52 protein-coding genes and 1 pseudogene (2 of these 53 only partly in view) are annotated in these 55,938 nt (G+C 65.4%); 21 read left to right on the top strand and 32 right to left on the bottom strand.

The window, feature by feature from the left end; genetic code table 11:
- A protein-coding gene (locus ACQR03_RS05460) for a M23 family peptidase (protein ID WP_434841032.1) crosses the window boundary here: on the top strand, nucleotides 1–1,345 show its 3' portion. Its footprint begins 272 nt before the window's first position; the window shows 1,345 of its 1,617 coding nt (coding positions 273–1,617); its start codon lies beyond the left edge, outside the window; the stop codon is at nucleotides 1,343–1,345.
- Between the two features lie 61 nt (nucleotides 1,346–1,406).
- Nucleotides 1,407–1,670, top strand: a complete 264-nt coding sequence (locus ACQR03_RS05455; RefSeq protein WP_315712100.1) for a hypothetical protein — start codon at nucleotides 1,407–1,409, stop codon at nucleotides 1,668–1,670.
- Between the two features lie 86 nt (nucleotides 1,671–1,756).
- Here ACQR03_RS05455 and ACQR03_RS05450 read toward each other — a convergent pair whose 3' ends face one another.
- The gene (locus tag ACQR03_RS05450) at nucleotides 1,757–1,939 is read right to left on the bottom strand and encodes a hypothetical protein (RefSeq protein WP_315712101.1); all 183 of its coding nucleotides are present in this window, start codon (nucleotides 1,937–1,939) and stop codon (nucleotides 1,757–1,759) included.
- A 59-nt stretch (nucleotides 1,940–1,998) separates the two neighbouring features.
- Complete coding sequence (locus tag ACQR03_RS05445) at nucleotides 1,999–2,469, bottom strand: carboxymuconolactone decarboxylase family protein (protein WP_315826897.1); 471 nt, start codon at nucleotides 2,467–2,469, stop codon at nucleotides 1,999–2,001.
- 54 nt (nucleotides 2,470–2,523) lie between these two features.
- On the opposite strand from ACQR03_RS05445, the gene ACQR03_RS05440 reads away from it, so the two are divergent.
- The 4 genes from ACQR03_RS05440 (at nucleotide 2,524) to ACQR03_RS05425 (ending at nucleotide 6,117) form a co-directional block, all read left to right on the top strand.
- Nucleotides 2,524–3,078 (top strand): MarR family winged helix-turn-helix transcriptional regulator, encoded by a 555-nt coding sequence (locus tag ACQR03_RS05440; RefSeq protein WP_434841031.1) that lies wholly within the window; start codon nucleotides 2,524–2,526, stop codon nucleotides 3,076–3,078.
- A gap of 60 nt (nucleotides 3,079–3,138) precedes the next feature.
- The gene (locus ACQR03_RS05435) at nucleotides 3,139–4,359 is read left to right on the top strand and encodes a lytic murein transglycosylase (RefSeq protein WP_434841030.1); all 1,221 of its coding nucleotides are present in this window, start codon (nucleotides 3,139–3,141) and stop codon (nucleotides 4,357–4,359) included.
- A 91-nt stretch (nucleotides 4,360–4,450) separates the two neighbouring features.
- Nucleotides 4,451–5,221, top strand: coding sequence for a DUF6968 family protein (locus ACQR03_RS05430; RefSeq protein ID WP_434841029.1), 771 nt, complete (start codon nucleotides 4,451–4,453; stop codon nucleotides 5,219–5,221).
- 317 nt (nucleotides 5,222–5,538) lie between these two features.
- Nucleotides 5,539–6,117: a hypothetical protein gene (locus ACQR03_RS05425; RefSeq protein WP_315751653.1), complete on the top strand. Its 579-nt coding sequence runs from the start codon at nucleotides 5,539–5,541 to the stop codon at nucleotides 6,115–6,117.
- A 54-nt stretch (nucleotides 6,118–6,171) separates the two neighbouring features.
- Here the strand turns inward: ACQR03_RS05425 and ACQR03_RS05420 are convergent, their stop codons facing one another.
- The gene (locus ACQR03_RS05420) at nucleotides 6,172–6,969 is read right to left on the bottom strand and encodes an NYN domain-containing protein (protein WP_315751654.1); all 798 of its coding nucleotides are present in this window, start codon (nucleotides 6,967–6,969) and stop codon (nucleotides 6,172–6,174) included.
- A gap of 280 nt (nucleotides 6,970–7,249) precedes the next feature.
- On the opposite strand from ACQR03_RS05420, the gene ACQR03_RS05415 reads away from it, so the two are divergent.
- Nucleotides 7,250–7,651 carry a hypothetical protein gene (locus tag ACQR03_RS05415; protein WP_315751655.1) on the top strand — a complete coding sequence of 134 codons (402 nt, stop codon included), beginning with the start codon at nucleotides 7,250–7,252 and terminating at the stop codon, nucleotides 7,649–7,651.
- A gap of 153 nt (nucleotides 7,652–7,804) precedes the next feature.
- Here ACQR03_RS05415 and ACQR03_RS05410 read toward each other — a convergent pair whose 3' ends face one another.
- Together ACQR03_RS05410 and recJ are read right to left on the bottom strand one after the other, a co-directional pair.
- Nucleotides 7,805–8,812 (bottom strand): serine hydrolase domain-containing protein, encoded by a 1,008-nt coding sequence (locus tag ACQR03_RS05410; RefSeq protein WP_434841028.1) that lies wholly within the window; start codon nucleotides 8,810–8,812, stop codon nucleotides 7,805–7,807.
- A gap of 883 nt (nucleotides 8,813–9,695) precedes the next feature.
- Nucleotides 9,696–11,537 (bottom strand): single-stranded-DNA-specific exonuclease RecJ, encoded by a 1,842-nt coding sequence (recJ, locus tag ACQR03_RS05405; protein WP_434841027.1) that lies wholly within the window; start codon nucleotides 11,535–11,537, stop codon nucleotides 9,696–9,698.
- Between the two features lie 308 nt (nucleotides 11,538–11,845).
- Here recJ and ACQR03_RS05400 point away from each other — a divergent pair, with 308 nt between their 5' ends.
- On the top strand, nucleotides 11,846–12,934 hold the full coding sequence (locus tag ACQR03_RS05400; protein WP_434841026.1) for a methyl-accepting chemotaxis protein: 1,089 nt from the start codon (nucleotides 11,846–11,848) through the stop codon (nucleotides 12,932–12,934).
- A 10-nt stretch (nucleotides 12,935–12,944) separates the two neighbouring features.
- On the opposite strand, the gene ACQR03_RS05395 is transcribed toward ACQR03_RS05400, so the two are convergent.
- From ACQR03_RS05395 to ACQR03_RS05375, 5 genes are all read right to left on the bottom strand, one after another.
- Nucleotides 12,945–13,664, bottom strand: a complete 720-nt coding sequence (locus ACQR03_RS05395; RefSeq protein WP_434841025.1) for a haloacid dehalogenase type II — start codon at nucleotides 13,662–13,664, stop codon at nucleotides 12,945–12,947.
- A 123-nt stretch (nucleotides 13,665–13,787) separates the two neighbouring features.
- Nucleotides 13,788–14,789, bottom strand: a complete 1,002-nt coding sequence (gene glpX, locus ACQR03_RS05390) for a class II fructose-bisphosphatase (RefSeq protein WP_315712118.1) — start codon at nucleotides 14,787–14,789, stop codon at nucleotides 13,788–13,790.
- A gap of 204 nt (nucleotides 14,790–14,993) precedes the next feature.
- Nucleotides 14,994–16,313 (bottom strand): homoserine dehydrogenase, encoded by a 1,320-nt coding sequence (locus ACQR03_RS05385; RefSeq protein WP_434841024.1) that lies wholly within the window; start codon nucleotides 16,311–16,313, stop codon nucleotides 14,994–14,996.
- Between the two features lie 39 nt (nucleotides 16,314–16,352).
- Nucleotides 16,353–17,573, bottom strand: a complete 1,221-nt coding sequence (locus ACQR03_RS05380) for an LL-diaminopimelate aminotransferase (RefSeq protein WP_315712121.1) — start codon at nucleotides 17,571–17,573, stop codon at nucleotides 16,353–16,355.
- A 233-nt stretch (nucleotides 17,574–17,806) separates the two neighbouring features.
- On the bottom strand, nucleotides 17,807–17,995 hold the full coding sequence (locus ACQR03_RS05375) for a hypothetical protein (protein ID WP_315712122.1): 189 nt from the start codon (nucleotides 17,993–17,995) through the stop codon (nucleotides 17,807–17,809).
- A gap of 369 nt (nucleotides 17,996–18,364) precedes the next feature.
- Here ACQR03_RS05375 and ACQR03_RS05370 point away from each other — a divergent pair, with 369 nt between their 5' ends.
- Complete coding sequence (locus tag ACQR03_RS05370; RefSeq protein WP_434841023.1) at nucleotides 18,365–20,170, top strand: PHA/PHB synthase family protein; 1,806 nt, start codon at nucleotides 18,365–18,367, stop codon at nucleotides 20,168–20,170.
- A gap of 73 nt (nucleotides 20,171–20,243) precedes the next feature.
- Nucleotides 20,244–20,642: an MAPEG family protein gene (locus tag ACQR03_RS05365; RefSeq protein ID WP_315751659.1), complete on the top strand. Its 399-nt coding sequence runs from the start codon at nucleotides 20,244–20,246 to the stop codon at nucleotides 20,640–20,642.
- Nucleotides 20,643–20,651: 9 nt separating this feature from the next.
- Here ACQR03_RS05365 and ACQR03_RS05360 read toward each other — a convergent pair whose 3' ends face one another.
- The 11 genes from ACQR03_RS05360 to ACQR03_RS05310 form a co-directional block, all read right to left on the bottom strand.
- The gene (locus ACQR03_RS05360; RefSeq protein ID WP_315712126.1) at nucleotides 20,652–21,701 is read right to left on the bottom strand and encodes a LacI family DNA-binding transcriptional regulator; all 1,050 of its coding nucleotides are present in this window, start codon (nucleotides 21,699–21,701) and stop codon (nucleotides 20,652–20,654) included.
- Nucleotides 21,698–22,342, bottom strand: coding sequence for a ThuA domain-containing protein (locus ACQR03_RS05355; protein WP_315712128.1), 645 nt, complete (start codon nucleotides 22,340–22,342; stop codon nucleotides 21,698–21,700). Before ACQR03_RS05355 ends, ACQR03_RS05360 begins: the two co-directional genes overlap by 4 nt.
- Nucleotides 22,343–22,352: 10 nt before the next feature.
- Nucleotides 22,353–23,450 carry a Gfo/Idh/MocA family protein gene (locus tag ACQR03_RS05350; protein ID WP_315712130.1) on the bottom strand — a complete coding sequence of 366 codons (1,098 nt, stop codon included), beginning with the start codon at nucleotides 23,448–23,450 and terminating at the stop codon, nucleotides 22,353–22,355.
- A gap of 22 nt (nucleotides 23,451–23,472) precedes the next feature.
- Nucleotides 23,473–24,321, bottom strand: a complete 849-nt coding sequence (locus ACQR03_RS05345; protein WP_434841022.1) for a carbohydrate ABC transporter permease — start codon at nucleotides 24,319–24,321, stop codon at nucleotides 23,473–23,475.
- Nucleotides 24,314–25,255 carry a carbohydrate ABC transporter permease gene (locus ACQR03_RS05340; RefSeq protein WP_434841021.1) on the bottom strand — a complete coding sequence of 314 codons (942 nt, stop codon included), beginning with the start codon at nucleotides 25,253–25,255 and terminating at the stop codon, nucleotides 24,314–24,316. The genes ACQR03_RS05345 and ACQR03_RS05340 overlap by 8 nt, the downstream gene beginning before the upstream one ends.
- A gap of 1 nt (nucleotide 25,256) precedes the next feature.
- Complete coding sequence (locus tag ACQR03_RS05335; protein ID WP_434841020.1) at nucleotides 25,257–26,516, bottom strand: extracellular solute-binding protein; 1,260 nt, start codon at nucleotides 26,514–26,516, stop codon at nucleotides 25,257–25,259.
- 285 nt (nucleotides 26,517–26,801) lie between these two features.
- Nucleotides 26,802–27,929, bottom strand: a complete 1,128-nt coding sequence (locus ACQR03_RS05330) for an RNA ligase (RefSeq protein WP_315751662.1) — start codon at nucleotides 27,927–27,929, stop codon at nucleotides 26,802–26,804.
- A gap of 38 nt (nucleotides 27,930–27,967) precedes the next feature.
- Nucleotides 27,968–29,194 (bottom strand): threonine ammonia-lyase, encoded by a 1,227-nt coding sequence (locus tag ACQR03_RS05325; protein ID WP_315712136.1) that lies wholly within the window; start codon nucleotides 29,192–29,194, stop codon nucleotides 27,968–27,970.
- Nucleotides 29,195–29,308: 114 nt separating this feature from the next.
- A complete protein-coding gene (gene argC, locus ACQR03_RS05320; RefSeq protein ID WP_315712138.1) occupies nucleotides 29,309–30,301 on the bottom strand; it encodes an N-acetyl-gamma-glutamyl-phosphate reductase in 993 nt (330 codons plus the stop codon).
- A gap of 10 nt (nucleotides 30,302–30,311) precedes the next feature.
- Nucleotides 30,312–30,962 (bottom strand): FMN-binding negative transcriptional regulator, encoded by a 651-nt coding sequence (locus ACQR03_RS05315; RefSeq protein WP_315712139.1) that lies wholly within the window; start codon nucleotides 30,960–30,962, stop codon nucleotides 30,312–30,314.
- 245 nt (nucleotides 30,963–31,207) lie between these two features.
- Entirely contained in the window at nucleotides 31,208–31,738 is a 531-nt protein-coding gene (locus ACQR03_RS05310; RefSeq protein ID WP_315712141.1) for a DedA family protein, read from the bottom strand.
- Between the two features lie 271 nt (nucleotides 31,739–32,009).
- On the opposite strand from ACQR03_RS05310, the gene parE reads away from it, so the two are divergent.
- The 4 genes from parE (at nucleotide 32,010) to ACQR03_RS05290 (ending at nucleotide 36,273) form a co-directional block, all read left to right on the top strand.
- A complete protein-coding gene (gene parE / locus ACQR03_RS05305) occupies nucleotides 32,010–34,073 on the top strand; it encodes a DNA topoisomerase IV subunit B (RefSeq protein ID WP_315712143.1) in 2,064 nt (687 codons plus the stop codon).
- Between the two features lie 238 nt (nucleotides 34,074–34,311).
- Entirely contained in the window at nucleotides 34,312–35,088 is a 777-nt protein-coding gene (locus tag ACQR03_RS05300; RefSeq protein ID WP_315751666.1) for an outer membrane protein, read from the top strand.
- A gap of 201 nt (nucleotides 35,089–35,289) precedes the next feature.
- On the top strand, nucleotides 35,290–35,475 hold the full coding sequence (locus ACQR03_RS05295) for a hypothetical protein (RefSeq protein ID WP_315712631.1): 186 nt from the start codon (nucleotides 35,290–35,292) through the stop codon (nucleotides 35,473–35,475).
- Between the two features lie 30 nt (nucleotides 35,476–35,505).
- Complete coding sequence (locus ACQR03_RS05290; RefSeq protein WP_315712145.1) at nucleotides 35,506–36,273, top strand: SDR family NAD(P)-dependent oxidoreductase; 768 nt, start codon at nucleotides 35,506–35,508, stop codon at nucleotides 36,271–36,273.
- A gap of 8 nt (nucleotides 36,274–36,281) precedes the next feature.
- Here ACQR03_RS05290 and ACQR03_RS05285 read toward each other — a convergent pair whose 3' ends face one another.
- Nucleotides 36,282–37,781 (bottom strand): caspase family protein, encoded by a 1,500-nt coding sequence (locus ACQR03_RS05285; RefSeq protein ID WP_434841019.1) that lies wholly within the window; start codon nucleotides 37,779–37,781, stop codon nucleotides 36,282–36,284.
- A gap of 479 nt (nucleotides 37,782–38,260) precedes the next feature.
- On the opposite strand from ACQR03_RS05285, the gene ACQR03_RS05280 reads away from it, so the two are divergent.
- Nucleotides 38,261–39,718 carry a DEAD/DEAH box helicase gene (locus tag ACQR03_RS05280; RefSeq protein ID WP_315712146.1) on the top strand — a complete coding sequence of 486 codons (1,458 nt, stop codon included), beginning with the start codon at nucleotides 38,261–38,263 and terminating at the stop codon, nucleotides 39,716–39,718.
- A gap of 331 nt (nucleotides 39,719–40,049) precedes the next feature.
- Nucleotides 40,050–41,117 carry a GGDEF domain-containing protein gene (locus ACQR03_RS05275; RefSeq protein ID WP_315751668.1) on the top strand — a complete coding sequence of 356 codons (1,068 nt, stop codon included), beginning with the start codon at nucleotides 40,050–40,052 and terminating at the stop codon, nucleotides 41,115–41,117.
- 31 nt (nucleotides 41,118–41,148) lie between these two features.
- On the opposite strand, the gene ACQR03_RS05270 is transcribed toward ACQR03_RS05275, so the two are convergent.
- The 8 genes from ACQR03_RS05270 to ACQR03_RS05235 all read right to left on the bottom strand — a co-directional run bounded on the left by ACQR03_RS05270 (nucleotide 41,149) and on the right by ACQR03_RS05235 (nucleotide 48,846).
- Nucleotides 41,149–41,706 carry a TfoX/Sxy family protein gene (locus ACQR03_RS05270; RefSeq protein ID WP_316202041.1) on the bottom strand — a complete coding sequence of 186 codons (558 nt, stop codon included), beginning with the start codon at nucleotides 41,704–41,706 and terminating at the stop codon, nucleotides 41,149–41,151.
- 117 nt (nucleotides 41,707–41,823) lie between these two features.
- Nucleotides 41,824–42,225: a HesB/IscA family protein gene (locus ACQR03_RS05265; RefSeq protein WP_315712149.1), complete on the bottom strand. Its 402-nt coding sequence runs from the start codon at nucleotides 42,223–42,225 to the stop codon at nucleotides 41,824–41,826.
- Nucleotides 42,226–42,286: 61 nt separating this feature from the next.
- Entirely contained in the window at nucleotides 42,287–42,658 is a 372-nt protein-coding gene (locus ACQR03_RS05260) for an SUF system Fe-S cluster assembly protein (RefSeq protein WP_315712150.1), read from the bottom strand.
- On the bottom strand, nucleotides 42,655–43,902 hold the full coding sequence (locus ACQR03_RS05255) for a cysteine desulfurase (protein ID WP_315712152.1): 1,248 nt from the start codon (nucleotides 43,900–43,902) through the stop codon (nucleotides 42,655–42,657). The genes ACQR03_RS05260 and ACQR03_RS05255 overlap by 4 nt, the downstream gene beginning before the upstream one ends.
- Complete coding sequence (sufD, locus tag ACQR03_RS05250) at nucleotides 43,899–45,212, bottom strand: Fe-S cluster assembly protein SufD (protein ID WP_434841018.1); 1,314 nt, start codon at nucleotides 45,210–45,212, stop codon at nucleotides 43,899–43,901. Before sufD ends, ACQR03_RS05255 begins: the two co-directional genes overlap by 4 nt.
- 22 nt (nucleotides 45,213–45,234) lie before the next feature.
- A complete protein-coding gene (sufC, locus tag ACQR03_RS05245) occupies nucleotides 45,235–45,987 on the bottom strand; it encodes a Fe-S cluster assembly ATPase SufC (protein ID WP_315712154.1) in 753 nt (250 codons plus the stop codon).
- 114 nt (nucleotides 45,988–46,101) lie between these two features.
- Nucleotides 46,102–47,598, bottom strand: a complete 1,497-nt coding sequence (gene sufB / locus ACQR03_RS05240; RefSeq protein ID WP_316225444.1) for a Fe-S cluster assembly protein SufB — start codon at nucleotides 47,596–47,598, stop codon at nucleotides 46,102–46,104.
- 84 nt (nucleotides 47,599–47,682) lie between these two features.
- A complete protein-coding gene (locus ACQR03_RS05235; RefSeq protein WP_434841017.1) occupies nucleotides 47,683–48,846 on the bottom strand; it encodes a cysteine desulfurase family protein in 1,164 nt (387 codons plus the stop codon).
- 115 nt (nucleotides 48,847–48,961) lie between these two features.
- Between ACQR03_RS05235 and ACQR03_RS05230 the strand changes: the two genes are divergently transcribed.
- The gene (locus ACQR03_RS05230) at nucleotides 48,962–49,810 is read left to right on the top strand and encodes a LytTR family DNA-binding domain-containing protein (RefSeq protein WP_315751673.1); all 849 of its coding nucleotides are present in this window, start codon (nucleotides 48,962–48,964) and stop codon (nucleotides 49,808–49,810) included.
- Nucleotides 49,811–50,128: 318 nt separating this feature from the next.
- Nucleotides 50,129–50,776 (top strand): alpha/beta hydrolase, encoded by a 648-nt coding sequence (locus ACQR03_RS05225; RefSeq protein WP_008971476.1) that lies wholly within the window; start codon nucleotides 50,129–50,131, stop codon nucleotides 50,774–50,776.
- A gap of 150 nt (nucleotides 50,777–50,926) precedes the next feature.
- Here the strand turns inward: ACQR03_RS05225 and ACQR03_RS05220 are convergent, their stop codons facing one another.
- The gene (locus tag ACQR03_RS05220; RefSeq protein WP_434841016.1) at nucleotides 50,927–51,604 is read right to left on the bottom strand and encodes a glutathione S-transferase family protein; all 678 of its coding nucleotides are present in this window, start codon (nucleotides 51,602–51,604) and stop codon (nucleotides 50,927–50,929) included.
- Between the two features lie 81 nt (nucleotides 51,605–51,685).
- On the bottom strand, nucleotides 51,686–52,789 hold the full coding sequence (locus tag ACQR03_RS05215; protein ID WP_434841015.1) for an anhydro-N-acetylmuramic acid kinase: 1,104 nt from the start codon (nucleotides 52,787–52,789) through the stop codon (nucleotides 51,686–51,688).
- 193 nt (nucleotides 52,790–52,982) lie between these two features.
- On the opposite strand from ACQR03_RS05215, the gene tyrS reads away from it, so the two are divergent.
- From tyrS to ACQR03_RS05200, 3 genes and pseudogenes are all read left to right on the top strand, one after another.
- The gene (gene tyrS / locus ACQR03_RS05210) at nucleotides 52,983–54,236 is read left to right on the top strand and encodes a tyrosine--tRNA ligase (protein WP_434841014.1); all 1,254 of its coding nucleotides are present in this window, start codon (nucleotides 52,983–52,985) and stop codon (nucleotides 54,234–54,236) included.
- A gap of 55 nt (nucleotides 54,237–54,291) precedes the next feature.
- The gene (locus ACQR03_RS05205) at nucleotides 54,292–55,551 is read left to right on the top strand and encodes an MFS transporter (protein ID WP_315751676.1); all 1,260 of its coding nucleotides are present in this window, start codon (nucleotides 54,292–54,294) and stop codon (nucleotides 55,549–55,551) included.
- A gap of 124 nt (nucleotides 55,552–55,675) precedes the next feature.
- Nucleotides 55,676–55,938: pseudogene (locus tag ACQR03_RS05200) on the top strand (methyl-accepting chemotaxis protein) (its annotated part continues 317 nt past the right edge of the window); the annotation flags it as partial.

The following is a 55,938-nucleotide window of genomic DNA, read 5'->3' as shown; positions in this document are numbered from 1 at the left end:
GACCATCTTCACGGGGATCGGACGCAGTCCGGTCCCCGTTTTGCTGCCGTTCGACGCCGCGTCCTATCTCGCTGCGCGCCGCAGCGCCGCCATCGCGGCGCGCGATCTGCCGCGCTATCAGGCCGACTTCCAGACCGACCTGTTCGATGCCGGCCCGTCCGGCTACGACGCCGTGTTCTCGCTGCCGCCGGAGACGGCCTCCGGCCTGCCGCCGCGCGTCTTCGCCAAGCCGGTCGAGATCCAGATCACCGGCTCGCTCCTCACCTACGATGTCGCCGATCCCGCCGGCGGCAAGGGCGAAGGCGTCAAGGCGCTGTCAGCGCAATATCCCGATCTGCGCCGCTTCATCCGCGAGGGCTATGTCCGCTACGCCTTCACGCGCTTCGGCGTGCCCTACGTGGTCTCGATCCAGTGCCTGGACAGCGCGCCGCGGCCGCGCCGGCTCGCCTGCCGCGAGGCCTATCCCATCGCCGAACGCTTTCTCAAGGCGCTGCGCATCGCCGGCGGACAGCCGTCGCGAATCCCGCCGGAGATCGCGCCGCTCGCCGCCGAGCGCCCGCTCGCGCTGGATGCCGATTTCACCTATCGGCCTGTTGGCGACATCGTCGCCAACAGCGGCGGACGCGGCCGGAGCGGGCGGGCCGACCGCACCGTCTATTCGCAGATCCGCTATCCGCTGGATGCGCCGGCCTATGTGCATTCGCAGTCGTTCGGCCGCCGGCGCGCGAGCGACAAATTCGACCAGCCATGGAGCCAGTATCCCTGGCGCGACAATTTCTGCGAGGCGCGCAGCTTCAACGTCGGCCAGTGCGCCAGCGGCTTCGGCCATCAGGGCCAGGATCTCAGGCCGGGCGCCTGCCCGGTGCGCCGCGACGGCGCCGACGGCTGCAACCCGTGGCGGCAGCGCGTGCTCGCCGTGCGCGACGGCGTCGTGATCCGCTCGACCCGGCAGCAGGCGGTGACGGTGCAGGTCAACAGCGGCACCGAGCACATCCGCTTCCGCTACATGCACATGAACCCCGCGGCGATGGATGCCGACGGCCTGCTCAACGGCCGCAGCCTTCGCGAGGGCGAGCCGATCGGCGTGGTCTCGAACTATCTCGACCATCCCAACGGCACCACGCGCCATTTGCATTTCGACATCCAGTTGTTCACGCGCGACGGCTGGATCTGGGTCAATCCCTACGTGACGCTGATCACAGCCTATGAGCGCCTGATCGGCGGCCGCGGCCGCGAGGTCGGGCTGGAGGAGATCGCCGCGTCGCCGCCGTCGACGACCGGCGCACTCGGATCGTCACCGCTCGGACCAGCGGCCGACGCCGCCGCAGGGCGCGACCGGAACTGATCGCCGGCGGGCCCGGAACCGAGACCCACCGCTCCGGGTTGTCTGGTCAGGAGGATCGCAGATGATGACAGCCAACCCGCATCGCAGAGCCGGACCCGCGCTCGTTTCAACCGCGATTGCGCTGCTCTGCGTGGGCGCGCTGACGATGCTGGTGCGCGACCGCTGGCATCCGCCGGAAATCAAGTCCGCCGAGGCGGCACGGCATTCGATGACCGGCCAGGTCGCCCGCGCCGCCGGCGCGCGCGTGATGCCGACCGACCCCAGCCTCGCGGTCGAGCCGAAGCCGGAAGGTCCCCAGCGGGCGCAGCCGGCGAATCCGTTTTGAGCGCAGCCCCCTTGCTGATCAGTTCGAGCTGACTGCAAGCGGCATGTGTCTCTTGCAACTCAAGGAGACGGCCAAGGAGCAAGAAGTCACGCCGACCACTTGTCCTCTTCGCGGCGGTGCTCCTCGGCGTTGAGACGATCCGCAATCTCTTGCGCCATCGCCTCGTTCTTCGTCGTTGCGATCGGCTTGCCGTCCTGGCGCTGCACGCGCTCCTTGTCGGCTTCCAGCGGAAAATCCTCCGGCTTGAGCGGTTCGTCCGTCCCGGTCATGCGCGCCTCCTCTGCCTCCCGCGTATAACCCGCCGGGCCGTGCTGCGGTTCCGGACAACTCACGAAGCCGCCCGCACCGGCCGCTCCGCCGGCGTCCAGCGGAAGGCGACGCCATAGCGATTCCAGAGATTGATCACGCCGATCGCCGACGTCAGGAACACCAGCTCCGTTTCCGAGAATTCGGCCCGGGCCTGAGCATAGACCTCGTCGCTGACGCCGCCCTGCAGCGTGGTCAGCGCCTCGGTGAACGCCAGCGCCGCGCGCTCGCGGGCCGAGAATTGCGGCGCCTCGCGCCACACCACGACGAGATTGATCTTGTCGGCGGACACGCCGAGCTTCTCGGCCAGCAGCACATGATGCTGCACACAGAATGCGCAGCCGTTGATCTGCGACGCCCTGATCTTGACGAGTTCGAGCAACTGCTTGTCGAGGCCGGCCTTCGCCGCCTGCTGACTCACCGCAAGGATGGCATCGTAAAGCTCCGGCGCCTGGCTCCGGAACGCGGTGTACTCGCTGCGCGCATGTGACATGTGCCTGTCTCTCATGTTATCAGATGTCTGACAACTTATCAGGGCTCTAATGATATGCGCAAGGCACCGGAATTGACGACCTCGCGAGCGTCGCGAAAGGCTGGCCCCGCGCGTCGGCCCAGGAGTCAAACCCAGACTCGACCCAGGACGGCGGCCCGCCCGCCATCGCCCGGCGAGGGCAAGCGCGGCGAGGATGGCTACCTTGCCTATCTGCTGCGCCAGGCGCAGGCCGCGGCGCGGCTGTCGCTCGACCGCGCGCTCATCGCGACCGGGCTGACGCATCCGCAATTCGTGGTGCTGACGATGCTGAAGGCCTATCCCGGGCTGTCCGGCGCCGACCTCGCCCGCGTCGCGCTGCTGACGCCGCAGACCGTCAACGTGATCATCGGCAATCTCGAACGCGACGGCGCCATCGAGCGCACGCCGCATCCCGTCCATGGTCGGATGCTGCGATGGAGCCTGACGCGCCGCGGGCTGGCGCTGTTGGCCAAGGCGCGCCGGCAGGCCACCATCATCGAGCGCAGGCTTGCCCGCGGCTTGAAACGGAGCGAGCTCGCGACCATCCGCCGCTGGCTGGCGCACGTCGCCGCCGACCTCCACGGCGCCTAGCGGGTTCCCGCCGCTCCCAAGGCTTTGCCGCGCCCCGCCCTGACCGGGTAGACTGGCGCCATGACCCAGCCCGATTCCATGACCCGCCGCGCCTTGCTCCGCTCCGGCTTTGGCGCTGCCGCGCTGCTCGTCCCCGCGCTGCCGGTAGCGGCTGCCCCAGCCGAATTCGAGACCTGGCGCGACGGCTTTCGCGCCCGCGCGCTTGCCAAGGGCATCTCGCACGCCACCTGGACCCGCGTCATGGCACGGCTCGAGCCCGACATGACCGTGTTCAAGGAGATGCGCAACCAGCCGGAGTTCAAGGAGCAGCTCTGGCAATACATCAACCGTCGCGTCTCCGACTGGCGCGTCATCAACGGCAAGATCGCGCTGCAGAAGAACGAGGCGCTGTTCGCCCGCATCGAGAAGGACTTTGGCGTCGAGCGCGGTACGCTTCTCGCGCTGTGGGGCGTCGAGTCCGCGTTCGGCGATCCCCTGGTGCAGCAGAACCACATGCGCCCGGTGTTTCCGGCGCTCGCCGCGCTCGCCTGGAACGAGCCGCGGCGCAAGGCCTATTGGGAGACCGAGCTCACCAATGCGCTGAAGATCGTCGACCGCGGCTGGAGCACGCCGGAGGAGATGCGCGGCTCCTGGGCCGGCGCCATGGGTCACACGCAATGGATGCCCGAGGTCTGGCTCAATGTCGGCTTCGACTATGACGGCGACGGCAAGATCAACCCGTTCGGCCGGCCCGACGACGCGCTCGGCTCGACCGCGCGCTATCTCGTCAACCGCGGCAAATATCACCGCGGCGAGCACTGGGGCTACGAGGTGCGCGCGCCCGGCAACATGTCTGGCAGTCGCAGCTATGCGGCGTGGCAGGCGGCCGGCGTCACCCGCGCCGACGGCCAGCCGTTCCCGCAGCCCAGTGCGTCAGCGCAGCTCTGGATCCCGGTCGCAGGCGGCCCCGCCTTCCTGCTCGGCCCGAACTTCTACTCGGTGAAGTCCTACAATCCGGCCATGAGCTACGCGCTCGCGATCTGCCATCTCGGCGACCGCATCCTGGGGGCACCGCCGTTCCTGCAGCCCTTCCCCGGCTCCGAGCGCGCGCTGACCTTGGCCGAGGTGCAGGAGATGCAGAAGCGCCTGACCGCAGCCGGCTTCGACACCGGCGGCACCGACGGCCGCGTCGGCAACGACACCATGAAAGCGATCCGCGACTTCCAGGCCAAGGCCGGCCTCCAGCCGGCCGACGGCTATGGCGGGCTCAAGGTGCTGGCGAAGCTGCGGCAAGGCGGCTGACGGCCGTCCGCGCGGGTCGGATCGCGCATACGTGCTTACCGCTCGCCGCACGAATTCATCGGGATCAGGAACCTATCGACCGGAGTGAGCAATGACGATGATCGTGGCCGAGCGCACCTACCGGAATGTGGCGACAGGCAACGATGTCGCCGCGCGGGTGTTCCCGCCCGAACGGGTCGACGACTTCGAGTGGCGCTGCAGGATTGCCATCGAGGGGTTGGAGAGCCCCGTCGACAAGTGGATCAGCGGTGTCGACTCGTTTCAGTCGCTGTGTCTGGGGCTGAAACTCCTCTGCAGGCTGCTTACGGAGGACGAGGGGAGCCTCGCCTTCCTCAATGGAGACCCCGGTGACGTCGATGTCCCGCTGATCGCAGACTGCTGCTTTCCGCAAACGCGGACCGAGGCTTTGCGCTTCATCACCGAGCGCGACCGCGAGCTGCTCGACGCCCTGCCTGGTCCGATCCCGTCGGTGCCGCCGGAAAATGTACCCGAGACGAAATTGACCGAGGTCGTCGCCGAGCGTGTGCTGCGCGATGTGACGACGGACACCGCCGTCGTCGCCAGACTGTCCGCGCCCAGACGGGCCGGACCGAGATCCTGGTACTGTGACATTGAAATTCGCGGCTTGGGCAACCCGTTCGAAATGGCCATCTCCGGCGTGGATTCGTTCCAGGCCTTGTATCTGGGCCTTTACCGGACCTGCGTCCATCTGGAGAAGCACGAGCATCACCTGGCCGATGCCGTGGACGGCGCACCGGCGGGAGACGCCAATCTTCCCTTCATCTCGTTCTGTCCGCCCGAGGCGAAGCAAGAGGTCCATCGCTACATGCACGACAAGCTCACGACGGAGGCCCGGCCGTAGCGACGGCGCGGAGTACGACGACCACTGGTCGTTGTTCGCGATGACGGAGGGCTGAGGGCCTCCTCGATTGCGGCCACGGTCACACCTTGGCCGCCCACACGCCGGCTTGACTTCGGTGCCCTAGCTCTGGGCGGCGAATACGAATTGCGGGGATTGTTTGTAGGTTCCCTGAACTACACCATGGGAACTCAAACTTCATAGGACAGTCGTATTGTCCAACTGGACACAATTTACCCATTCTTTTGATCTGATTTCGAGCATCTGACGGCATGTTTATCAGTATGCGTGTGTACATCAACTAACAACGGAGCGACGCCATGCGTGTCGCGTTGATCCTCATCGTCATGGCAACCATGACGTCTCCATCGCAAGCGTCTCCTTCGTGTATGAACAAGAGCGAGGCGCGTCATCACTTCGGTTCGGTGCATATTTACTGGCATGGCTCAAACCACTGTTGGGACGCCACACCAATGACGAGGCGCCGCCACATAGCGAGAGTTGAACGCCAAACTGCCGAGCGCAAGCTGCAGAAGGAGCAGCCGCCGCATTGGCGCGACGCGCGATCGGAAATGTTGGCCGCCGCCCGGCCGTTTGAGCCGAGCACTGAATCAGACGACCCGCCCGAGACGACGATGACCAGATCCAACTGGTCAGCGCGGTGGATCGATGTCGCGCAAGTTGGTCCAGTGTCTCTACCCCAGAGCCTCCCCGCCTCCATACCCGCAGCGTCAAATTCCAAACATCAGGCCGAATCCGGCGCGGAGTCTTATGGCGTCGCCCTGATCGTTGTAGGCTCAATGTTGCTGCTTATCGTTGTCGTCGGATTCATGTTCCGACCTGGCGATACGCGCATAGGAGTGATGTTCGCGGCCGTGCACCGCCGAATGTACTCTTGAGTTCGTGGCCGCTCGCAAGTTCTCTCCGACCACGACACGCTGCCACCGACTGGATCACGATTTGGCCGTCGCCTCGCGGTGGCCGGACCTCGACGCCCGCGCCTTGGGCTGCGACGCGCTCGCCGCCTTCACGCGGATGCGCACCGAGCCGCCGCCCTTGGACTGTTCCTCGATCTCGAAGCCGCCCGTCTTGCGCACGAGGTCGCTGAGCTTGCGGCAGCCATAGGTGCGTGGATCGAAGTCGGAGACCAGGTTGGAGAGCTGCTTGCCGACCTCGCCGAGCGCGACCCAGCCGTCCTCGCTCTCCATCTGCGTGATGACCTTCTTGATCATCGGCGTCGCCGCGCTGATCGGCAGCAGCGACTTCGGCGCCGCAGCGCTGTCCGCGTCCTTGCTGCTCGCCGCGTCGCTGCGCAAATTCTCCGTGTAGATGAACCTGCGGCAGGCCTGCCGAAAGCTCTCCGGCGTCTTCTGCTCGCCGAAGCCGAACACGTCGATGCCCTGCTCGCGGATGCGCGCCGCCAGCCGGGTGAAGTCGCTGTCGGACGACACCAGGCAGAAGCCGTCGAAGCGTCCGCTATGCAACAGGTCCATCGCATCGATCACCAGCGTGATGTCGGAGGCGTTCTTGCCGGTCGTGTAGGCGAACTGCTGCTGCGGCACGATCGCGTGGCGCGCCAGCGTATCGGCCCACGGCCTCGAGCGCGGGCTGGAGAAGTCGCCATAGATCCGGCGCACGCTCGCCTCGCCGATCTTGGCGATCTCCTCGAACAGCCCGTCGACGATCTTGGCGGAGGCATTGTCGGCGTCGATCAGGACGGCCAGACGCGGCGAGCGGGGTTCGGACGGCATCAGATGGTCCTTGAGTAGGCCTTGGTCTCATTCCTTATACGCGGGCCGACGTCCATTCGAATGATTTTCTTGAGGCGAATGACGAGACTCGCGATGCGCGACAGGGCGCGGCCACGCGAGGCGCGGCGTGCAGAGGCCACAGAGATATGCGCTGCTGCGCCCCCCACCATTCGTATACGAACAAATTCCGGGTTCCCGGCCTGTTCTGGCGATCGTTTTCACCTTCCCTTAATTTGGGTCGCACAACGATGCGCCCACCCAACGATGGGATCTGCGGCAGATGATCAAGGAAGGCACTTATTCGGCCTGGTTCAGGACCCCCAAAGGCCAGGGAACCGGGATCGTCGAGCTGGTGGGCGGCAAGGTGTGCGGCGGCGACACCGTGCTGAGCTATGCCGGAAGCTACGAGGCCCATGGCGATCGTTTCACCGCCATCATCAAGACGAAGCGCCATGCCCCGGGACAGCCGTCGTTGTTCGGCCCGGACGAGCTGACGCTCAGCCTCGAAGGATGCTGCAGAGGCACGCCCGTCACGTGCACCGGTTATGCCGCGGAAGCACCCGACGTGCCGTTCGAGGCGTTGCTGCTGTTCTCGGCGTCCGACGACGCCCCATCTCCCCCCGCGCCCCGGCCGACGGCAAAATTCAGTCCCGATCATCTGCCGAAGCCGTCCTGGCGCTAGCATCCGACGCGATTGACGTCATCCTTTCCCCTGGGAACCGAACGCCTACGCGGTCGCCAGCGGCAGCTTGCGTTCGGCCACGATCCGCACCGGCGGAAACACGACGCAATCAATCGCATCGGAGGTTGATCGCCAGGGCCATCGACGTCCTGCTCAAGGAACCGACGCGCTGATCTTGCCCACGAGATCGAGGAAGCGCTGCGTTCGGACGCCTGTCCGATTCACGGCCAGATCGACCAACTCGACGACCACCAGGTGCTTCGAGGGAACGACCACGATCTGCTGTCCGCCGTAGCCGGAGGCAAAATAGCCGCTGATGCCGGATCGGACGCTGCTGAAGGTCCACCAGAGATAGCCGTAACCCCGTCCGGGCTGCTCGGTGTCCGAGAGACGGCTGGTCGATTCCGTCACCCATGTCGGCGGGATCAGTTGAGCCCCATTCCAGCGTCCGCCGTTCAGGAACAGCAGGCCAAACCTCGCCAGGTCTCGCGCGCTCATCCGAAACACATAGGCCGGATGCGACGAGGAGGCTTCCTTCACGTACACGCCGTCTGCGGCGGAGAAATCCTCCATCCCGATCGGCCGGCCGATCCGTCTGTCGAAGCTTGCGAACACGTCGTCGACGGACTGCCGATAGATCGTGCCGAGCGCGTTGAAATCCCAGTTGTTGTAGTACCAGAAACTGCCCGGCGGATGGCTCTCGCGCGCCGGCCGCCTCTGCTTCATCTGCCCCGTCTCATAGGACGCGAGATGATAGACCCCGGAGCGCGCCATCAGTAGCTGACGCACCGTCGCGGTCTGCTCGGCCGGCGAAAGCCCCGGCGGAACGTCGTCGATCTCGAGCGCGGCAAGCGTGCTGTCGAGGTTGATCCGGCCGGCTTCGACGGCGATGCCATACAACGCGCTGAGCAGACTCTTGCGCACGGACCGGACATTGACCTTCGCACCGAGATCGCCGAACGAGGCAACAATGTCGTCGTCCCTCACGACCATGATCGCTGTCGGCTTCTGTTCGACCGCAAACTCCTGCACCTCGCGTGCGATCGGTGCAGACCAGGGCGTCGCGTCCGGGCTTGCCGTCCGCCAATGCAGTCCCGGCTCGGCCTGAGCCCAGGACCAACCCATCGCAAGGATTGCCAGCACGGCAAGCGGACGTCGCATTGGCACGTTCATTCCCGTCTCGACAAAACCGATGTCGAGAATGCTAGAGCAAGACCGACGGACGGTACAGAGGTCACCGGCCATCGATGTCTCTGTCTGCATGGCCGCGGATCTCCACTGCTCGATGACGCAACATGCCCCGTTGCAATTTTTTTATTTTCACCCGCAGCATCAGCCAGATGGCCGCCGCAGCCAGCCCCGCCCTCAAACTTTCCGCTTGCTTTTGTTCCGAAAATCGGAAATAACATCCGCATCCCGTCCTCATGAGAGGGACGTTTCGCGATCGTCATGAACGTGGAGGGCGGGATGCGGTGGCCGCGATCGTGTTGCAGCGTGCTCGATGTACGCGGACGAACGGCAGGTTGCGGACGTGAAATCGCGTGGTCCTGGCGCCCCGATGCTGGCGCCAAGCTCTTGGGAGATGATGATCCCGGGGGCGACGGTGGCTAACAAGCCGGACACCGGGGAGATCGCGTATAAGCGTTAAGACCTCCGCGCAGGGAATGCCGGTTGAAACGGCTTTGCCTGTGGTAACTGCCGCCTGCTTTTTGTTTGCAGGCGGGCCATGGGTGAGGCCTTCACCCGGCATTCCCTGCGCCCTCTCTTCTCTGATGAGGGTATCGATCCAGCATCACTCGGGCGCAGATGCGCGGCGGGATTACAAAGACTTGCCCTGCAATGAGACACGCGACGGCCACCCCGCACTCCGCTGTCGTCCCGGCCTCCGCGCCGGGACCCATACCCACCGGGAGCAGTTTGAAGCACGATCGGAGTGGGCATCTCGTCCTCACAACATCTGCTGCAGCGTATGGGTCCCGGATCGGCGCTTCGCCGACGCGAGCGTCGTCGAAGCTTGTCCGGGACGACAGCGGTGTTGGGGCTGCTACCTGATCATCGCCGGCCCATGGTCCGGCACGGCGACATCGAGCACGCGCAGTTGCACGCGCTCGACACCCTGGTAGCGGTCGACGGTGAGGGTGCCGGCGACGTGCAGGATCTGGCCGCGATGCTGAACCAGGGCGTTGCCGAGCTTCTGGCCCACGCTGCGGAATGCGATCGCATTCACGGCGGCGCCGTCGCCGGATTTGAAGCGCAGCTTGAGATGCGCCTGCCCGACCTCGTCGGCGTAAACCAGCTGATGCGACGGCAGCGCCACGATGGGCTCGGGATTGCCGCTGCCGAAGGGACCGGCGCGATTGAGCGTCGCGACCAGCTCGGGTGTCGCGGCGCGCGCGCTGATGGCGCCGTCGATCAGGATCTCGTTGACGTGACGTGCGTCGGCGACGTCGGCGGCGAGCGCGCTTTCGAGAAAGGCGCGAAACTCGGCCAACCGCTCCTTGCGCAAGGTGACGCCGGCGGCCATCGCGTGCCCGCCGCCCTTCATAAGGATGCCCTGCTCCACGGCGTGGCGGACGGCCTTGCCAAGATCGACGCCCGGAATCGAGCGGCCCGACCCGGTGCCGATGCCGCCCGGCTCGAGCGCGATCGCAAACGCCGGCCGGGCAAACTTTTCCTTGAGCCTGGATGCGACCAGCCCGACCACGCCGGGATGCCAGCCTTCGGATGCGGTCACGATGACGGCGCCCTTGTCCTCCAGCCCGAGCGAGGCCAGCGCCTCCGCTTCGGCCTGCGCTTCGGCCTGCTGCTCGATGATCCGGCGCTCGCTGTTGAGCCGATCGAGCTCGGCGGCGATGCGCGCGGCTTCGGAGATATCGCTTTCCAGGAGCAGGCGCACGCCGAGATCGGCGCGGCCGATGCGCCCGCCGGCATTGATGCGCGGTCCCAGCATGAAGCCGAGATGCCAGGCTTCGGGCGGACCGTTGAGCCGGGCGACATCCATCAGCGCGGTGTGCCCGACATGGTCGCGCCGGCGCATCGCGATCAGGCCCTTGGCGACGAAGGCGCGGTTGAGCGCGATCAGCGGCGCGACGTCGGCGACGGTGCCGAGCGCGACGTGATGCAGCATGCTGAGCAGATCCGGCTCCGGGCGCGTGCTGCTCCAGAAGCCGCGGCCGCGCAGCTCGCGATTGACCGCAACCAGCGTGACCAGCGTCAGCCCGACCGCGGCGAGATAGCCGAGGCCGGAAAGATCATCCGGCCGGTTCGGATTGACCAGCGCCTCGACCTCCGGCAGCTCCTCGCCGCATTGATGGTGATCGATCACCACCACGGACATGCCGAGCCGCCGCGCCTCCGCCAGCGGCTCGAGGCTGGTGGTGCCGCAGTCGACCGTCACGAGCAGCGTCGCGCCCTTGCTGGCGAGCGCCCGGATGGCGTCGACGTTCGGGCCGTAGCCTTCGAAGATGCGGTCGGGAATGTGGATCAGCGGATCGAGCCCGCAATGGCGCAGATGCCAGGCGAGCAGCGCCGCCGAGGTCGCGCCGTCGACATCGTAGTCGCCGAAGATCGCGACCTTCTCGCCCTTGACCGCGGCGTCGGCAATGCGCTGCGCCGCCGCCTCCATCTGCGTCACCGTGAACGGATCCGGCATCAGCTTGCGGATGGTCGGATCGAGGAAGTCGTTGACCGCGTCGATCTCGACGTCACGCCCGGCGAGCACGCGCGCCAGCATCTCGGGCAACTGATAGCGCTGCACCATCGCAAGCGCGCGCGCCGCGCCGCGCGCATCCAGCCGGTCGCGCCACAATTTGTTGGTCAGCGACAGCCGCACGCCCAGGAACGCCTGCGGGGCGCTCAGGGGCAGTGCAAGGGCGGATGGTGCCATGATGCGCGGGGCCTCGCTTGCAGCGCAGCGATTCGAAATGGACGCAGTCGAATCTACAGCAACTGGCCTGCCTCAGCAGGTTCCATCCATGAAACCCACCAGAATCGTCCCAGAACTTGGCGGAACTCACAGGAAATCAGGGAAATGCCGCCATATACGGCTGGTTGCCTAAAATTAGAGCTGCGTTCGATGGAGTGCATTAAACAGCCATTAGGCGAACTCCGTAACATTTCAATCAATTATTACGTCCGATTTGTCCGCCCTCTTCGTGCCGACCAGGAGGCGCGGCAACATGGAGTTCATTGCCGATGCTGACCGCGCCCGAGTTGAAGACGCAGCCCTCCGCCGCTCCGGCACAAACGACTCCCAAGGATGACGAGACCGACGTCTCGGCGCTGATCGCGCGGCTCACCGGCGAGGTCAATCAGATCGCCTGCGAGAAGACCAAATCGATCCAGCAGATCACCAACCAGATGAAGATGCTGGCGCTGAACGCGCTGATCGAGAGCTCGCGGGTCGGCGCGCAAGGCGCAGGCTTCGCCGTGGTGGCCCAGGAGGTGCGCGCCGTCGGCCAACTCGTCGAGACCATCGCGCGCGAGCTGGAGGGCCAGCTCACGACGCGCACCGGCAATCTGAAGAGCTCGATCGAGCGCATGACCGAACGCGCCCGCGGCGAGCGCATGGTCGATCTGGCGCTGAACGCGATCGAACTGATCGACCGCAATCTGTATGAGCGGACCTGCGACGTCCGCTGGTGGGCGACCGACTCCGCCGTGGTCGATTGCGCCGCCGCGCCCGATGCCGCCCGCGTCACGCACGTCTCCGAACGGCTCGCGGTGATTCTCTCCGCCTACACCGTCTATCTCGATCTGTGGCTGTGCGATCCGAGCGGCAAGGTGATCGCCAACGGCCGCGCCGACCGCTTCAACGTCGTCGGCCAGAGCGTCGCCGACACCAAATGGTTTCGCGAGGCGCGGGGCTTGCGCTCGGGCGACGACTACGTCGCCGGCGACGTCGAGTGCCAGCCGCTGCTCGGCAACGCCCAGGTCGCGACCTATTGCGCCTCGGTGCGCGAGGACGGCAAGGCCCATGGCAAGCCGCTTGGCGTGCTCGCGATCCATTTCGATTGGGAAGCGCAGGCGCGCGCCATCGTTCAGGGCGTGCGCGTCAGCGAAAGCGACAAGCCCCGCGTGCTGCTGGTGGATTCCAATCTGCGCGTGATCGCATCCTCGGACGGTCAGGGCATTCTCAGCGAGCGCGTTTCGCTGAAGCTCGATGGCAAACGCAGCGGCTTCTATCAGGACATCTCCGGGCGCATGGTCGCGTTCCACGCGACGCCCGGTTACGAGACCTACAAGGGGCTCGGCTGGTATGGCGTGATCGTGTCGGGTGCGTGAGGCAGGAGGATCAGCAGCCGAGCCGGTCGGCGATGCCGCCGAAATCATCGGCGACGATGTCCCAGGCGCCGGTGGCCTCGAAGTCGCGGCTCTGCAGCGGGCCGTATTCGGTGGGGCGGGCGACGAAGGCGGTCTTCAGTCCGTAGCGTTGCGCCGCCTCGAGATCATTGTTGTGCGCGGCGACCATCATCACCTCGCCGGGCGCAAGACCGAGCAGACGCGCGGCGCCGAGATAGGTCTCGGGGTCGGGCTTGTAGTGCTGGAACAGCTCGGCGGAGAGAACGAGGTCCCACGGCAGACCCGCGAACTTCGCCATGTTGGTGAGCAGCGCGACATTGCCGTTGGAGAGCGGCGCGATGATGTATTTGGACTTCAGCCGGGTCAGCCCGGCGACGCTGTCGGCCCACGGATGCAGCCGGTGCCAGCCGCGGGTGAGATGATCGAGATCGGCCTCGGTCAAGCCGGTGATGCCGAGCTGGGCAACGAGCGTCTCCAGCGAGCGCCGGTGCAGCACGTCGAGGATGACGTAGCCGCGCTCCGGGTGCCTGCGGACCTCGTCCATCGAGCCGACATAGAGCCCGCGCCAGCCATCGACCAGCGCGGTCCAGTCGCCCTGGATGCCGCGGGTCTTCGACCACGCGGTGAAGTCGTTGATCAGGCTGGTGCGCCAGTCGACGACGGTGCCGAACACATCGAACACCAGCGCCTTGACCATGGACAGGTCGGACATGCTGAGCCGCTCTCCAATTTCGTCATTCCGGGATGCGCGCACGGCGCGCAGACCCGGAATCTCGCGCCACGATCTCGAGATTCCGGGGTCACGCTCCGCGTGTCCCGGAACGACTGTGCTGGATCAGTCGAGGTGGAACTTCGCCAACTGGCGGTGCTCCGCGCGGATGTAGCGCACCGTGCCGGTGACCGAGCGCATCACGACGGTCTCGGTTTCGATCACGCCGTCCTTGCGGAACTTGACGCCGGAGAGCAGCGAGCCGGTGGTGACGCCGGTGGCCGCGAACAGACAGTCGCCGCGGGCCATGTCCTCGATGCCGTAGATCATCTTGGGATCACCGACGCCCATCTTGTGGGCGCGCTCGCGCTTCTCCTCGGTGTCGAGGATCAGGCGGCACTGCATCTGGCCGCCAATGCAGCGCAGCGCCACCGCGGCCAGCACGCCTTCCGGCGCGCCGCCGGTGCCGAGATACATGTCGACGCCGGTGTTGTCGGGATCGGCACAGTGGATCACGCCGGCGACGTCGCCGTCAGTGATCAGGCGTACCGCAGCGCCGGTCGAGCGGACGCCCTGAATGATGTCGGCGTGGCGCGGACGGTCGAGCACCAGCACCGTGATCGCGCCGGGCTCGACGCCCTTGGCCTTGGCGAGCCGGCGCACGTTGTCGGCCGGCGTCGCGTCGATGTCGACGACGCCCTTGGCGTAGCCGGGGCCGACCGCGATCTTCTGCATGTAGACGTCGGGGGCATGCAGCAGCGTGCCGCCATCGGCCATCGCCATGGTCGCGATCGCGCCCGGCATGTTCTTGGCGCACAAGGTCGTCCCCTCGAGCGGGTCGACCGCAATGTCGACCTTGGGCCCGGCATTGAGGCCGACCTTCTCGCCGATATAGAGCATGGGCGCCTCGTCGCGCTCGCCCTCGCCGATCACGACCGTGCCCTCGATCGGCAGCTTGTTGAGCTCGCGGCGCATCGCATCCACGGCCGCCTGGTCGGCCGGCTTTTCCTGGCCGTGGCCGCGCAACCGCGCCGCCGACACCGCCGCCCGTTCGGTCACGCGCACCAGCTCCAGCGTCAGGATGCGCTCGAGCAGCAATTGTTGCGGGACAGAAATCTGCGTCGACATCGATCAACTCCTCAAGACGTCAAGGCGGACATCCGCCATCAAAATCTACCGCTCGCACGCCGCCCCCCTGGGCGGCATCCGGGTCAGGCGGTCGGCACGAACGGCCGCTCTCCGCCTGTCTATTCTCCCGGTTTGAGCATGAACCTATACCAAACGCCACGCGTTTGTTTGAGCAGGGACAAGTGGTTCCCTGGGCATCATGCGCTAGTTCTTCTCGATCCGGATCACCTGCGGCTTGCCGCTGATGACCTTGTCGCGCTGCACCGCCTGGAGCGCGCGATGCACGGCGTCCTCGTGTGTCGCATAGGTGATCAGGATGACCGGCACCGGCGCAGACTTGCCGGCCGTCTTCGCCGGCTCGCTGCCATTGGGATGGCGCTGCACGATCGATTCGATCGAGATCTTCTGCTCGGCGAGCCGGGTGGCGATGGTCGCGGCCGTGCCGGCATGGTCACGCGCCATCAGGCGGATGTAATAGCCACCCTCGTGCCGCTCCATCGGCGCCTTCTCGGTCGCCTGCAGCCTGTCGACCGGACGCCCGAACGGCGCGGCGCGGATGCCGCGCGCAACGTCGGCAATGTCGGCAACGACAGCGGACGCCGTCGCGGCGCCCCCTGCTCCCGGACCGACCAGCGTGATCGGCGGGATACCGTCGCCGTCGATCGTGACCGCGTTGGTGACGCCCATCACCTGGGCGATCGAGGAGGATTTCGGCACCATCGTCGGGTGCACCCGCTGCTCGATGCCCTTGGCGGTGCGGACGGCAACGCCAAGCAGCTTGACGCGGTAGCCGAGCTCCGCCGCCGCGCGCAGGTCCTCCGGCGCGATCGAGGAGATGCCTTCGACATAGACCGAGTTCTGCGCCACCTGGGTGCCGAAGGCGAGGCTCGCCAGGATCGCGAGCTTCTGCGCGGTGTCGTGGCCATGGATGTCGAACGACGGATCGGCCTCGGCATAGCCGAGACGCTGGGCGTCCTTCAGACATTCGTCGAACGACAGCCCCTCCTGCTCCATCCGAGTCAGGATGTAGTTGCAGGTGCCGTTGAGGATGCCATAGACGCGGCTGATGCCGGTGCCGGTGAGTCCTTCGCGCAGGGTCTTGACCACCGGAATGGCCGCGCCGACGGCGGCTTCGAAGTTCAGCGCACCGCCATGCTTCTCGGCCGCCCTGGCGAGCTTCAGGCCATGCTTGGCGATCAGCGCCTTGTTGGCGGTCACCACCGACTTGCCGGCCTTGAGAGCGGTGTCGATCGCCGACAGCGCGGGATCGCCGGCGCCGCCCATCAGCTCGACCAGGCAGTCGATTTCGGGATCGCTCGCCAGCGCGATCGGATCCTTGGCCCATTTGATCCCGGACAGATCGATGCCGCGCTTCTTGGCCTTCGACCGCGCCGTCACGGCGACGACCTTCACCGGGCGCCCCGTGCGTTCGGTGAGCGCGCGTCCCTCACGCTCGATGAGACGAACGACCTCGACACCCACGGTGCCGAGGCCCGCGATGCCCACTCTCAGGGGTGCGACCATGGAATCAAAGAACCTGTCGAAAAGAAAGTACGGGAGGGCTCAGCGCCGGTTGGCGATGGGAACGACGTTGTGCAACGTTTCGATCCCGCTTTCAAGGAAGCGGCGGACGCCGCGCGCGGCCTGCCGGATGCGCTGCTCGTTCTCGACCATCGCGATGCGGACATAGCCTTCGCCATGCTCGCCGAAGCCGACGCCCGGCGACACCGCGACGCCGGACTTCTCGACCATGAGCGTCGCGAACTGCATGCTGCCGAGGCTCTTGAACTTCTCTGGCAAAGGCGCCCAGGCGAACATCGACGCCTCCGGCGACGGAATCTCCCAGCCGGCCCGGCCGAACGCCTCGACCAGCGTGTCGCGGCGCTTGCGGTAGACGTCGCGCATCTCGCGAATGCAATCGTCGGGACCGTTCAGGGCAGCCGTGGCCGCGACCTGCACCGGCGTGAACGCGCCGTAATCGAGATAGGATTTCACGCGCGCGAGCGCCGCGATGATGCGCTCGTTGCCGACGGCAAAGCCCATGCGCCAACCGGCCATCGAATAGGTCTTCGACATCGAGGTGAACTCGACCGCGACATCCATCGCGCCAGGCACCTGCAGCACCGACGGCGGCGGGTTCTTGTCGTCGAAATACACCTCGGCATAAGCGAGGTCCGACAGGATCAGGATCTCGTGCTTCTTCGCGAATGCGACGAGGTCGCGATAGAAGTCGAGGCTCGCGACATAGGCGGTCGGGTTGCTCGGATAGCAGACGATCAGCGCAAGCGGCTTCGGGATGGAATGAATGATCGCGCGCTCGGCCGCCTCGAAGAACTGCGGCGTCGGCTCGGAAGGCACCGACCGGATCACGCCGCCCGCCATCAGGAAGCCGAAGGCATGGATCGGATAGCTCGGATTGGGGCAGAGAATGACGTCGCCCGGCGCGGTGATCGCCTGCGCGACGTTGGCAAAGCCTTCCTTGGAGCCGAGCGTCGCCACGATCTGGGTGTCGGGATTGAGCTTCACCCCGAAACGGCGATCGTAATAGGCGGCCTGCGCCCGGCGCAGTCCGACGATGCCGCGCGAGGCCGAATAGCGGTCGGTCCGCGGCTTGCCCAGGGTCTCTCTGAGCTTCTCCAGCACGTGCGGCGGCGCCGGCAGATCCGGATTGCCCATGCCGAGATCGATGATGTCGGCCCCGGCGTTCCGCGCGGCCGCCTTGGCCCGGTTGACCTGCTCGAACACGTAAGGCGGCAGACGGCGGATGCGATAGAAATCTTCCATGGGTCTCTCGGCTCCGGCAACCGGGGGCGGATTCGCCAGCAGAGCTGGCGCTGCGGCGGCGCACGCCATGCCTTGAAACCGGTGCTGGATCAGGAGCTTAGCACGGGCTCGCGGCTTGGCTGGCAACGACACGCGGAGGTGTTGATTCCGGTTGTTTTATCATGGCCGCCGCGCCGCGCCAGACAATTACGCCGCTCCGGGCGGCCGATCGCCCAGCCCTTGTCCCTGGCCGATCATTTGGGCCTGGTGCTGGTGCCCGCCGAGGCTTGGCGGTCGCGCGCCGCGAGCAGCTCCTTTTCGATCTTGTCGCGCTCCTGCGGCGAGATGATCGGCGCATCGCGGTCGCGCGGCACGTCGTTGACGGGCAGATACCCGCCCGGCTCCTTGGGCCGGGCGATCGCATCCGCGTCGAGCGAAGGCATGTCCGCTATTGGACTGGAGCACCCGGCAAGCGCGAGCGCGCCGAACACAACGAGCCCCGCAACAAGGGCGCGCCGTCCCGAACTCCAGCCTCGCCCCTGCGTCCCCACGCGCACGTCCCTCAGCCCCCAACTTCCAGTCGACGGTCCCCGGCCCGACCGCAACGCGGCGCATTTTGCCGCAGCACAACCAATTGTCACTCGAAACGTGACCGGCTTGAACAGGAATTTCATCCAGCTACGTGATCATGATGTCGGAAGCGAGAGATTTTTTCGCAACGCAACAATCAGAAATCGAATTTGCCGCAAACTCGCGGATTATTGATCTCGCTCGGTGACGAAACGGTCCCGACGCGATAGTGTGATCCAGCCATGACCGACGTTCAGAACAGCAGCAATCCAGAAAAAACATTCGATGCGGAAGCGTTCGCGATGAACATCGCGAAAGCCATGGAAAGCAGCGGCAAGGCGCTCTCGGCCTACCTGAAGCCGCGCGAGACGGGCGAAGTTCAGGACCGGCCACCAACCGAATTGACCGAAGTCGTCAAATCCTTCACCGCCGTCGCCGACTACTGGCTGTCGGACAAGGATCGCGCCAGCGACATCCAGACCAAGATCGCCAAGGGCTATCTCGATTTGTGGGGCTCGGCCGCGCGCCGTCTCGCCGGCGAAGACGCACCCCCGGCCATTTCGCCCTCCCCGCGCGACAAGCGCTTCGCCGATCCGGAATGGAAGTCGAACCAGTTCTTCGATTTCGTGATGCAGGCCTATCTGCTGACGACGCAGTGGGCGCAGGACCTTGTCCACAATGCCGAGGGCCTCGATCCGCACACGCGCAAAAAGGCCGAGTTCTACGTCAACCAGATCACCAATGCGCTGGCGCCCTCGAATTTCGTCCTGACCAATCCGGAGGTGCTGCGGCAGACAGTAGCGTCGAGCGGCGATAATCTTGTGCGTGGCATGCAGATGCTCGCGGAGGACATCGAGGCCGGCAAGGGCTCGCTGAAGATCCGCCAGTCCGACCCGGCCAATCTCGAGGTCGGCGTCAACATGGCGACGACGCCGGGCAAGGTGATCTTCCAGAACGAGATGATGCAGTTGATCCAGTACGCACCGTCGACGGAGAACGTGCTGCGCACGCCGCTGCTGATCGTGCCGCCCTGGATCAACAAGTTCTACATCCTCGATCTGCGCCCCGAGAAATCCTTCATCAAATGGTGCGTCGATCAGGGCCTCACGGTGTTCGTGATCTCCTGGGTCAATCCCGACAAGAAGCTCGGGACCAAGACCTGGGAAGACTACATGAAGGAAGGTCCGCTCACCGCGATGGATGTCATCGAGAAGGTGACGGGTGAGATGAAGGTGCACACGCTCGGCTATTGCGTCGGCGGCACCATGCTCGCGACCACGCTGGCCTGGCTCGCCGACAAGCGCCGCCAGCGCGTGACCTCGGCGACCTTCCTCGCCGCCCAAGTCGACTTCACCCATGCCGGCGATCTGCTGGTGTTCGTCGACGAGACGCAGATCTCGGCGCTCGAGCGCGACATGCAGGCCTCGGGCGTGCTCGAGGGCAGCAAGATGGCGATGGCCTTCAACATGCTGCGCTCGAACGACCTGATCTGGTCCTATGTCGTCAACAACTACCTGAAGGGCCAGCCGCCGCAGGCATTCGACCTGCTGCACTGGAACTCGGACGCCACGCGGATGTCGGCGGCGAACCATTCCTACTACCTGCGCAACTGCTATCTGGAGAACCGGCTGACGCAGGGCACGATGGTGCTGGACAACACGCTGCTGGATCTCTCCAAGGTGAAGGTGCCGGTCTACAACCTCGCCACCCGCGAGGACCACATCGCGCCCGCCGACTCCGTGCTGTACGGATCGCAATTTTTCGGCGGTCCGGTGAAGTACGTGCTTTCGGGCTCGGGCCACATCGCCGGCGTCGTCAATCCGCCCTCCTCTGGCAAGTATCAGTATTGGACCAATGACCAGATCCACGACATCTCGCTGAAGGACTGGATGAAGGGCGCGCAGGAGCACAAGGGCTCGTGGTGGCCGGACTGGCGCGAATGGCTGAGCCAGCTCGATCCGGAAGAGGTTCCCGCGCGCGGCGTCGGCAGCGAGGTCTATCCACCGCTCGAGGATGCGCCGGGCTCCTATGTCCGCGTCCGCGCATAGCGTGATCCGCCGCGATTGACTATAAACGCTCCGTCCCGCCGGGACGGGACGGGAATCAGTTGAGGGGATCTCGATGACGCGCGAACTGTTCTGGCTGACGCTCACGGTCATTCTGACCGGCCTGCTGTGGGTTCCCTACATCCTGAACCGCTGCCAGGTCCGCGGCCTGACGGGCGCGATGGCCAACCCCTCCCGCAACGACAAGCCGCACGCGCCGTGGGCGACCCGGCTGATGTTCGCGCACGACAACGCGGTCGAGAACCTCGTGATCTTCGCGCCGCTGGTGCTGATCCTCAACGCGATCGACTATTCGACCAAATGGACCGTGCTCGCCTGCGCCGTCTATTTCTGGTCGCGCGTCGCCCACGTCATCGTCTACGCGATCGGCCTGCCCGTATTTCGCACCCTTGCGTTCGTCGTCGGCTTCATCGCCCAGGCCGTCCTGGCGCTCGCGATCTTCGGCTGGCTCTAGGCCTGTCGGCTAGGGAAGATTGTCCCGCAGGAAGATGTCGATGCGGATGCGCTCCTGATCGGGGCTGATCGGCTCGCCCGAGCAATGCGCGAGCAGGACCCGCGCAGCCGAGCGCGCCTCGTGGCCGGGATCCTGGTTGATGATGGCGTCGCACGTGCCGCGGACCAGGAACCGCCTGGTGTGCTGGGTCAGCTCATGGGTGATCCAGACCACCTCCCGGGCGCGGCCGGATGCCTCGAGCGCATCGGCGATGCCACGGTTGCCGGCGCCACAACAGTAGATGCCGCGCAGATCCGGATGGCGCGCGAGCAGCGCGGCGGTCAGCTCCCGCGTGCGCTCGCTCTCATCGCGGCCTTCGATGGCCGGAAGCGCGAGCAGGTTCGGGTACTCGCTGGACAGGATCTGGTGAAAGCCGAATTGCCGCTCGGCGTGATCGCGCAGCGACAATGATCCTGCGATCACGGCAACCGTCCCCTCGCGACCGCCGAGATAGCGCCCCATCAGCGTGGCCGCCGTCCGTCCCGCGGCCGGGTTGTCGATGCCGACGTAGTGCAGGCGGCGCGAGCTCGGGGCGTCCGAGACCAGGGTCACCACCGCGACGCCGCGCGCGGTGAGTTCGTCGATCGCGGCGCGCACCCTGGGGTGATCGAGCGCGATGACCGCAACGCCCTGATAGGCCGGCGACAGGTTCTCCAGCGCACCGGCCAGCACGTCAGGATCGAACACGTCGACGTGGAGGATATCGATGAAGCCGCGCTGGCCGGCCAGCCACTCTGCCGTGCGCTGGACCTGCTCGGTCAGGATGGTCATGAAGCTGTTGCCACCGGTCGGCAGCACGAAGGCAAAGCGGAAGCTCTGGCCGCGCGCGAGCCGTGCCGCTGCGACGTCGGCGCGATAACCCAGCTTGGCAACAGCGGCCTCCACCCGGGCAACAGTCTTGGCACGCACGCCCTCGCGCCGGTTGATGACGCGGTCGACGGTGGCGAGCGACACGCCCGCCGTCCGCGCGACGTCCTCCAGCGTGGCCCGGACCGGTAACGGGTTCGCGTCCGCCGTCACTCGCGCGCCGCCCATAGCATGCCGCGGGTCATCAACGTCCGGATCTCCGGCACGTCGAGCTCGTAGGCACGGTGGCCGAGGGAGGAATAGAACACCCTGCCCGCGCCGTAACGCTTCTTCCAGACCACCGGCATCACCACCCCCTCGATCCATGGGGCGTGCTCTCCGGTGAAGGTCGTGGTCGCCAACACCTCGTTGGCCGGATCGACGTGCATGTAATACTGCTCGGAACGGTGCTCGAAACTTGTCAGGCCCTTCATGATGGGATCGTCCGGCCTGGTCAAGTCGACCCGGTAGTCGATGATGTTGCCGGGATGGGCGACCCATTGCCCGCCGCACAGGAACTGGTAGTCGACCGAATCGCGGAAGGCATCGCACATGCCGCCATGATGGCCGGCGAGCCCGACGCCGCTGCGCACCGCCGCGCAGAGGTTGAGCGCTTCCGCCTTCTCGATCTTGGACATCGTGTAGATCGGGATGATCAGCGACAGATCGTGGATCGCAGGATCTGCGAACGCGGCCGTCGTGGTCTCGATCCGCACCTCGAAGCCTTCCGCCTTGAGCCAGCCGCGGATCATCGAGGCACAGAGATCGGGGTCATGTCCTGGCCAGCCGCCCCATACAATCATTGCCTTGCGCATGTCTCTGTCCTCAGTCGATCTGTCCGGTGTCGCGTCCAACAGGCAACATCGCCGGTCGCTCCACGCGGCTCTCGATCTTGACCCGCCGCCCTTCGCTTGCGGAGGTCTGGAACGCCTCCATGACCTCCAGCACGTGGAAGGCGAGCGCACCGCTGGCCCGATGCGGCCGGTCGTTCAGGATCGCGGTCGCCATATCGGCCACGCCGATGGAGCGGAACTCGCCGTCGACGTGACCATGCGTCAACGGCATCGTCTGCCAGTCGCCGCCGGTCTTGGCGACCTGCACCTCGCCGCCGAAGCGGTTGGGGTCCGGCACCAGCATGCTGCCCTCGGCGCCATAGATCTCGATGGGCGCGTGCCGGTGCTTCGGAACGTCGAAACTCATGGTGACCGAGACCACCGCCCCGCTCTCGAACTCGAGCGTGCCCGCGACGTGGGTCGCGACCTCGACCGGGATCAGCGTGCCGTTCATCGGCTGGCTGGTGACCAGGCGTTCGGATCTTGGGCGCGCGGTCGAGCCCATCACGCTCGCGACCGGGCCAAGCAACTGCACCAGATCGGTGATGTAGTACGGGCCCATGTCGAGCATCGGCCCGCCGCCGCGCAGGTAATAGAAGCCCGGCGCCGGATGCCAGCGCTCATGGCCGGGACAGCCGAAGAACGCGCTGCCCGCGACAGGCGTGCCGATCGCGCCGTCGTCGATCAGCTTGCGCGCGGTCTGGTGGCCGCCGCCGAGGAACGTGTCGGGCGCGCAGCCGACCCGCAGGTTCTTCTGCGCGGCAAGCTCGATCACCTTGCGGGCTTCCGCGACGTCGATTCCGAGCGGCTTCTCGGAATGAACGTGCTTGCCGGCATTCAGCACGGCGAGACTGACGTCGGTATGGGCGAGCGGCACGGTGAGATTGATGACGATCTCGACGTCATCGCGCTTCAGCAATTGATCGACCCGCATCGCCGGCAGGCCGAAGGCTGCGCCCTGTCGCTCGGCTGCGTCGCTGCGCATGTCGGCGAGCGCCTTGATGTCCAGAACGGGGAAGCGCTGGGCCGCCTTCAGATAGGCGGTGCTGATGTTGCCGCAGCCGATGATGCCGATGCCGACTTTTCTCATTGGGGTCTCCGTGAGGTCCCGTTCATCCCTTGACCGCGCCCGACGTCAGGCCGGCAACGATGTGCTTCTGCGCCAGGAGGAAGAGGATGATCGTTGGCAGGATGGTCAGGGTGATGAAGGCGAGGATCAGGTGCCACTCGGACGAATACTCGCCCTGATAAACCATGATGCCGAGCGGCCATGGATACAGCGCATCGGTGTTGAGCATCACCAGCGGCAGCAGATAGGCGTTCCAGCTGTTGACGAAGGTAATGGTGCCGACCGTCGCCAGGATCGGGCGCGACAATGGCAACGTCACGTAGCGGAAGAATTTGATATAGCTGCAGCCGTCGACCAGCGCGGCCTCGAGCAGCTCGTAGGGGATGTCCTTGAAGAAGCGGCGCAGCAACAGCACGCTCATGGCGAGGCTGAAGGCGACCTGCGGCAGCGCGACGCCGAAATAGGTGTCGAGCAGCCCGAGATCGCGCACCTTGATGAACAGCGGCAACACCGCGGTCGCCGCCGGAAACAGCAGGCCGAGCGTCAAATAGCTCAGCAGCATCGAGCTGCCGTAGAATCGGACATGGGCAAAGGTGAAGGCCGCCATCGACGCGACGATGAGAGTCAGAACGACCGTCAGCGTGGAGATGATCAGCGAATTGCGCAGGAGCTGCCAGTAGCGCCCGGAGAACAGGATATCGGCATAGTTCTGCCACGCCCAGTGCTGCGGCAGGCCGAACGGATTGACGCGCAATTCCCCGAGCGACTTGAAGCCACCGAGCAGCGTCGCAAGCAGCGGCACCAGCACGCAGATGGCGACGATCGCGAGGAAAACCGTCTTGAACAGCACGGCGGGATCGAATGGTGCCCGGGTCGTCTCCGCCTTATTCATCGCGCATGAACCATCGCTTGTAGGTGAAGGCAAAGGTGACGCAGATCACGAACAGGATGACGCCGATGGCGCTGCCATAGCCGACCCGCATCCGGGAGATGCCGTTGTTGTAGAGAAAGCTCACCATCGTATTCGAGGAGTCGGCGGGCCCTCCGCGCGTCAGCGGCATCACCAGGTCGAACAGCTGCAGCGAGCCGACGATGGCGAAGAACACCGAGAGCCGTATCGTCGGATAGAGCAAGGGAATGACGATGTGGCGCAGGCTCTGCGACCGCGTCGCACCGTCGATCCGGGCGGCCTCGATCAGGTTCTTGTCGATGCTCTGCAGCGCTGCGATGAACAGCATCATGTGGAAGCCGAAATACTTCCAGACGATCACGATCAGCACCGCGAGCATCGCCGTGTCGGTCGAGGCCAGCAGATGCGGCGGCTCGACGCCGAAGCTGCGCCAGATCGACGCGACCAGGCCATAATCGCCGTCATAGACGAAGCTGAAGATCAGCCCGGTCGCGATCTCGGCGAGGATATAGGGCATGAAGAACAGCATGCGCAGCGCCACCGCGCCGCGGAACCGCTCCGCGAGCATCAGGGCCAGCGTCAGCGCCAGCGGCAACTGGACACACAGCGAGACCGCAATGATCAGGCCGTTGTTGCGCAGCGCGAGCCAGAACGCGCGCGTCTCCAGCACGAAACGATAGTTGTCAAAGCCGATCCAATGGGTCGGCCTGCCGAACCCATTCCAGTTGAAGCCCGAGTACCAGGCGGCCTCGCCGATCGGCAGCACCACGAACAGCGTGAACAGCAGCAGCGCCGGCGGCAGGAACAGGATCAAGACGGTGAAGCGGCCGTCCCAGCTCGGGCCGCCCACCGCGCGCGTGGAGAGCGATGCCGGCGATACACCCATCGCCGGCGAACTCGCGATCGGACGTGCCACGTCAGTTGCCCTGCTTCCGCGCTGCCTCGATCGCCTTGGCGGCCTCCTGCGGACTCATGCTGCCGCCGGCGATCTCCGCGGAGACATCGTTGACGACGCGACCGACGGAGGGGCCGAGGCTCTGGTCATAGAAGTTCTGGTGATAGTTCGATTTGGCCAGATTGGACGCGATCAGCTTCATGAAGGAATTGTTGAGGCCGGCGTCCGCGCCCTGCACCACCGGGATGATGAAATTTCCCGCCGCCAACCGTGTCTGGACGTCCTTGGAGATGAAGTACTTCAGGAAATCGACAGCTTCCTTGGGCGAGCCCTTGGTGACCAGCCAGCCGGTGATGCCGCCGAGCGTATCCGTCGGCGCGCCCTTGCCGCCTTGCACGACCGGAAAATCGAACCAGCAGATCTTGTCTTCGCTCAAGCCGACCTTGTCGGCGGCGAGCGCCCGCTGCAGATTGTAGACGGAGCTGATCGCGAGCGTCATCGCCGCCTTGCCATCGCCGAAATAACCGACGGCCTGCGGATTCTTGAAGCCAAGAAAGCCATTCTGGAACGGCTGGAGATCGACGAGCTGCTTGAACAGCTCGCCTGATTTGACGAAGGTGTCGCCGGCAAAGCCGCCATTCTCGCCGCGCAGCGCTGCGTCGAATGCCGGCTTGCCGCCGATCCGCACCGCAAGATGCGTCCAGTAGAAATGCAGCGGCCATTTGTCGGCGCCGCCGACCACGATCGGGGTCACGCCGGCCGCCTTCAACGTCTTCGCGGCGCTCAGCAGATCGTCCCAGCTCTTGATCGCCGTGGGATCGACCTTCGCCTTGGCCATCAGCTCCTTGTTGCAGACGAAGCCGACCTGCGACAGCGAGATCGGAAGGCCGTAGACGTGGCCGCCATCGGTGAATGCCGCGAGCGCCGCCGGAGTCACGCTGTCGCTGTAGCCTTTCACCTGCTCGGTGATGTCCTCGAGCACGCCAGCCTCGATCTGCGCCTTCAGGACACCGCCCGCCCAGCTATAGATGATGTTCGGCCGGTCCTTGGACTGCAGGATGGTCGGCAGCTTGGCCTTGTAGGCCTCGTTTTCGAGGAACTGCATCTCGATCTTGACGCCCGGATGCGACGCCTCATAGGCGCGGGCCACCTCCTCCCAGATCTTCACCTGGGCCGGATTGACCTCGATATGCAGCCATTTCACGGTGGTATCGGCGCTCGCGACGGTGGCCCAGAGCAGGCATGCGGCAGCGGCGAGTCCCAGCTTCGCGAGCAGTCTCATCACAATCCTCCCAACCGTCTTCTTTGTTGCGGTAATCCTGTCCTCATTTTTTGAGGTGCGCAACTAAAAAACTGACCTGACAACCTCAGACGATGAGCGTCGCGCGTGCGACCGGAATGACGTGCCTCACTCCGCGCGCGTGAGTTCCATTCGACCGCGTGAGCAGGTCGTGGCGCAAAGAAGCGAGAAAGGTGCAGATAAGGCAGCAAGCACCGCGTCGGCGGAGGCGTGTTGCTGCAATGCAATGGACGTCCACGACCTCGCTGCGCGAGGCCGCTGGCGGCCTCAGCCGTCGAGAGCGTCGATCAGCGTTTCGTCGACCAACGGACGCAGGCTGAAATCGTCCTTCAGCCGCGTGCGTCCATACCAGTCGAGCAAGGTGACCTCCTTGCCGAGATAGCGCTGCATCGCCAGGCCGAACAGCGGATTGTCCTTGTTGGCGATCGCAAAGCTCTTGCGGTCGAGATCGCGGTCACGCTGATAGACGGCCTCGATCTCATCCAGGAAGCGGGAGAGCATGCTTTTCAGTCGCGCCTCCACCTCATTCACCGCGGCCAGATCGACACCTGCTTCGACCAAGTGGCCTTTGACGTCGTCCAGCTCTTCATTGAGCGCCAGCCAGGCGATGTCGCGCTCGCGCAGGAACGACAGGCTGCGATGGATGCGCAGGTACCAGGGGCACTTGATCTTGACCATGTCGCCATTGGCGAACTGGATGACGTAGCCTTCCCTGCCCTCCATGTCGGCCAGCGAGTCAATGGCGGCGGCAAGCGACAGCCCGTCGAACCGATGCACCAGCGGAACGCCGTGGCCGGCGACCAGGTCATGAACGGCATGACCGCTGTCCAGCATGACATATTGGCCGGTGACGTTGTCGCGCACATGCAGCAGCCGCAGCTCGGGCTGCTCCTGCGCGACGACGATCCGCGCATCCGGATGGGTCAGCTCGAAGATCGCGGTCATGCCGGCGCTCGCGACCTCCTTGGCGAAGGCGTTGATGTGGGCGTGCTCTGGCTGGTCCAGCAGCCCTGCAGCCAAATGGACCACATCCGAGTTGAAAGACTTTTTCGACCGCCACTTCAGCTGGCCCTCGACCCAGGCGGTCGCGACCATGCTGCCGTCGAGCTTGTCGTAGATCGCGACGATGTCGTCACGCGACAGCAGCCGGTCCGGCGCCAGCCATTCCTTCTCCCCGACGTTGAAGAACTTGTGCAGCGGCCGCGAAACGATGTGGCCGGAGCGGTCGAACGCGATGCCGCGGCACTCCAGCGCCTCCGGCGAGTCGAAGGTCTTGGAGTCCATGAACAGATAGCAGCCGAGCGTGATGCCGTTGGGCTGGGAGAGGAAACGAATCTCCTTCTTCCCAGCGACCGCAGGCTCGACGTCGGAGATGTGCCGAATGGTCTTGAACATCGTTGACGTTCCACAATCCGTATCGTTGGGAGGCGCGCTCAGGTGCAGCGCGCCTTGAAATTTGCGGCGACAAGCTTCGCCATCACGTCGTTGAGATGCGCCTGGTCGCGCGTCTCGATCACCAGCTCGAGCAGGGTCGCCTTGGCCGGCAGGTCCGAGAACGTTCGCTGATGCGACACCTCGATGATGTTGGCGCCGGCATCGGCGAGCAGCGTCGACACGGCAGCGAGTTGTCCGGGACGATCGACGATGTCGATCGACAGCTGCGTCAGCCGCCCCTCGCGAGCGAGCTCGCGGGTGAGCACCGAGGCGATCAGTCGGGTGTCGATGTTGCCGCCGCTCAGCACCAGGCCGACATTGCGGCCGGCAAACTGCGCGGGGTGCGCGAGCACTGCGGCGAGACCGACGGCGCCGGCGCCTTCGACCACCGTCTTCTCGATCGAGATCAGCGTGGCGAGCGCACGCTCGATCTGCGGCTCGTTGACCAGCAGGATATCGTCGACGAGATGGCGGATAATCTCGGTCGTGATCCGGCCCGGCGATTTCACCGCGATGCCCTCGGCGAGCGTGTCGCCGCGCATCGGCAGCTGACTGCTGCGGATGGCGTTGTACATCGACGGATAGAGTTCGGCCTGAACGCCGACGATGCGCAAGCCCGGCTTGATTGCGCGCGCCGCGACCGCCATGCCGGAGATCAGCCCGCCGCCGCCGATCGGCACCACGAGCGTATCGAGCTCGGGGACCACCGCGAGCATCTCCAGCGCCACCGTGCCCTGCCCTGCGATGATCAGTGGATCGTCGTAAGGATGGATCATGGTCATGCCGTGCGCCGCGCCGTGCTCCCTGGCGAACGCGCCCGCCTCCTCCAAGGTGGCGCCGGAAATCACGACCTCGGCGCCGTGCCGCTTGGTGTTCTCCACCTTCACCATCGGCGTGCCCACCGGCATCACGATGGTCGCGGGAATGCCGAGACGCCGCGCGTTATACGCGACGCCCTGCGCGTGGTTGCCGGCCGACATCGCGATCACGCCGCGTTCGCGCTGCTCGGCGGACAGCGCATTCAGCCGGTTCAGCGCGCCGCGCTCCTTGAACGACGACGTGAACTGCAGGTTCTCGAATTTCAGCCAGACGTTGCAGCCGCAGATCTCGCCGAGCGTCCGGCTCTGGTTGCAGGCCGTCGCGAGCACGGCGCCACCGATGGTCTCGGCGGCGGCCCGCACATCGTTGGCGGTGACGGGCAGCGCGTTCAGATCAGTGGCGGTCATGGGTCTGCCCATCCCTCAGCGTGCGTCATTGCACGCGATGCCGGCGGCGCGCCGACCTCGCATGATGTTGCCGATCGTGCCGGCGCGTCTGCGGCCGGACGATCCAGATCGGTCTCAGCTCCCGAGATCGGGCAGTCCGAGCATCAGCCGCATGTTCTGCACGGCCGCGCCCGAGGCGCCCTTGCCGAGATTGTCGAGCCGCGCCACCAGCACCGCCTGGTGATGCTGGTCGCTGGCGAAGACGTAGAGCTCGAGCTTGTTCGTCTCGTTCAGCGCCTCCGGCTCGAGCCGGCCGCTCTTGGCCGCCGCGCCATCGAGCGGCATCACCGAGACGTATTTGCTGCCGGCATAATGCTTCGTCAGGGCCGCCTGCAGGTCCGAGCCTGACGGCTTGCCCGGCAGTGTGTCGAGTTGCAGCGGCACGGAGACCAGCATGCCCTGCCGGTAGTTGCCGACGGAGGGAATGAAGATCGGCCGCCGGGTCAGCCGCGAATAGAGCTGCAGCTCAGGCAGATGCTTGTGCTCGAGGCCGAGACCGTACAGCTCGAAGTTCGGCGCGGTGCCATTCTCAAAGGCCGCGATCATCGTCTTGCCACCGCCGGAATAGCCGCTCACCGCGTTCACCGTGACCGGATAGTCCTGCGGCATCAGTCGGGCATCGACCAGCGGCCGCAGCAGCGCGATGCCGCCGGTGGGATAACAGCCGGGATTGGAGACCTTGCGCGCATTCCGGATCTTGTCGGCCTGGTCGGCGGCGAGCTCGGGAAAGCCATAGGCCCAGTCCGGCGCGACCCGGTATGCGGTCGACGCGTCCAGCACCTTCGGCGCAGAGCTGCCCATGCCGTCGATCAGCGCCACCGTCTCCTTGGCCGCATCGTCCGGCAGGCAAAGGATGACGAGATCGACCTCGGCCATCAGCGCCCGCTTGGCCGCCGGATCCTTGCGCTTGTCCTCGGCGATCGTCTTCACGACGATGTCCGGCTGGTGCCGGAGACGCTCGGCGATTCCCAGGCCGGTCGTTCCCGAGCCGCCGTCGACGAACACGGCGCGTGTCGCAGTCCCGGAGGCGGCGTGAGCTTTCGGCACGTTGCTGTCGATCACGGTCATGACACGCTCCTTAGGTCTGGGTTTCGCCGGCAAAGGCCTGGGGCCGCGCCTGCCGCATGAGAGAGGAAATCTGTTGCGAGCCAATGTCGGGCTGCTCGCCGAGCCTCGTCGCGATCGTCGCGTAGTCGGCCTCGGACTTGTGCTGGTTGAGCTTGAAACTGCCTTCGACCTGATCGATCGTCATGACGATGCCCACAATCGCCTTGCGCATCGCCTCGAGGCGTCCCGCCGTCATCTTGTCCGAGGTCCAGGGCTTCTTCGGCAGCAGCCGCTGCTCGAACTTCGCACTGACCTCATCCGTCTGCCGCGCGAGCTCGGCCTCCGACAAGATCCGCGCCGTACCGGTCAGATGCACGGCCTGATAGAGCCAGGTCGGCACCTGGTCGGGCGACACATACCAATCGGCGGAGACGTAAGCATCGGCGCCGCTGACGGCCAACAGCCAGGGCGTCGTACCGTCGGCGATCCTTGCCAGCGGATTGCCGCGCGCGACATGGAAGAACGCCTGCGGCGTACCATCGTTCAAGGCGCCCAGGTGAAACGGCACCGGTGACGCGATCGGCTTTGTGCCGTCCCACGCGCAGACCATGCCGAAGCCGCGCGCGTCAGCGAAGCCGAGGCTCGCGGCGCGATCGGGCTTGAAGGGCGGTGGCGTGTACATCGGAAACTCCTGCTGGACGAAGGAGCCGCCTGATCAATCGCGCTGCAAGGAGAAAGTCTGCCGCGGGATCGGATCCGGCGGCAGGGGCTGTGATCTAGACGCAGATCATCGCCCGTACCGCGGAGGTACGACGGCGCATTTGGGCGATCATGTGGGTCGCTGCGTTGATCATGGGGGCAGGCCTATAAGGCTGCCGGGTTCCTGCGTCAAGCTCGCAAGTCGGCCCGGCGCGTTCAGGGCTGGCGTCAGACCGCATGCCACAGCCATTCCATGATGCGCCCGATGATGTCGCCGAACAGCAGCAGCACCGCCGACCACACCAGCGCCGACACGAAGTTGGCGATCTGGAACACCATGTAGGGCATCTCGAAAATGCCCGCCGCCAGCGGCACCGATGCGCGCAACGGGCCAAAGAACCGGCCGATGAAGATGCTCGGCACGCCCCAATCGCGCACGAAGGCCTCGCCGCGCGGCAGCAGCTCCGGGTAGCGCGACAGCGGCCACATCTGGGCGACGCGGTCCTTGTAGCGGTAGCCGAACCAGTAGGAGACCCAGTCGCCGAGCGCGGCGCCGATGCCCCCGGCCAGCCATATCGGCCAGAAGCTGATCCCGGTGGCGCCGATCAGGGCGCCGATCGCGACCAGGGCGCCCCAGGCGGGAATCAGGAGCGAGACGAAGGCCAGGGACTCGCCAAAGGCAAGCAGCAGGACGATCGGAGCAGCCCAGGCCTGATGGTCGCGCACGAAGTCGGCAACCGCGCGGCCAAAATCTTCCATCTGCTCGACGCCTTTCTGCTCCGCGGCGCTTAAGTGCTTGAAGGCCTTCGCGGTTCCATGGCGCAGACTGGTACGCCACCGAACCCGCCCACTTCAAGTCACAACAACCGGCTGAACCGCGTGAACAGCGGCGATCCGGCGTTCGGAACCGGCCAAGACGTGGCGGGCCGGTTAACGTCGTTGTTTCCCGGGGTCATTGTTTTATGCCGGTCCATGGCATAGTCAGGCCCAACGATTCGTTCCATCTTGCGCACACGCAACATCAGATTCCATGGGTAAGCCGTTGAAATCAGCTGCAAAAGCCAAGGCCAAGGGCGTCACGGACCCGTTGGCGGCGTTCGCCGCCAAGGGCAAGGCTCCGGCCAAGCCAGCCGCCCGCTCGGCGAGTGCCGAGGGCGATTATACTGCCCGTGACATCGAGGTCCTCGAGGGCCTGGAGCCGGTGCGGCGCCGCCCCGGCATGTATATCGGCGGCACCGACGAAAAGGCGCTGCACCACCTGTTTGCCGAGGTCATCGACAACTCGATGGACGAGGCGCTGGCCGGCCACGCCACCTTCATCGAGGTCGAGCTCGACGCCGAAGGCTTCCTCACCGTGACCGACAACGGCCGCGGCATTCCTATCGATCCCCATCCCAAGTTTCCGAAGAAGTCGGCGCTCGAAATCATCATGTGCACGCTGCACGCGGGCGGCAAGTTCGACTCCAAGGTCTACGAGACCTCGGGCGGCCTGCACGGCGTCGGCATCTCCGTGGTGAACGCGCTGTCGACCCGGCTCGAGGTCGAGGTCGCTCGCAACCAGAAGCTCTACCGCATGGTGTTCGAACGCGGACATCCCAAGGGCAAGCTCGAGGAGGTCGGCAAGGTCGCCAACCGGCGAGGCACACGGGTGCGTTTCCAACCCGACCCGACCATCTTCGGCGCCAAGGCGACGTTCAAGCCGCAGCGCCTGTTCAAGATGGCGCGCTCGAAAGCCTATCTGTTCGGCGGCGTCGAGATCCGCTGGAAGTGCGATCCGTCGCTGCTGAAGGGCATCGAGGACGTCCAGGCCGAGGCGACGTTCCATTTCCCCGGCGGTCTGAAGGACTACCTGGCCGCAGCGATCCATGCCGACACGCTGGTCCATCCGGATATCTTCGCCGGCAAGTCGGGCCGCACCGGTGGCCATGGCGGCTGCGAATGGGCGGTCGCCTGGACCGCCGATGCCGACGGCTTCCTGTCCTCCTACTGCAACACGATTCCGACGCCGGACGGCGGCACGCACGAATCCGGCATCCGCAGCGCGCTTCTGCGCGGCCTGAAGGACCACGCCGAGCGCGTCGGCCAGGGCAAGCGATCGGCCAACATCACCTCCGAGGACATCATGGCGGGCGCCGCCATCATGCTCTCGGTGTTCGTGCGCGAGCCGGAATTCCAGGGCCAGACCAAGGACCGCCTCGCCACGGCAGAGGCCCAGCGCATCGTCGAGCAGGCCGTCAAGGACCCGTTCGACCACTGGCTGTCCGGCAATCCGGTGCAGGCCAACCGGCTGCTCGATTTCGTCATCGAGCGCGCCGAGGAACGCATCCGCCGCCGGCAGGAGAAGGAGACGGCGCGCAAGACCGCGACCAAGAAGCTGCGTCTGCCGGGCAAGCTCGCCGACTGCACCGACGCCGGCACCGAAGGCTCCGAGCTGTTCATCGTCGAGGGCGATTCGGCCGGCGGCAGCGCCAAGCAGGCACGCGACCGCAAGAAGCAGGCGGTGCTGCCGCTGCGCGGCAAGATCCTCAACGTCGCCTCCGCCGGCAAGGACAAGCTGACCGCCAACGCCCAGCTCGCCGATCTCGTGATGGCGATCGGCGCCGGCACCGGCACGTCGTATCGCGAGGAGGATCTGCGCTACCAGCGCATCATCATCATGACCGATGCCGACGTCGACGGCGCCCACATCGCCTCGCTGCTGATCACCTTCTTCTACCGGCAGATGCGGCCGCTGATCGACGAGGGGCATCTCTACCTCGCCGTGCCGCCGCTCTACCGGCTCACCCATGGCAGCAAGACGTTCTACGCGCGCGACGATGCCCATCGGGACGAGCTCCTGAAGCGCGAGTTCAATGCCAACGCCAAGGTCGAGATCGGCCGCTTCAAAGGTCTCGGCGAGATGATGCCGGCCCAGCTCAAGGAAACCACCATGGATCCGGCCAAGCGCACCCTGCTGCGCGTGGTTCTGCTGGCCGAGGATCGCGACGGCACCGCCGACTCGGTCGAGCGGCTGATGGGGACCAAGGCAGAGGCCCGCTTCGCCTTCATTTCGGAAAAGGCCGAATTCGCCAGCGACGAGCTGCTCGACGTCTAGCTTTTGACCCGATTTCACGCCTCGATTGCAGGTTCCATTCGCTCGCGCGAGCCTGCAATCGACCTTTCCAATCAGATGGTTACGAGAATCCCGAGCATCCCGCAGCGCACTTTCCCCTCCGGTGTGCTCAACCTGCAACAGCTTTTGGGCACCAATCGGCTATAGTTCGGGCACATCTGGCGAGGGAATCGCCGCCGCAAGCCGGCACCTGCGACATGACGATCTTGGGGAATTGAATATGAAAAAGCTTTTGCTTGCTGCCACTGCGCTGGTTGCGATCACGGGTGCCGCTTCGGCTGCTGATCTGGCAGCTCGCCCCTACGTCAAGGCTCCGATGATGCCGGTGGCGCCGAGCTGGACCGGCTTCTACATCTTCGGTGGTGCCGGCGGCGGCATCTGGGATGCCGACTCGCACACCAACTTCAACGGCGTGCCGGTGACGATCGATCAGCGCGTCGGTGGCGACGGCTGGTTCGGCACCGTCGGCGCCGGCTACGACTGGCAGTTCAATCCGTCCTGGGTCTTCGGCGTGTTCGCTGATGGTCAGTTCGGCAGCATGCGCGGCACCGTGCAGGATCAGATTGCGCCGGCCCTCACTGGCCGTATCAAGATGCAGGATGCCTGGGCCGCGGGCGCTCGCATTGGCTATTTGGTTGCTCCGAATGTCCTGTCGTACGTCAATGCCGGTTACTCCGGATCGCACTGGTCGGGCACTGGTCTGACCACCCTCACCGGTGCTGCCTCGGGCTTGCATACCGATTCGTTCAACCGGAACGGCTGGTTCGTCGGCGGCGGCGTCGAGAACAACCTGAACATCTTCGGCATCTCGGCGCCGGGCTGGTTCATGAAGACCGAATATCGCGCGGCCTATTACGACCGCAAGGACATTGCCGTCCGCTTCGATGGCACCAATGCTCTGAGCACGGACTCCGTCAGCTTCAAGCCGTGGGTGCAGACCATCAGCACCTCGCTGGTCTACCGCTTCAACTGGACCGGCCCGGTCGTCAAGTACTGAGCCGAACGCACTCGGTCTTTCAATAGTTCTGCGAAAGCCCCGGTTGATCCGGGGCTTTTTGTTTTTGGCTCGGATATTGGCGGCTGGAGCCGCTGGTCATCTGCCGCGCCGGCCGCTAGCCTCCTCGTCACAAAACTTCACAAAAAAGACGGCAGCAGCGTTTCCGATGCTGTGACGCGGTCGACGAGGGAGGAAGTGGCCATGCGGAAATTCCTGATGATCGGCGGCCTGCTTCTGCTCGCCATCGGCCTGCTCTGGGTCGGTCAGGGCACCGGGGTGGTGGCATGGCCGCGGACGAGCTTCATGATCAACCAGCTGCAGTGGGCAGGTTACGGCGTCGGCATGGGTGCGCTCGGCCTGGTGATGATCTGGCAGGGCACCTGCTGACGTCTGACAACAACGACATGGAGACACGACATGGCGGGCCGTTTCGACCTGAGTGGCAAGGTTGCGATCGTGACGGGAGGCAACGGCGGAATCGGCTTGGGGATGGCGCGCGGGCTTGCCGATGCCGGCGCCGACATTGCCGTGGTCGGCCGCAACGAAACCAAGTCACGGGCGGCGGTGGCTGATCTCGCCGGTCGCGGCGGCCGTGCCATCACCGTCACAGCCGACGTCAGCGACAAGGACGACGTCGCCGCCATGGTCGCGCGCGTGACCAGCGAGCTCGGTCGCATCGACATCCTCATCAACAATGCCGGCATGAGCATCCGCAAGCCGCCGCACGTGCTCGAGCTGGAGGAGTGGCAGCAGGTGATCGACACCAATCTCACCAGCGCGTTCCTGTGCTCGAAGGCCGCCTACCCGGCCCTCAAGGCGAACGGCGGCGGCAAGATCATCAACATCGGCTCGATGCTGTCGATCTTCGGCGCCAGCTTCGCGCCGGCCTATGCGGCCAGCAAGGGCGGCATCGTGCAGTACACGCGCGCCTGTGCCTGCGCCTGGGCGCCCGACAACATCCAGGTCAACGCGATCTTGCCGGGCTGGATCGACACCGACCTGACGCGCGCGGCGCGCAGCCAGATCGACGGCCTGCACGACCGCGTGCTGGCGCGCACGCCCGCGGCACGGTGGGGCGACATCGACGACTTCGCCGGCATCGCGACGTTCCTGAGCTCGCCGGCCTCGGACTTCGTCACCGGCACAGCCATTCCCGTCGATGGTGGCTATTCGATCATGGCCTAGCCGAGGCCTCAGCGTCGAAAGCTCTTGATCTCGGAGACGCTGCCGTCGCGATAGGTCAACTCCACCGAGACGAACTTCGTCGCTGGCGGCAGCTTCAAATAGGGCGTGGCGTTGGAGGGAATCGCAATGGGATCGCGCATGTCGCAGCCGGGCATGTTGAGGACCTTGTCCGGCACCGCCGTGTCGATGCCGACGCGGACCTCGCGGATGGCGCAGCGATACGACATCAGGTGCGTGTAGTAGACCAGGAGACCGTTGAACTCGCGGAACGACAGCCAGCTCGTCGCGGTCATGTCGAGGATCTTGCGCTGGTCATGCACCAGCGCGGCCTCCGGCTCGAAGCGGATCGGGAACGGTCCCTGCATCTCGCCGGATGCATCGACATAGCGGACCTGGATTGTGCCCGCGGGCGCATCCGCCGGCAGCTGGATCGAGGGATTGGGCATGCGCTTGCGCGTGCGCGGATCGAGCACGTCCATGAAGCCGGTCTCGCGAAACTCTCCTGCCTCACCCATGCGCCAGGAAATGCCGAGCGTCGGATCGGCGATCGAGAACGTGACGGTCCAGCCGCCATTGTGGCGCGAGAACATCGCAATCGGTGCGTTCAGGCTCTCGTTCGCCGGCGGAATGCGCGGCGCCGAGACGGGAGGCAGCGCCGCCAGCTTCTGCTGCGGCTCGGCCGGCTTGTCGGCTGCAGCCGGCCCCTTCGCCATGCCGTTGAGAAAGACATCGTCGACCATCTGGTCGAAATAGACCGGAATCTGCTTGTGCCGCACGGTCTCGGCGAGCTCGCTGACCAGCCGGCGGGTGCGTTGCGCCACCTGCACCAGATTGACGCCGGGCTGCGTCAGCTCCTTGGCGAAGGTGCGCGTGAACACCGAGTTTGGATTGACGTCATCGTTGGAGAGCCGGTCGAGCGCGGTCTGGCGCGGACCGGCCGAGAACACTGAGAATACGCCTTCCGGCAACTGCGTCATCGGCGCTAGGCCCCCCCCGCCCGCCACCGCGCGCGTGCCCGAGCGCTCGAACGGATTGTTGCGGCAGGCGTCGAACACCAGGATCGAGGTGCGCGCCTTCTTGTTCTGCAGCCGCTCGATGACGCGGTCCGCGAGGATCGAGGCGTCGCGTACCAGCTCTTCCTGGCCTTCGGTTGCCGCGGGCACGTCGGTCGGCAACAGGAAGTTCTGACCGGCGATTTCGAAGCCGTGACCGGCATAGAAGAAGAACGCAGTGTCGCCCGGCTCGACGGCGTTGTCGAACGCCAGCAGTGTCTGGCTGAACTGCTGGCGATTGAGATTCTCCGCGACCATGACATTGAAGCCGAGTTGCTTCAGCGTGTCGCCCATCGTCCGCGCGTCGTTGACGGCCTTCTGCAGCTTCGGCACGAAGCGGTAGTCGTTGTTGCCGATCACGAGCGCAACGCGCTTCTCGGCACGCGCGGCGGCCGGCGCCAGAACCACTGCCAGCATCGCCAGCCCGCACGCCAGCCACGTCCGCATCGATCTCATCGTTCGTCCCTGCCCTCATCGCGTGGGCTGCCGCCTTCGGATAGTCGACGGCACCGCGCCACCGGTTCATGCCCGGGGCACACGCGGCTGCTCCCTTGCCGAACACACGCCGCAATTCCGTCGACAATTCGACCAGAGCGCTTTACGCGACCGGCCGTAGGAAGCTTCGGAGCACCCGAATACGACAGCTCGACGACAGGTTGCCTGCAAATAATGCAAAAACATTAAGCTTTTTCGGTACTTCGCTCCCCTCTTCCATTGACTTTGCAGAATTCGCCCCTATCTTCCGCAGCAGCGCGGCCGGATCGCATCCGATTCCTGAGAGATTGACCGCGGGTCGGCGTTAGTCAGAAAACCCCCAGCTTCGTTAGAGCATGCCGTTTCGGGGTTGAGCGCGACCACAGCCTTTTACCCTCGATTCCTAACGGCGGCGTCGAATAGAGGCCCCGTCGCCTATCGGCGCGTGACATAGAGGCTCGATGTCTTTTTCCAATCTCGGCTTGTCCGACAAGGTGTTGGCTGCAGTTGCGGCCACTGGTTACACCACCCCGACCCCCATTCAGGAACAGGCGATTCCTCATGTGCTGGCGCGCCGCGACGTGCTCGGCATCGCCCAGACCGGCACCGGCAAGACCGCCGCTTTCGTCCTGCCGATGCTCACGATCCTCGAGAAGGGCCGCGCCCGCGCCCGAATGCCGCGCACCCTGATCCTGGAGCCGACCCGTGAGCTGGCCGCCCAGGTCAAAGAGAACTTCGATCGCTACGGCGCCGGACAGAAGCTCAACGTCGCTCTGTTGATCGGCGGCGTCTCCTTCGGCGACCAGGACGCCAAGCTGACCCGCGGGGTCGACGTGCTGATCGCCACGCCAGGCCGACTGCTCGATCATACGGAACGCGGCGGATTGCTGCTCACGGGCGTGGAGCTCCTGGTCATCGACGAAGCCGACCGCATGCTCGACATGGGTTTCATCCCCGACATCGAGCGCATCTGCAAGCTCGTCCCCTTCACCCGCCAGACCCTGTTCTTCACCGCGACCATGCCGCCGGAAATCCGGCGCATCACCGAAACCTTCCTGCACAACCCGCAGAAGGTCGAGGTCTCCAAGCCGGCCACGACCGCCGTCACCGTGACCCAGTTGCAGGTCCCATCCGGACGCGAGGCGCATCAGAAGCGCGAGGTGCTGCGCAGGCTGTTGCGGAACGCCAAGGATCTCAACAACGCGATCATCTTCTGCAACCGCAAGCGCGACGTCGCCATCGTTCACAAGTCGCTGCAGAAGCACGGCTTCAGTGTTGGCGCCCTGCACGGCGACATGGACCAGTCGGCCCGCACCGCGGCGCTCGATCAATTCCGCAAGGGCGAACTGCCCTTGCTCGTCGCCTCCGACGTCGCCGCACGCGGCCTCGACATTCCCGAAGTCAGCCACGTCTTCAATTTCGACGTGCCGCATCATTCCGACGACTACGTTCACCGCATTGGCCGTACCGGCCGCGCCGGACGGACCGGCACGGCAATCTCGATCGTGGCCCCGGCCGACCAGAAGTCGATGGTCGCCATCGAGAAGCTGATCGGACAGGGCATTCCGACGATCGAGGGTGACTACGAAGTGCAGGAGTCCTCGGGCGACGAGGATACGCGTGAGCGACGTCCGCGTGACGCCGCGCGACGCGGCAGCCGCGGCAAGGCGCGGGAGCGCGATGCGGCCCCGCGCGAGCGTGATCCAGCCCCGCGGGAGCGCGAGCCGCGCGCGGCAGCTCCGCGCGCCGCACAGGCAAATTCTCCTCGGCCTGCGCCGAGCGCTCGCAAGGAACAGCCTCGCAACGAACAACCTCGCAATGAAGCGCGGCGGCCGCGGCGCGACCACGACAACGAGCCCGCCGATCACTCGCATCTGCCCGCCTTCCTGCTTCGCCCGGTGCGGGCACCGCTTCCCTGAGCGCGGGCCCAAGATTCCGGGCTGCTCCCCCATGCGGTCGCCCGGAACATCAGCCGCTGCATTCGTAGACCTGACTTAAGTCGACAGCGCTGAGCTCTCGGCGAGGCGTGCGTCGACCGAACAATCCCAGCCCGCGTCAGCAAGTTCCCGGCAGCATCCTATGTAGCTCATTGAACATATGAGCTGCCGTTCCCGTACCCACGGCGCGGCGCATCCGGGACTCTACGGCCGTATTTACCCCTGGTTCACAAACGTCCTTTAGCTTGGCCGGCATTGTTTATTTCATTGCTGTGACGACGACGGCGACGCGGGCGATTGGGGGGAACCTGTGGTGGTCAATGCGCTTGACGAACACGAACGCACGATAGGCTTCGCCGAAGTCGCGCTCAGCCAGATCAGAACGCTCCGCCATTCGGCCAATCCGCGCAATTACGAGGTCTGGTACGTCTACGCGACGGGCTACAACGCACCGCTGAACGAGATCATCAACGAGACGCTTTCGCGCAACGGCAAGCTGTCGCAGTCCGATCTCGATCAGCTCTACGACTCCTACCTCGCGCAGCTCAAGACGTCGGATCGCATCGACAAGGTCGGCGCGCGCGTCGTCGGCGAGATCGACGACCTGGTGAACATGCTCACCGATGCTCTCGGCAGGACGGCGAGCTACGATGCGAGCCTCGCGGGCGCCGATCAACGACTCGCATCGGCCACCAGCCGCGAGCAACTGGTCGACATCATCGAGGCGCTGGCCCATTCGACCAAGCAGATGCGCGAAACCAACCGGATCCTCGAAGAGCGGCTGACGCTGTCCAAGGACGAGATCAGCGGGCTGCAGCACAGCCTGGAGGTGATTCGGGCCGAGAGCCTGACCGATCCCCTCACCGGCCTCGGCAATCGCAAATATTTCGACCGGATGATCGAGACGACGGTGCAGTCGGGGCTCGCGACCGAGCAGCCGCTGTCGCTGTTGATGTTCGACATCGACCACTTCAAGTCCTTCAACGATTCCTACGGACATCTCACCGGAGACCAGGTACTGCGCCTGGTCGGGATGACCCTGAAGCACGCCATCAAGGGCCAGGATATCGCAGCGCGCTACGGCGGCGAGGAGTTCGCCGTCGTGCTGCCCAACACCTCGCTACAGCACGCGCTGACGGTGGCCGATCACATCCGCCGCGCCGTCACGGCAAAGGAGCTCAAGAAGAAATCAACGGGAGAGATTCTCGGACGTGTGACCATCTCGGTCGGCGTATCCGTGCTGCGGGCCGGCGATGACACCGACGCCCTGATCGAGCGCGCGGACGCCTGCCTCTATGCCGCCAAGCGCAACGGCCGCAACAAGGTGGTATGCGAGAACGATCCCGAATACGCGACGACGACGCGAGGTCAGGTCGCCTGACGGCAAGGTCGCCAGCGACGCATATGGAGCATCAGCGTGTTCGCGATGATGCTGCGCGCGACGTCTGCCGGCCCCGCGCCACTGTCGCGCTGCGTGTTTTGCGACCGGCGGGACGCTTGTCTGCGCTCTTGTCAACGCTCTTGGCCACCTTTCCCGTCTTGGCCGGCTTGGTCTTTTTCACTGCCGGCCTGGTTGGTCCAGGCTTCGCCCCACCCCGGGTCGGGACCAGTCCGTTGCCCCGCGCCGCCCGCTTCTTGCTGGTCCGCTTGCTCAAGGCCGCCCTCTGGGCCGCTGCGAATGCATCTCTCGCCCAGACCGCGAACTCGTCGGTGTCATCGAACAGATGTGCCGGCACCTGCCAATACGACCGCACCGTCATGGTCCGCGCGCGGGTCTCGTAGGAAAACGGCTTGGATCCGGCCTCCTCGAATCTGGCAAAGCTGGTTTCGTCAGCACGGAGATAAAGGCCGCTGCGCAGCGCAAGCGCGAAGTTGATGCCGTCGGCGGAGATGCCGAAGCCGGAGAACATCCGCCGGATCGTGACCGGACCGAAGCCGGCGAACAGATCGATCAGGAATTCGCGGTCCATCGCTCCAGCTCCCGCCAACACCCCACGTGCTCGCCTGGAGTTTTCGGTCGGGAAGGTGGCGCGTGTCAATGTCCGGAACGCGACAGCTCCGGAGCCGCACTGGCTGGAAGCGGACGATCAGACCTCGGCCGGCTTGAGCTGCACCGACTCGCCGCAGCCGCAGGCGCTGATCTGGTTCGGATTGTTGAAGACGAACTGGGCCTGCATCTTGTCAGCCTGATAGTCCATCTCGGTGCCGAGCAGAAACAGCACGGCCTTGGGATCGACCAGGATCTTGACGCCCTTGTCCTCGACGACCTCGTCGGTCGGCCGGATATCATGGGCATACTCGACCGTGTAGGACTGACCGGCGCAGCCGCCATTCTTGACGCCGACACGCAATCCGATGATCTCGGACTCGGCGCGATCGGTGAGCTCACGGATGCGCTTGGCCGCCGCATCGGTGAGCCGCATCACCTGCGGGCGGGGCCGCGGCTTGGGCTTGGCAACAGGCGCTGTCGAATTCGTCGTGCTGGTCATGGCGTCATCCCGGCGGGGTATGTGATCCGCCCTTACTATTCAAACTTCGTGCCCGCTCGTCTCACCACATGTTCAGGACGAGCCGGGCCTCGTCGCTCATCCGGTCCGGCGTCCATTGCGGCTCCCAGACGATGCTGACGTTGACGACGCCGACACCCGGGACGCTCGCGATCGCGTTCTCCACCATGGTCGGCAGCTCGCCCGCCGCCGGACAGTTCGGCGTCGTCAGCGTCATCATCACGTCGACGCTGCGGTCGTCCTTGATGTCGACCTTGTAGATCAGGCCGAGCTCGTAGATGTCGGCCGGGATCTCCGGATCGAACACCGTCTTCAGCGCCGCGATGATCTCGCTGGAGAGCCGCTCGGTCTCCTCCGGCGGCAGCGCCGAATGCGTTTCGACGGACTGAGTTTTGACGTCGGCCGTGTCGGTCATGCAAACAATTCCCGCGCCTTGATCAATGCCTGTGCAAGCTGATCGACCTCTTCCCTCGTATTGTACATGCCAAACGAGGCCCTGCAGGTCGCCGTGACGTTGAATCTCTCCAAAAGCGGCATCACGCAGTGCGTGCCCGCACGCACCGCGACGCCCTGCCGATCGATCACGGTCGCGATGTCATGGGCATGCGCCCCCTTCATCTCGAACGAGATCACAGGGCCCTTGCCCTTGGCGGTGCCGATCAGCCGCAGCGAGTTGATCTCACGCAGCCGATCCTGGGCATAGGTGAGCAGGTCGTGCTCATGCGCGGCGATGCGCTCCTTGCCGACCGAGTTGACGTAATCGATCGCGGCGCCGAGCCCGACCGCCTCGACGATCATCGGGGTGCCAGCCTCGAACTTGTGCGGCGGATCGCCATAAGTGACCCAGTCGCGCGCAACCTCGCGGATCATCTCGCCGCCGCCATTGTAGGGGCGCATGGCAACGAGGTGGTCGTACTTGGCGTAGAGCACGCCGATGCCGGTCGGCCCGTACAGCTTGTGGCCGGTGAAGACGTAGAAGTCGCAGTCGATGTCCTGGACGTCGATGGCGAGATGCACGGCGGCCTGGCTGCCATCGACCAGCACCGGAATGCCGCGCGCATGCGCAATGCGCACGACCTCCTTCACCGGGACCAGCGTGCCGAGCATGTTCGACATCTGGGTGATAGCGACCAGCTTGGTTTTCGGCGTGAGCAGCTTCTCGAACTCGTCGATCAGGAAATTGCCGTCGTCGTCGACCGGAGCCCACTTGATCACCGCGCCCTGGCGCTCGCGCAAGAAGTGCCAGGGCACGATGTTGGAATGGTGCTCCATGATCGAGAGCACGATCTCGTCGCCCTCGCCGATGTTCGGTCCGCCCCACGACGACGCCACGAGATTGATCGCCTCGGTCGCGTTGCGGGTGAAGATGATCTCCTCGCTGCGCCGTGCATTGAGAAAGCGCGTGACCCGCTCGCGGCCGCCCTCATAGGCCTCGGTCGCGGCGTTGGCGAGATAGTGCAGGCCACGATGCACGTTGGCGTATTCGCTGGTGTAGGCCTGCGTCATGCGATCGAGCACCGCGCGCGGCTTCTGCGCCGACGCCGCGTTGTCGAGGTAGACGAGCTTCTTGCCGTAGACCTGCAGCGCCAGCGCAGGAAAATCCTCGCGGATGCGGGCGACGTCGTAGGAGCCGTTGGAGACGGCGGGATGCGTACTCATGCGCGCGCCTCCATCCAGTCCTGGGCGGCTGCAATGACGCGCTCGCGCAGAGCATCGTCCTCTATCGCTTCGATCGCCTCGCCGACGAAGGCCTGGATCAGCAGCGCCTGGGCCTGCTTCTCCGGCAGGCCGCGGGCCTGCAAATAGAACAACAGGCTGTCGTCGAGCGCGCCAGCGGTGGCGCCGTGGCCGCAGGAGACGTCGTCGGCGAAGATCTCGAGTTCCGGTTTCGAGTCGGCCTCGGCCTCGTCGGACAGCAGCAGCGCACGGGTCATCATCTTGCCGTCGGTCTTCTGCGCGTGGGGGCGGACGATGATGCGGCCCTGGAACACGGAATGAGCGCGATCGTCGAGCACCGCGCGGAAGTTTTCGCGGCTGGTGCAGCCCGGCACCGCATGGTCGACGACGAGCGTCAGGTCGCCATGCTGCTTGTCACGCAGCAGGTTGACGCCGTTGACGATCAGCTCGCTGCCTTCGCCCTTGAGAGTAATGAAGCCCTGCAGACGACTGACGGCGCCGCCTGTCGTCATGTTGAAGAGATTGAGTTTCGACCGCGCACCGACCTCGTACCTGGCTGAGGTGATGTTCACAGCATCGCTGGCATCGCGCATCAGGCGAATGGTGGACAGCGCAGCGTCATCACCGAGGGAGACGACCACGGCGTCATTGGCCTGATAGCCTGAGGCATCATCGGCGGCGATCGCGCTTTCGATCAAGGTGGCCTGCGCGCCGTTCCCCACCGAAAGATGTGAGCGACTGGCCCGCGATGCTTGCGATGCTGTCGCGATGTGAATGATCTGCAGCGGATGCGAGAGCTTTGCACCGTCCGCCACGGAGATCAGGACTCCGTCGGTCGCAAGCGCCCCGTTCAACAGGACCATCGCATCGTTGACAGTCGTCTCCAGCAGCCGCTCGCTGCCGACGCTCTGCAGCGCCTCGCGAAGCGTGTGAACCTTGACATCATCCTCGGAGGCCGAAATATCCGAGAGCTCCGCCACGAACACGCCGTCGACCAGCACCAGCTTCCGAGCACCGTCGACGGCAACAGAAGCCAGCACGGCCTTAGCCCGCGCCAGCGCCGCCGCGTCCGGCGCGCCTGCCAGCGGCAGCACCTCGCGCATCAGCGCACGCAGATCGGTGTACTTCCATTCCTCGATACGACGGTGCGGCAGGCCGGTGCGCTCGAAAGCCGAGAAGGCTTCGCGCCGGATATCGGCCACCTTGCCGGCGCCGGGCAGACGGCCCCAAGCGGCAGAGAGCAGGCTGCTCGCCGCCGGACCGCTGTCGTTCTTGACCAAAGCTACGTTCATCACAGATCCATTCACGCGAGGCTCAGGCCGCGTCTTCGAACTGGGCGTAACCGGACGCCTCCAGCTCGAGCGCGAGCTCCTTGCCGCCGCTCTTCACGACGCGGCCCTTCGACATCACATGAACGACGTCGGGGACGATGTAGTTCAGCAGCCGCTGATAGTGGGTGATCACGATCATCGAGCGCTCCGGCGAGCGCAGCGCGTTGACGCCGTCGGCCGCGATGCGCAGCGCGTCGATGTCGAGGCCGGAATCCATCTCGTCGAGGATGCAGAGCGACGGCTGAAACAGGGCCATCTGCAGCACCTCGTTGCGCTTCTTCTCGCCGCCGGAAAAGCCGACATTGACGCCGCGCTTGAGCATGTCCTGCGGAATGCTGAGCGATTTCGAGATCTCGCGCACCTTCCTGAGGAAGTCCGGCGTCGAATACTCCTCCTCGCCGCGCGCCTTTCGCTGCGCATTCAGCGCGGTGCGCAGGAAGGTCATGGTGGCGACGCCGGGGATCTCGACCGGATACTGGAACGCCAGGAACACGCCCTTGGCGGCACGCTCGTCCGGTGCCATGGCGAGCAGATCCTCGCCCTTGAACAGGATCTCGCCGCCGGTCACCTCATACCCCGGCTTGCCGGCGATGACGTGGGACAGCGTCGACTTGCCGGAGCCGTTCGGCCCCATGATCGCGTGCACCTTGCCGGCGTCGATCGACAGCGTCAGGCCGTGGAGAATCTCGCGCTCCTCGACGCGCACTTGCAGATTGTTGATTTCGAGTAGTGCCATGATCTGTTTCCGCTCAACGCTTGCCCTGGCGCCACCGATTCCATCGGGTCCGAGGGCGAATGATATCGATGTCAGCACGAGCGGGCCGCGCCGCGGCCCCGCTGCAATGTGGCCTCAGCCGACCGAACCTTCGAGGCTGATCGAGATCAGCTTCTGCGCCTCGACCGCGAACTCCATCGGGAGCTGCTGCAGCACGTCCTTGACGAAGCCGTTGACGACGAGCCCGACCGCCTCCTCCTGCGAAAGACCGCGCTGGATGCAGTAGAACAGCACGTCCTCGGAGATCTTGGACGTGGTCGCCTCGTGCTCGAAGGTGGCCGAGGAATTCTTGGCCTCGATATACGGCACGGTATGCGCGCCGCATTTGTCGCCGATCAGCAGCGAATCGCAGGCGGTGAAGTTGCGCGCGCCGGTGGCTTTGCGATGCGCCGTGACGAGACCGCGATAGGTGTTCTGCGAGCGGCCTGCCGCGATGCCCTTGGAGATGATCCGGCTGGTCGTGTTCTTGCCGAGATGGATCATCTTGGTGCCGCTATCGACCTGCTGATAGCCGTTCGAGATCGCGATCGAATAGAACTCACCGCGCGAATTGTCGCCGCGCAGGATGCAGCTCGGATACTTCCAGGTGATCGCCGATCCCGTCTCGACCTGGGTCCAGGAGATCTTGGAATTGTTTCCACGGCAGTCGCCACGCTTGGTGACGAAATTATAGATGCCGCCCTTGCCTTCCGAATTGCCCGGATACCAGTTCTGTACCGTCGAGTACTTGATCTCGGCGTCGTCATGCGCGATCAGCTCGACCACGGCGGCATGCAGCTGGTTCTCGTCACGCTGCGGCGCCGTGCAGCCCTCGAGATAGGAAACGTAGGCGCCCTTGTCGGCGATGATCAGCGTGCGCTCGAACTGGCCGGTGTTGCGCTCGTTGATGCGGAAGTAGGTCGACAGCTCCATCGGGCAGCGCACGCCCGGCGGCACGTAGACGAACGAGCCGTCGGAGAACACCGCCGAATTCAGCGTCGCATAGAAATTGTCCGAGGTCGGCACCACGCTGCCGAGATATTTCTGTACGAGCTCGGGATGCTCGCGGATCGCCTCCGAGATCGGCATGAAGATCACGCCGGCCTTCCTCAGCTCCTCCTTGAACGTGGTCGCCACCGACACCGAATCGAACACGGCGTCGACCGCGATCTTGCGCGTCTCGGGGCTGCCGGCGCCGGGCACGGGCTCGACGCCTTCGAGGATCGCAACCTCGCGCAAGGGAATGCCGAGCTTCTCATAGGTCTTCAGGATCTCCGGATCGATCTCGTCGATCGAGGAGAGCTGCTTCTTCGGCTTCGGCGCCGAGTAGTAGTAGAGATCCTGGAAATCGATCTTCGGATAGTCGACGCGCGCCCAGGTCGGCTCGGTCATGGTCAGCCACCGGCGATAGGCCTCAAGGCGCCATTCGAGCATCCAGGCGGGCTCGTTCTTCTTGCCCGAGATGAAGCGGACGGTGTCTTCGGAAAGCCCCTTCGGAGCCTTCTCGGATTCGATGACGGTCTCGAACCCATAGCGATATTGGTCGACGTCGATCCGCCTGACGCGGTCGACCGTCTCTTGTACGGCTGGCATTCAATCCTCCGCTCGCGGTTTCAAGGACCGCGGTGGACACGTTCTGGAACCGTCTTACGACGTTTCCTCGACGAAATCACGCCCTTAGAATCGCTCAAGCACGGTTTCGTCGCCACCTTTAAGTAGGGTCAATGACAGCTTTCGCCAAGCCTGCAGGCCGCGATCGACGTCCGCCTCCGTCGTGGACCAGCCCAGACTGAGGCGCACCGCTCCCTGGGCCGCTGCGGAACTGGCGCCCATCGCTTCCAGGACATGGGAGGGCTGGACCTTGCCGGACGAGCAGGCCGAGCCGGAAGACACCGCGATTCCTTCGAGATCGAACCCGATCACGGCCGTCTCGGCCTTCAGCCCCGGCGCCGTGAACAGCGTCGTGTTCGGAAGCCGCGCCGCTTCGGAGGAAAATACCGTCACGCCAGCGGTCTGACGAAGGCCCGTTTCCAGCCGGTCGCGCAGCGCCGTGATCCGAGGCAGGTCGACCTCGAGCCCAGCCAGGGCAGCACCGGCCGCGGCGCCAAATCCGGCAATTCCTGCCACGTTTTCGGTTCCGGCCCGGCGACCGCGCTCCTGGCCGCCACCGCGGAGAACCGGAATCGGCTCCTCCACACCAGCGCCCAGAACCAGCGCGCCGACGCCCTTGGGTCCGCCGATCTTATGCGCAGAGATGGTTACAAGGTCTGCGCCCATCTCTTTGATATCGAGGGGTATTTTCCCAAATGCCTGGACCGCGTCGACCTGCAGCAGGCCGCCCGCCTGGTGCACGATCTCAGCAACTTTCGAAGCCGGTTGAAGCGCCCCGGTCTCGTTGTTGGCGGCCATGACGGATACCAGCGCCGGCGGCCCTCCGGCCAGCAGGGCTTCCAGGCGGCCGAGATCGACCACGCCGGAGGCGTCGACCGGGATCGTCTGCACCGCTGATGGCGCGAACCGGCCGCCGGCCAGCACCGAGGCATGCTCGACCGCCGACACCAGCAGCCGCTCGACCGGGCCGGCCGGCGCGCGCAGGCCTGGGCTCAGGGCGAGCACATTGGCCTCGGTTCCGCCGGAGGTGAACACCACGCGGCGCGCGACGGTACCGAGCCCCCGGGCGATCACCTCGCGGGCCTCCTCGGTCAGCCGCCGCGCCTTGCGGCCTTCGGCGTGAACCGACGAGGGATTGCCGACCAGATCCATGGCGGCGAGAATCGCCGCGCGCGCTTGCGGTCGCAGCGGGGTCGTCGCATTCCAGTCGAGATAGATCCTGTCGGCCATGGCTCGTTCTTATCAACTCGGGCCACGAACGACCATCGCTCGCCCGCGCCATGATGATGCGCGACGGCCAGCGTGATATCGTCGGGCGCAAGATTGAGATAGCGGGTCCCGTGCCATGAACAAGCTTGTCGGCTCGATGCTGCGTCCGAATGATCGGACCTTCTACGCGATCATGGCCGGGCTCTCGCTCGGCATCGGCGTCGTCAACGCCCTTTCCGCCGCCCACGATGCCGTCAGGCGGGGCGCGGCCTATGATCTGGAAAAGCAGTTGCTGTGGGAGATGACGAGCATTGTCGTCCTCATCCTGCTGGCGCCGCTGCTGGTCGCTACGGTTCGTTCCATCCGGCTGGGCCCGGCTGCCATGGCACGTCACATCGCGCTCGCAATTGCCGCCGTGGTCGCCTTCTCTGCGCTTCACATGATTGGCATGGTGACGCTCCGCAAGCTGCTGATGTGGACCGCGGGCGGCGCCTACGACTTCCAGCTCTCGCTGGCCACCATCGTGTACGAGTTCCGCAAGGACGTCATGACGGCGCTCCTCATCGGTGCCACGCTCTGGCTGTACGACGGCTATCGCGCGAGCGCTGTCCGAGAGCCGACACGGCGATCCGAGCCGCCTGCCCCTGCCACGCTCTGGCTGCGCGACGGCGCGAGCCGCATCCGCATCTCGCCGGCCGACATCCTGTGGGTCGCCGCGGCCGGCAACTACGTCGAATATGCCATGGCCGACGGCAGGCGACATCTGATCCGCGGCACCTTGTCGGCCGCCGAGGTCGAGCTCGCTCGCTTCGCGCTCGTCCGCATCCACCGCGGCCGGCTGGTCAACATGGCCCGGGTCGCCGCGCTTTCGGTCCTGCCAACGGGCGATTTCGGCCTGACCTTCGACAACGGACAATCCGCGCAGGGCAGCCGCCGCTATCGCAGCGCCGTTGCGCAACTGGAGCACACGGCGTCGCTGCGCTGAACGGCCGGGCCGCAGACGAAAACGCCAGTATTTTCATCGAATTGCAGGCGCATTCGGATCACGTTCCGCGACCGCTTCGCCCCGCCACTGTATCGGCGGCCCGGTCTGCATCCCTGCCGCAGCCGCCTTGCCGGGCGTTGAAAATCCTTGCTTTTTGCCCCGCGCTCCATGCTAGAAGGCCAACTTCCAGTCACGCCAGCGCTGCTCCGTCCAAGCGAACGGATGGCGCTCGATCACCACTTTTCCTGCTGAACTCGTCGGCGAGGCGCCAGATGAAGCATGGACGAAGTCGGTCGACGCTCTGCCAAGGATTCTCTGATGCCTGAAGTCATCTTCAACGGTCCGGCCGGCCGCCTCGAAGGCCGTTACCATCCGGCGAAGCAGAAGAACGCGCCGATCGCGATGATCCTGCATCCGCATCCGCAGTTCCACGGCACGATGAACCATCAGATCGTGTACCAGTGCTACTATGCCTTCGCGCATCGCGGCTTCTCGGTGCTGCGCTTCAATTTCCGCGGCGTCGGCCGCAGCCAGGGTTCGTTCGATCACGGCACCGGCGAGCTGTCCGATGCGGCCTCCGCGCTCGATTGGGCGCAGACCATCAACCCCGAAGCTCGCGCCTGCTGGGTCGCCGGCTTCTCGTTCGGCGCCTGGATCGGCATGCAGCTCCTGATGCGCCGCCCGGAGGTCGAGGGCTTCATCTCGATCGCGCCGCCCGCCAACCTCTACGACTTCTCGTTCCTGGCGCCCTGCCCGTCCTCGGGCCTGATCGTGCACGGCGAGCGCGATGCGGTGGTACCGCCCAAGGACGTCAACACGCTGGTCGAGAAGCTGAAGACGCAGAAGGGCATCGTGATCGACCAGCAGGTCATCCCCGGCGCCAACCACTTCTTCGACGGCAAGCTCGAGCCGCTGATGGAAACCATCACCGCCTATCTCGACATGCGCCTCGCCAATGTGAGGTGAGGTTGCGTCATCACCCGCGAAAGAGAGCGGGTGATCCAGTACGCCGCGGCTTCTCGGCTGATCATCAGCGTCTCGGAATACTGGATCGCCCGGTCAAGCCGGGCGATGGCACTGTGAGCGGCGTGAACGCTCGGTACGACAACAACGTTCCTACGCCGCCTGCTTCAACAAATACGCATCGTGCCGCGCGAGGAACGCGCGCAGCAGCTGCGGATAGTCGGCGCTGACCGCCGTCCTCACGCTCGGCCGTTGTGCGAGCCGATCGCGCCACGCCCGAACCTTCGGCGTGGACGCAAAGATGCCGAGATCACCGTAGCCATCGAACACATCGAAGTAGCGGAAGATCGGCGCGAACACGGCGTCGACCAGGCTGAAGCGGACGCCATCGAAATACGGCCCCTCGCCCAGCGCGGCCTCGACGCGGACGAACTTCGCCGTCAGCGCCTCGCGCTTGGCCGCGAACACCGCGGCATCCTGCGTCGTCTCCAGGCCCCAGAGATCGCCGAGGATCGCTGAACCGAACTCCATCCAGGTGCGATGCTGCGCACGCGCGAGCGCGTCCTCGGGATGCAGCCTCGCGCCGGCTTGCGTGTCCTCGATGTACTCGCAGATCACGTTGCTCTCGAACAGCGCCACCTCGCCTTGCGCCGTCGGCACGACCAGCACCGGCACCTTGCCGAGCGGCGAGATCTTCAGGAACCAGTCGGGCTTGTTGGCGAGATCGATGTCGATCCGCTCGAATGCGACGCCCTTCTCGGTGAGCGCGATGACGGCGCGCTGCACATAGGGGCAGAGCTTGTGGCTGATCAGCTTCAGGGCAGGCGCCATGACATCCTCGGCAGTTTGATGCAGATGCATCAAACTAGATGCAAGTGCATGTAACTGTCAAGGTCCATGCACATGCATGGATCATGGCCGCGCGATCACTCCGCCGGTCATCGGAAACGGCACGCCGGTGGTGGTGGGATAGCTCAGCGGCAGGCCCTTCATGCCGCGGACCGCCAGGAAGCCGAACGCCTGGGCCTCGATGGCGTCCGCCGACCAGCCCAGCGCATCGGCCGATTCGACGCTCGCCGGCGCGACACGCTCCCGTAGCATCCGCATCATGGTATGGTTGCGGGCGCCGCCGCCGCAGACGATCCAGCTCGCCGGCGGCTTCGGCAGCAGCGGGACGATGCGGGCAATCGCTGCGGCCGTGAACGCCGTCAGGGTCGCGGCCCCGTCCGCCGGCTTCACATCGCCCAGCTTCAGCGCGGCAAAATCATTGCGGTCGAGAGATTTCGGCGGCGGCAGCGCGAAGAAGGGCATTTCCAGCGCGCTGGTGATCCAGGCCTCGTCCGGGTTGCCCTGCTCCGCCACGCGGCCATCCTGATCGAATGACTGTCCCGTGGTCCGGTGCATGAAATCGTCGAGCAGCGCATTACCGGGACCGGTGTCGCAGGCGATCAGCACGTCGTCGCCGTCGATATAGGTGATGTTGGAGACGCCGCCGATATTGACCACGGCGATCGGCCCCGCGCGCGACAGCGACTTCGCCAGGGCGCGGTGATAGACGGGTACGAACGGCGCGCCCTGCCCGCCGAAATCGACGTCGGCGGCGCGGAAATCGTGCATCACCGGGATGTGGACGGACTTGGCAAGCACGGCCGCGTCGCCGATCTGCACGGTCAGGCGGCGCTCGGGGCGGTGCAGCACGGTCTGGCCGTGGAAGCCGATGATGTCGATGTCCTCGGGCTTGAGCCGGTGCTGCGCCAGGAACGCGGCGACCGCCTCGGCATGCGCCACCGTCACGACGCGCTCGGCGTCGCGCACCCGTCCGGGGCGCGCATCGCGCCGCTCGATCTGCACCGCATCGGCGAGCGCCTCGCGCAGCAGGCTGCGCTCCGCGGCGCTATAGGCCCGGTAGCCCGAGGGACCGAGGCTCTTGATCTGCCGCCCATCGGTCTCGATCAGGGCCACGTCCACCCCGTCGAGCGAGGTGCCACTCATGAGGCCAAGTGCGGTCAGAATCATTGCAGTCGAACCTGAAAACCCTGCCCTGCTTGCCAAGTACGGCCGATTTGAGGTCCCGCCCAGGCCGTGCACATGCTTGTACAAGCCCGGCGCATCTTATAATGCCACAATGCCCGTATCCGTGGCATGTGCCTCCCGCACGTCCCCGCGACAAGCGGTCAATACCGTAAACAAATGCTCAGAGTCGCCGACAATGACTGGCTTCAAGTCTGATTTCCTGAACGTGCTGCAGAGCCGCGGGTTCATTCATCAGTGCTCGGATTTCGAGGGGCTGGATGCCCTCGCCGCCAAGGGCCAGGCGACCGCCTATGTCGGCTACGACTGCACCGCACGCTCGCTGCACATCGGCAACTTCCTGACCATGATGATGCTGTATTGGCTGCAGCAGACCGGGAACAAGCCGATCACCCTGATGGGCGGCGGCACCACCATGGTCGGCGATCCCTCCGGCAAGGACGAGACGCGGGCGATGCGCACGGTCGAGGAGATCGAGGCCAACAAGGCGTCGATCCGCGGCGTGTTCGCCAAGGTGCTGCGCTACGGCAATGGCGCCACCGACGCCATCATGCTCGACAATGCCGACTGGCTGACGAAGCTGAACTGGATCGAGATGCTGCGCGACATCGGCCGGCATTTCTCGGTCAACCGCATGCTGACCATGGACTCCGTCAAGCTGCGGCTCGAGCGCGAGCAGGAGATGAGCTTCATCGAGTTCAACTACATGGTCTGCCAGGCCTACGACTTCGTCGAGCTGGCGCGGCGCACCGGCTGCCGGCTGCAGATGGGCGGCTCCGACCAGTGGGGCAACATCGTCAACGGCGTCGAGCTCGGACGCCGCATGGGCACCGAGCAGCTCTTCGCGCTGACCACGCCGCTCTTGACCACCGCATCCGGCGCCAAGATGGGCAAGACCGCGCAGGGCGCGATCTGGCTCAATGCCGACCAGTGCAGCCCGTATGATTTCTGGCAGTACTGGCGCAACACCGAGGACGCCGACGTCGTCAAGTTCCTCAAGCTGTTCACCACGCTGCCGCTGTCCGAGATCGAGAAGCTCGGTGCACTGCAGGGTGCCGAGATCAACGAGGCCAAGAAGGCACTGGCCGATGCGGCCACCACCTTGCTGCATGGCGAAGAGGCGGCACGCACCGCTGCCGAGACCGCCCGCCGCACCTTCGAGGAAGGCGCCATCGCCGAGAACCTGCCGACGGTCGAGGTGCCGCAGGCCGAGCTCGACGCTGGCCTTGGCGTGCTCAACGCCTTCGTCAAGGCCGGCCTCGTCGGCTCCAACGGCGAGGCGCGGCGGCAGATCAAGGGCGGTGGCCTGCGCGTCAACGACATTGCGGTCACCGACGAGAAGATGGCGCTGACGCCGGCTGCACTGACCAGCGAGGGCGTGATCAAGCTGTCGCTGGGCAAGAAGCGCCACGTGCTGGTCAGGCCTGCATAGCCGCATTCGCTTTTGCCTGCTTGTCAGGGAAGGCCGAAAGGCGCTCCCTCAGGGCATGACGATCAGCGCGCCGCGAGAGCCTGCGCAAGCCGAGGAAACTCCGACAGCTCCACCACGCGTGCGCATGGCGTTCGTGGTGCTGGGTCTCTGCTTTGCGCTATCGGTGATTGGCCGCGGGCTGGGAGAAAGCTTCACCGTCTTTCTCAAGCCGATCTCCGACAGCTTCGGCTGGGACCGTTCCGAAGTCGTCTCGATCTATTCACTGACGGCGCTCGCCGGCGGCCTCGCCGCACCGCTGATCGGGCGGCTGTTCGATCACTCCGGACCACGCGCCGTGTATGCGCTCGGCCTCCTGCTGCTTGGTTCCGCCTTCACGGCCGCGGCGCACGCGCAGGCGCTGTGGCAGTTCCAGATCAGCATCGGCCTGTGCGTCGGCATCGGCATCGCGCTGATCGGCAACGTCCCCAACTCGATCCTGCTGGGCCGCTGGTTCGGCAAGAAGCTGCCGACCGCGATGGCGGTGATCTATTCCGCCACCGGCGCCGGCGTGCTGATCCTGCTGCCGGGCTCGCAACTGCTGATCGACGCGACCGGGTGGCGCAGCACATATCAGGCGTTCGGCGCCGCCGCCTTCATTCTGCTGGTGCCGCTGGCGCTGCTGCCCTGGCGGCTGTTTGCCGCCGGCGCGCCCCACATCACCAGGCCTGTCGCCGACGAGCTCGCCGGCGATGCCTGGACCTTGTCGCGGGCGCTGCGCCATCACGCCTTCTGGGCGTTGTTCTCGACCTTCTTCTTCACCGCCGTTGGCATGTATGCGATCGCGCCGCAGGTCGTCGCCTATCTGATCGATGCCGGCTTTGCGCCGCTGCAGGCCGCCACCGCCTGGGGCTTCTCGGGCGTGGTGCTGCTGTTCGGCATGCTCGGCGTCTCGGCCCTCGACGGGCTGATCGGCCGGCGGCCGTCGGTGCTGTTCTCCTACGCCGTATCGATCGCAGGAATCCTGATGCTGTGGGCGCTGCAATTCTCGCCGAACATCTTCCTGCTCACCGGCTTCGTCGTCTGCTTTGGCAGCATGATCGGCTCGCGCGGGCCGCTGTTGTCGGCGACCGCGATGAAGATCTTCCGCGGCAGGCGGCTTGGCACCATCTACGGCACGATCACGATCGGCAGCGGGCTCGGATCGGCACTAGGATCATGGAGCGGCGGCGTCATCCACGATCTCACCCACGGCTATGATGCCGTCATTCTGCTCGCGCTCGTGAGCGTCGTCATCGGCATGATCCCGTTCCTGGTCGTTCCGGCCCTTCGCACGTAGTTGGCCCGCGGTCCAAGAACGATGTGCTTGCGCGCTCCGACAGCCGCCCGTCCACATAGTGGACGGCGCACAACAACCACGCGTTCATGATTAGTAAGCAGCTTGATGATAGTTGTTTCGGCAAGGACGCGCCGTCGAAAGCGCGCGCCATACCGACGGGATCGTCCGCGCCCTGGCCGATGGCGCCAAGCAGATCGAGCACGTCGCCGAGCTGATCTCGAGCATCGCGGGCCAGACCAACCTGCTGGCGCTCAACGCCACGATCGAGGCCGCGCGCGCCGGCGAAGCCGGGCGCGGCTTTGCCGTGGTCGCGGCGGAGGTGAAGAGCCTGGCCAGCCAGACCGGCACAGGCCACGCAGGAGATCGGCGACCGCATCGCCCGGATCC

It is taken from the genome of Bradyrhizobium sp. HKCCYLS3070 (assembly GCF_051167575.1).
GTDB lineage: Bacteria > Pseudomonadota > Alphaproteobacteria > Rhizobiales > Xanthobacteraceae > Bradyrhizobium.
Note: the sequence above shows the minus strand (reverse complement) of the source record. Positions and strands in the feature narration are given on the sequence as shown.

Excerpts from the sequence above, each read along its gene's own strand:
- ACQR03_RS05455 (WP_315712100.1), top strand. The coding sequence starts at position 1,407 with ATGATGACAGCCAACCCGCATCGCAGAGCCGGACCCGCGCTCGTTTCA.
- ACQR03_RS05450 (WP_315712101.1), bottom strand. The coding sequence starts at position 1,939 with ATGACCGGGACGGACGAACCGCTCAAGCCGGAGGATTTTCCGCTGGAA.
- ACQR03_RS05445 (WP_315826897.1), bottom strand. The coding sequence starts at position 2,469 with ATGTCACATGCGCGCAGCGAGTACACCGCGTTCCGGAGCCAGGCGCCG.
- ACQR03_RS05440 (WP_434841031.1), top strand. The coding sequence starts at position 2,524 with ATGCGCAAGGCACCGGAATTGACGACCTCGCGAGCGTCGCGAAAGGCT.
- ACQR03_RS05435 (WP_434841030.1), top strand. The coding sequence starts at position 3,139 with ATGACCCAGCCCGATTCCATGACCCGCCGCGCCTTGCTCCGCTCCGGC.
- ACQR03_RS05430 (WP_434841029.1), top strand. The coding sequence starts at position 4,451 with ATGACGATGATCGTGGCCGAGCGCACCTACCGGAATGTGGCGACAGGC.
- ACQR03_RS05425 (WP_315751653.1), top strand. The coding sequence starts at position 5,539 with ATGCGTGTCGCGTTGATCCTCATCGTCATGGCAACCATGACGTCTCCA.
- ACQR03_RS05420 (WP_315751654.1), bottom strand. The coding sequence starts at position 6,969 with ATGCCGTCCGAACCCCGCTCGCCGCGTCTGGCCGTCCTGATCGACGCC.
- ACQR03_RS05415 (WP_315751655.1), top strand. The coding sequence starts at position 7,250 with ATGATCAAGGAAGGCACTTATTCGGCCTGGTTCAGGACCCCCAAAGGC.
- ACQR03_RS05410 (WP_434841028.1), bottom strand. The coding sequence starts at position 8,812 with ATGCGACGTCCGCTTGCCGTGCTGGCAATCCTTGCGATGGGTTGGTCC.
- recJ (WP_434841027.1), bottom strand. The coding sequence starts at position 11,537 with ATGGCACCATCCGCCCTTGCACTGCCCCTGAGCGCCCCGCAGGCGTTC.
- ACQR03_RS05400 (WP_434841026.1), top strand. The coding sequence starts at position 11,846 with ATGCTGACCGCGCCCGAGTTGAAGACGCAGCCCTCCGCCGCTCCGGCA.
- ACQR03_RS05395 (WP_434841025.1), bottom strand. The coding sequence starts at position 13,664 with ATGTCCGACCTGTCCATGGTCAAGGCGCTGGTGTTCGATGTGTTCGGC.
- glpX (WP_315712118.1), bottom strand. The coding sequence starts at position 14,789 with ATGTCGACGCAGATTTCTGTCCCGCAACAATTGCTGCTCGAGCGCATC.
- ACQR03_RS05385 (WP_434841024.1), bottom strand. The coding sequence starts at position 16,313 with ATGGTCGCACCCCTGAGAGTGGGCATCGCGGGCCTCGGCACCGTGGGT.
- ACQR03_RS05380 (WP_315712121.1), bottom strand. The coding sequence starts at position 17,573 with ATGGAAGATTTCTATCGCATCCGCCGTCTGCCGCCTTACGTGTTCGAG.
- ACQR03_RS05375 (WP_315712122.1), bottom strand. The coding sequence starts at position 17,995 with ATGCCTTCGCTCGACGCGGATGCGATCGCCCGGCCCAAGGAGCCGGGC.
- ACQR03_RS05370 (WP_434841023.1), top strand. The coding sequence starts at position 18,365 with ATGACCGACGTTCAGAACAGCAGCAATCCAGAAAAAACATTCGATGCG.
- ACQR03_RS05365 (WP_315751659.1), top strand. The coding sequence starts at position 20,244 with ATGACGCGCGAACTGTTCTGGCTGACGCTCACGGTCATTCTGACCGGC.
- ACQR03_RS05355 (WP_315712128.1), bottom strand. The coding sequence starts at position 22,342 with ATGCGCAAGGCAATGATTGTATGGGGCGGCTGGCCAGGACATGACCCC.
- ACQR03_RS05350 (WP_315712130.1), bottom strand. The coding sequence starts at position 23,450 with ATGAGAAAAGTCGGCATCGGCATCATCGGCTGCGGCAACATCAGCACC.
- ACQR03_RS05345 (WP_434841022.1), bottom strand. The coding sequence starts at position 24,321 with ATGAATAAGGCGGAGACGACCCGGGCACCATTCGATCCCGCCGTGCTG.
- ACQR03_RS05335 (WP_434841020.1), bottom strand. The coding sequence starts at position 26,516 with ATGAGACTGCTCGCGAAGCTGGGACTCGCCGCTGCCGCATGCCTGCTC.
- ACQR03_RS05330 (WP_315751662.1), bottom strand. The coding sequence starts at position 27,929 with ATGTTCAAGACCATTCGGCACATCTCCGACGTCGAGCCTGCGGTCGCT.
- ACQR03_RS05325 (WP_315712136.1), bottom strand. The coding sequence starts at position 29,194 with ATGACCGCCACTGATCTGAACGCGCTGCCCGTCACCGCCAACGATGTG.
- argC (WP_315712138.1), bottom strand. The coding sequence starts at position 30,301 with ATGACCGTGATCGACAGCAACGTGCCGAAAGCTCACGCCGCCTCCGGG.
- ACQR03_RS05315 (WP_315712139.1), bottom strand. The coding sequence starts at position 30,962 with ATGTACACGCCACCGCCCTTCAAGCCCGATCGCGCCGCGAGCCTCGGC.
- ACQR03_RS05310 (WP_315712141.1), bottom strand. The coding sequence starts at position 31,738 with ATGGAAGATTTTGGCCGCGCGGTTGCCGACTTCGTGCGCGACCATCAG.
- parE (WP_315712143.1), top strand. The coding sequence starts at position 32,010 with ATGGGTAAGCCGTTGAAATCAGCTGCAAAAGCCAAGGCCAAGGGCGTC.
- ACQR03_RS05300 (WP_315751666.1), top strand. The coding sequence starts at position 34,312 with ATGAAAAAGCTTTTGCTTGCTGCCACTGCGCTGGTTGCGATCACGGGT.
- ACQR03_RS05295 (WP_315712631.1), top strand. The coding sequence starts at position 35,290 with ATGCGGAAATTCCTGATGATCGGCGGCCTGCTTCTGCTCGCCATCGGC.
- ACQR03_RS05290 (WP_315712145.1), top strand. The coding sequence starts at position 35,506 with ATGGCGGGCCGTTTCGACCTGAGTGGCAAGGTTGCGATCGTGACGGGA.
- ACQR03_RS05285 (WP_434841019.1), bottom strand. The coding sequence starts at position 37,781 with ATGAGATCGATGCGGACGTGGCTGGCGTGCGGGCTGGCGATGCTGGCA.
- ACQR03_RS05280 (WP_315712146.1), top strand. The coding sequence starts at position 38,261 with ATGTCTTTTTCCAATCTCGGCTTGTCCGACAAGGTGTTGGCTGCAGTT.
- ACQR03_RS05270 (WP_316202041.1), bottom strand. The coding sequence starts at position 41,706 with ATGGACCGCGAATTCCTGATCGATCTGTTCGCCGGCTTCGGTCCGGTC.
- ACQR03_RS05265 (WP_315712149.1), bottom strand. The coding sequence starts at position 42,225 with ATGACCAGCACGACGAATTCGACAGCGCCTGTTGCCAAGCCCAAGCCG.
- ACQR03_RS05260 (WP_315712150.1), bottom strand. The coding sequence starts at position 42,658 with ATGACCGACACGGCCGACGTCAAAACTCAGTCCGTCGAAACGCATTCG.
- ACQR03_RS05255 (WP_315712152.1), bottom strand. The coding sequence starts at position 43,902 with ATGAGTACGCATCCCGCCGTCTCCAACGGCTCCTACGACGTCGCCCGC.
- sufD (WP_434841018.1), bottom strand. The coding sequence starts at position 45,212 with ATGAACGTAGCTTTGGTCAAGAACGACAGCGGTCCGGCGGCGAGCAGC.
- sufC (WP_315712154.1), bottom strand. The coding sequence starts at position 45,987 with ATGGCACTACTCGAAATCAACAATCTGCAAGTGCGCGTCGAGGAGCGC.
- sufB (WP_316225444.1), bottom strand. The coding sequence starts at position 47,598 with ATGCCAGCCGTACAAGAGACGGTCGACCGCGTCAGGCGGATCGACGTC.
- ACQR03_RS05235 (WP_434841017.1), bottom strand. The coding sequence starts at position 48,846 with ATGGCCGACAGGATCTATCTCGACTGGAATGCGACGACCCCGCTGCGA.
- ACQR03_RS05230 (WP_315751673.1), top strand. The coding sequence starts at position 48,962 with ATGAACAAGCTTGTCGGCTCGATGCTGCGTCCGAATGATCGGACCTTC.
- ACQR03_RS05225 (WP_008971476.1), top strand. The coding sequence starts at position 50,129 with ATGCCTGAAGTCATCTTCAACGGTCCGGCCGGCCGCCTCGAAGGCCGT.
- ACQR03_RS05220 (WP_434841016.1), bottom strand. The coding sequence starts at position 51,604 with ATGGCGCCTGCCCTGAAGCTGATCAGCCACAAGCTCTGCCCCTATGTG.
- ACQR03_RS05215 (WP_434841015.1), bottom strand. The coding sequence starts at position 52,789 with ATGATTCTGACCGCACTTGGCCTCATGAGTGGCACCTCGCTCGACGGG.
- tyrS (WP_434841014.1), top strand. The coding sequence starts at position 52,983 with ATGACTGGCTTCAAGTCTGATTTCCTGAACGTGCTGCAGAGCCGCGGG.
- ACQR03_RS05205 (WP_315751676.1), top strand. The coding sequence starts at position 54,292 with ATGACGATCAGCGCGCCGCGAGAGCCTGCGCAAGCCGAGGAAACTCCG.